Annotated in this window: 43 protein-coding genes (1 of these 43 cut by a window edge); 25 read left to right on the forward strand and 18 right to left on the reverse strand. The window is 70.9% G+C overall.

Going from position 1 to position 57,671, the window contains the following annotated elements; all coding sequences use genetic code 11:
• The 4 genes from OEB96_RS37255 to OEB96_RS37270 form a co-directional block, all read left to right on the forward strand.
• On the forward strand, positions 1 to 1,632 hold a 1,632-nt coding region (locus tag OEB96_RS37255; RefSeq protein WP_266221648.1), incomplete at its 5' end, for an MYXO-CTERM sorting domain-containing protein.
• A gap of 149 nt (positions 1,633 to 1,781) precedes the next feature.
• Positions 1,782 to 3,158 (forward strand): lipopolysaccharide biosynthesis protein, encoded by a 1,377-nt coding sequence (locus tag OEB96_RS37260; protein ID WP_266221649.1) that lies wholly within the window; start codon positions 1,782 to 1,784, stop codon positions 3,156 to 3,158.
• The gene (locus tag OEB96_RS37265) at positions 3,155 to 4,573 is read left to right on the forward strand and encodes a hypothetical protein (RefSeq protein ID WP_266221650.1); all 1,419 of its coding nucleotides are present in this window, start codon (positions 3,155 to 3,157) and stop codon (positions 4,571 to 4,573) included. Before OEB96_RS37260 ends, OEB96_RS37265 begins: the two co-directional genes overlap by 4 nt.
• A gap of 16 nt (positions 4,574 to 4,589) precedes the next feature.
• Complete coding sequence (locus OEB96_RS37270; RefSeq protein WP_266221651.1) at positions 4,590 to 5,864, forward strand: O-antigen ligase family protein; 1,275 nt, start codon at positions 4,590 to 4,592, stop codon at positions 5,862 to 5,864.
• On the opposite strand, the gene OEB96_RS37275 is transcribed toward OEB96_RS37270, so the two are convergent.
• Entirely contained in the window at positions 5,750 to 6,346 is a 597-nt protein-coding gene (locus OEB96_RS37275; RefSeq protein ID WP_266221652.1) for a Uma2 family endonuclease, read from the reverse strand. The two genes, OEB96_RS37270 and OEB96_RS37275, sit on opposite strands and share 115 nt — an antisense overlap.
• Before the next feature lie 71 nt (positions 6,347 to 6,417).
• A complete protein-coding gene (locus OEB96_RS37280) occupies positions 6,418 to 6,978 on the reverse strand; it encodes a hypothetical protein (RefSeq protein ID WP_266221653.1) in 561 nt (186 codons plus the stop codon).
• Between the two features lie 46 nt (positions 6,979 to 7,024).
• Here OEB96_RS37280 and OEB96_RS37285 point away from each other — a divergent pair, with 46 nt between their 5' ends.
• The gene (locus tag OEB96_RS37285) at positions 7,025 to 8,074 is read left to right on the forward strand and encodes a PEGA domain-containing protein (RefSeq protein WP_266221654.1); all 1,050 of its coding nucleotides are present in this window, start codon (positions 7,025 to 7,027) and stop codon (positions 8,072 to 8,074) included.
• Between the two features lie 16 nt (positions 8,075 to 8,090).
• On the opposite strand, the gene OEB96_RS37290 is transcribed toward OEB96_RS37285, so the two are convergent.
• The 5 genes from OEB96_RS37290 to OEB96_RS37310 all read right to left on the reverse strand — a co-directional run bounded on the left by OEB96_RS37290 (position 8,091) and on the right by OEB96_RS37310 (position 15,089).
• Positions 8,091 to 8,600, reverse strand: a complete 510-nt coding sequence (locus OEB96_RS37290; protein WP_266221655.1) for an FHA domain-containing protein — start codon at positions 8,598 to 8,600, stop codon at positions 8,091 to 8,093.
• Positions 8,590 to 10,821 (reverse strand): protein kinase domain-containing protein, encoded by a 2,232-nt coding sequence (locus tag OEB96_RS37295; protein WP_266221656.1) that lies wholly within the window; start codon positions 10,819 to 10,821, stop codon positions 8,590 to 8,592. Before OEB96_RS37295 ends, OEB96_RS37290 begins: the two co-directional genes overlap by 11 nt.
• A gap of 75 nt (positions 10,822 to 10,896) precedes the next feature.
• Entirely contained in the window at positions 10,897 to 12,468 is a 1,572-nt protein-coding gene (locus tag OEB96_RS37300; protein WP_266221657.1) for an RCC1 domain-containing protein, read from the reverse strand.
• Between the two features lie 10 nt (positions 12,469 to 12,478).
• Entirely contained in the window at positions 12,479 to 13,651 is a 1,173-nt protein-coding gene (locus tag OEB96_RS37305; RefSeq protein WP_266221658.1) for a glycosyltransferase family 4 protein, read from the reverse strand.
• A gap of 10 nt (positions 13,652 to 13,661) precedes the next feature.
• Positions 13,662 to 15,089, reverse strand: coding sequence for an exopolysaccharide biosynthesis polyprenyl glycosylphosphotransferase (locus tag OEB96_RS37310; protein ID WP_266221659.1), 1,428 nt, complete (start codon positions 15,087 to 15,089; stop codon positions 13,662 to 13,664).
• Between the two features lie 194 nt (positions 15,090 to 15,283).
• On the opposite strand from OEB96_RS37310, the gene OEB96_RS37315 reads away from it, so the two are divergent.
• Both OEB96_RS37315 and OEB96_RS37320 read left to right on the forward strand, forming a co-directional pair.
• A complete protein-coding gene (locus tag OEB96_RS37315; protein ID WP_266221660.1) occupies positions 15,284 to 17,509 on the forward strand; it encodes a GumC family protein in 2,226 nt (741 codons plus the stop codon).
• Between the two features lie 17 nt (positions 17,510 to 17,526).
• On the forward strand, positions 17,527 to 19,797 hold the full coding sequence (locus OEB96_RS37320; RefSeq protein WP_266221661.1) for a hypothetical protein: 2,271 nt from the start codon (positions 17,527 to 17,529) through the stop codon (positions 19,795 to 19,797).
• A gap of 298 nt (positions 19,798 to 20,095) precedes the next feature.
• On the opposite strand, the gene OEB96_RS37325 is transcribed toward OEB96_RS37320, so the two are convergent.
• The 4 genes from OEB96_RS37325 to OEB96_RS37340 form a co-directional block, all read right to left on the reverse strand.
• Entirely contained in the window at positions 20,096 to 21,289 is a 1,194-nt protein-coding gene (locus tag OEB96_RS37325) for a TolB family protein (RefSeq protein WP_266221662.1), read from the reverse strand.
• A gap of 487 nt (positions 21,290 to 21,776) precedes the next feature.
• Positions 21,777 to 24,953, reverse strand: coding sequence for an alpha/beta hydrolase family protein (locus OEB96_RS37330; RefSeq protein ID WP_266221663.1), 3,177 nt, complete (start codon positions 24,951 to 24,953; stop codon positions 21,777 to 21,779).
• A 300-nt stretch (positions 24,954 to 25,253) separates the two neighbouring features.
• The gene (locus OEB96_RS37335) at positions 25,254 to 26,606 is read right to left on the reverse strand and encodes an FG-GAP repeat domain-containing protein (protein ID WP_266221664.1); all 1,353 of its coding nucleotides are present in this window, start codon (positions 26,604 to 26,606) and stop codon (positions 25,254 to 25,256) included.
• A gap of 220 nt (positions 26,607 to 26,826) precedes the next feature.
• On the reverse strand, positions 26,827 to 29,721 hold the full coding sequence (locus OEB96_RS37340; protein WP_266221665.1) for a serine/threonine-protein kinase: 2,895 nt from the start codon (positions 29,719 to 29,721) through the stop codon (positions 26,827 to 26,829).
• Positions 29,722 to 29,947: 226 nt separating this feature from the next.
• Here OEB96_RS37340 and OEB96_RS37345 point away from each other — a divergent pair, with 226 nt between their 5' ends.
• The 6 genes from OEB96_RS37345 to OEB96_RS37370 all read left to right on the forward strand — a co-directional run bounded on the left by OEB96_RS37345 (position 29,948) and on the right by OEB96_RS37370 (position 35,437).
• Positions 29,948 to 31,009, forward strand: a complete 1,062-nt coding sequence (locus OEB96_RS37345; RefSeq protein ID WP_266221666.1) for a hypothetical protein — start codon at positions 29,948 to 29,950, stop codon at positions 31,007 to 31,009.
• 15 nt (positions 31,010 to 31,024) lie between these two features.
• Positions 31,025 to 31,600 (forward strand): RNA polymerase sigma factor, encoded by a 576-nt coding sequence (locus OEB96_RS37350; RefSeq protein ID WP_266221667.1) that lies wholly within the window; start codon positions 31,025 to 31,027, stop codon positions 31,598 to 31,600.
• The gene (locus OEB96_RS37355; protein ID WP_266221668.1) at positions 31,590 to 32,366 is read left to right on the forward strand and encodes a hypothetical protein; all 777 of its coding nucleotides are present in this window, start codon (positions 31,590 to 31,592) and stop codon (positions 32,364 to 32,366) included. Before OEB96_RS37350 ends, OEB96_RS37355 begins: the two co-directional genes overlap by 11 nt.
• Before the next feature lie 79 nt (positions 32,367 to 32,445).
• Positions 32,446 to 33,303, forward strand: a complete 858-nt coding sequence (locus OEB96_RS37360) for a hypothetical protein (protein ID WP_266221669.1) — start codon at positions 32,446 to 32,448, stop codon at positions 33,301 to 33,303.
• A gap of 48 nt (positions 33,304 to 33,351) precedes the next feature.
• Positions 33,352 to 34,506: a hypothetical protein gene (locus tag OEB96_RS37365; RefSeq protein ID WP_266221670.1), complete on the forward strand. Its 1,155-nt coding sequence runs from the start codon at positions 33,352 to 33,354 to the stop codon at positions 34,504 to 34,506.
• A 4-nt stretch (positions 34,507 to 34,510) separates the two neighbouring features.
• Positions 34,511 to 35,437, forward strand: a complete 927-nt coding sequence (locus tag OEB96_RS37370; RefSeq protein ID WP_266221671.1) for a S1C family serine protease — start codon at positions 34,511 to 34,513, stop codon at positions 35,435 to 35,437.
• A 98-nt stretch (positions 35,438 to 35,535) separates the two neighbouring features.
• Here the strand turns inward: OEB96_RS37370 and OEB96_RS37375 are convergent, their stop codons facing one another.
• Positions 35,536 to 35,841: a hypothetical protein gene (locus OEB96_RS37375; protein ID WP_266221672.1), complete on the reverse strand. Its 306-nt coding sequence runs from the start codon at positions 35,839 to 35,841 to the stop codon at positions 35,536 to 35,538.
• Positions 35,842 to 35,997: 156 nt separating this feature from the next.
• Here OEB96_RS37375 and OEB96_RS37380 point away from each other — a divergent pair, with 156 nt between their 5' ends.
• Positions 35,998 to 36,540 (forward strand): FHA domain-containing protein, encoded by a 543-nt coding sequence (locus tag OEB96_RS37380; RefSeq protein ID WP_266221673.1) that lies wholly within the window; start codon positions 35,998 to 36,000, stop codon positions 36,538 to 36,540.
• Between the two features lie 99 nt (positions 36,541 to 36,639).
• On the opposite strand, the gene OEB96_RS37385 is transcribed toward OEB96_RS37380, so the two are convergent.
• Complete coding sequence (locus OEB96_RS37385) at positions 36,640 to 38,346, reverse strand: FG-GAP repeat domain-containing protein (protein ID WP_266221674.1); 1,707 nt, start codon at positions 38,344 to 38,346, stop codon at positions 36,640 to 36,642.
• 178 nt (positions 38,347 to 38,524) lie between these two features.
• On the opposite strand from OEB96_RS37385, the gene OEB96_RS37390 reads away from it, so the two are divergent.
• The 6 genes from OEB96_RS37390 (at position 38,525) to OEB96_RS37415 (ending at position 45,775) form a co-directional block, all read left to right on the forward strand.
• Entirely contained in the window at positions 38,525 to 40,267 is a 1,743-nt protein-coding gene (locus OEB96_RS37390) for an ExbD/TolR family protein (RefSeq protein ID WP_266221675.1), read from the forward strand.
• 23 nt (positions 40,268 to 40,290) lie between these two features.
• Positions 40,291 to 41,712, forward strand: coding sequence for a hypothetical protein (locus OEB96_RS37395; protein WP_266221676.1), 1,422 nt, complete (start codon positions 40,291 to 40,293; stop codon positions 41,710 to 41,712).
• Positions 41,713 to 41,720: 8 nt separating this feature from the next.
• Positions 41,721 to 43,460 carry a hypothetical protein gene (locus OEB96_RS37400; protein ID WP_266221677.1) on the forward strand — a complete coding sequence of 580 codons (1,740 nt, stop codon included), beginning with the start codon at positions 41,721 to 41,723 and terminating at the stop codon, positions 43,458 to 43,460.
• Between the two features lie 172 nt (positions 43,461 to 43,632).
• Positions 43,633 to 44,016 (forward strand): hypothetical protein, encoded by a 384-nt coding sequence (locus OEB96_RS37405; protein ID WP_266221678.1) that lies wholly within the window; start codon positions 43,633 to 43,635, stop codon positions 44,014 to 44,016.
• Positions 44,017 to 44,142: 126 nt separating this feature from the next.
• A complete protein-coding gene (locus OEB96_RS37410) occupies positions 44,143 to 45,033 on the forward strand; it encodes an aldo/keto reductase (RefSeq protein ID WP_266221679.1) in 891 nt (296 codons plus the stop codon).
• A gap of 16 nt (positions 45,034 to 45,049) precedes the next feature.
• On the forward strand, positions 45,050 to 45,775 hold the full coding sequence (locus tag OEB96_RS37415) for a phytanoyl-CoA dioxygenase family protein (protein WP_266221680.1): 726 nt from the start codon (positions 45,050 to 45,052) through the stop codon (positions 45,773 to 45,775).
• Between the two features lie 46 nt (positions 45,776 to 45,821).
• Here the strand turns inward: OEB96_RS37415 and OEB96_RS37420 are convergent, their stop codons facing one another.
• The 5 genes from OEB96_RS37420 to OEB96_RS37440 all read right to left on the reverse strand — a co-directional run bounded on the left by OEB96_RS37420 (position 45,822) and on the right by OEB96_RS37440 (position 52,045).
• Positions 45,822 to 47,798 carry a JmjC domain-containing protein gene (locus OEB96_RS37420; protein WP_266221681.1) on the reverse strand — a complete coding sequence of 659 codons (1,977 nt, stop codon included), beginning with the start codon at positions 47,796 to 47,798 and terminating at the stop codon, positions 45,822 to 45,824.
• A complete protein-coding gene (locus OEB96_RS37425; RefSeq protein ID WP_266221682.1) occupies positions 47,795 to 49,033 on the reverse strand; it encodes a hypothetical protein in 1,239 nt (412 codons plus the stop codon). The genes OEB96_RS37420 and OEB96_RS37425 overlap by 4 nt, the downstream gene beginning before the upstream one ends.
• A complete protein-coding gene (locus tag OEB96_RS37430) occupies positions 49,030 to 50,280 on the reverse strand; it encodes an MFS transporter (RefSeq protein WP_266221683.1) in 1,251 nt (416 codons plus the stop codon). The genes OEB96_RS37425 and OEB96_RS37430 overlap by 4 nt, the downstream gene beginning before the upstream one ends.
• 7 nt (positions 50,281 to 50,287) lie before the next feature.
• Positions 50,288 to 50,614, reverse strand: coding sequence for a hypothetical protein (locus OEB96_RS37435; RefSeq protein WP_266221684.1), 327 nt, complete (start codon positions 50,612 to 50,614; stop codon positions 50,288 to 50,290).
• An 87-nt stretch (positions 50,615 to 50,701) separates the two neighbouring features.
• Positions 50,702 to 52,045, reverse strand: a complete 1,344-nt coding sequence (locus OEB96_RS37440; RefSeq protein ID WP_266221685.1) for a tetratricopeptide repeat protein — start codon at positions 52,043 to 52,045, stop codon at positions 50,702 to 50,704.
• An 87-nt stretch (positions 52,046 to 52,132) separates the two neighbouring features.
• Between OEB96_RS37440 and OEB96_RS37445 the strand changes: the two genes are divergently transcribed.
• From OEB96_RS37445 to OEB96_RS37465, 5 genes are all read left to right on the forward strand, one after another.
• Positions 52,133 to 53,110 (forward strand): substrate-binding domain-containing protein, encoded by a 978-nt coding sequence (locus tag OEB96_RS37445; RefSeq protein WP_266221686.1) that lies wholly within the window; start codon positions 52,133 to 52,135, stop codon positions 53,108 to 53,110.
• Between the two features lie 3 nt (positions 53,111 to 53,113).
• Positions 53,114 to 54,466: a sensor histidine kinase gene (locus tag OEB96_RS37450; protein WP_266221687.1), complete on the forward strand. Its 1,353-nt coding sequence runs from the start codon at positions 53,114 to 53,116 to the stop codon at positions 54,464 to 54,466.
• 49 nt (positions 54,467 to 54,515) lie between these two features.
• The gene (locus tag OEB96_RS37455; RefSeq protein ID WP_266221688.1) at positions 54,516 to 55,178 is read left to right on the forward strand and encodes a response regulator; all 663 of its coding nucleotides are present in this window, start codon (positions 54,516 to 54,518) and stop codon (positions 55,176 to 55,178) included.
• A 334-nt stretch (positions 55,179 to 55,512) separates the two neighbouring features.
• Positions 55,513 to 56,754 carry a hypothetical protein gene (locus tag OEB96_RS37460; protein WP_266221689.1) on the forward strand — a complete coding sequence of 414 codons (1,242 nt, stop codon included), beginning with the start codon at positions 55,513 to 55,515 and terminating at the stop codon, positions 56,752 to 56,754.
• Between the two features lie 286 nt (positions 56,755 to 57,040).
• A protein-coding gene (locus OEB96_RS37465) for a nitrilase-related carbon-nitrogen hydrolase (protein ID WP_266221690.1) crosses the window boundary here: on the forward strand, positions 57,041 to 57,671 show its beginning. 1,073 nt of this gene lie beyond the right edge of the window; only the first 631 of its 1,704 coding nucleotides appear in the window; its start codon is at positions 57,041 to 57,043; the stop codon falls past the right edge of the window.

Consider the following 57,671-nt stretch of genomic DNA (forward strand, 5'->3'; position numbering starts at 1 on the left):
GTGGCCGCCGGCGAGACCTGCGACGACATGGGCGAGTCCCCGACCTGCGATGGCGATTGCACCGCGGTCGTCTGCGGCGACGGCACCACCAACATGGCTGCCGGCGAGGCCTGCGACGACATGGGTCCGTCGCCGACCTGCAACGCCGACTGCACCGTGGCCGGCTGCGGCGATGGCATCGTCAACATGGCCGCCGGCGAGCAGTGCGACGACATGGGCGAGTCGGCCACCTGCGACGCCGACTGCACACCGGTCAGCTGCGGCGACGGCGTCACCAACATGACCGCCGGCGAGCAGTGCGACGACATGGGCGAGTCGGCGGCTTGCAACGCCAACTGCACCCCGGCCATGTGCGGCGACATGGTGATCAACATGGCCGCGGGCGAGCAGTGCGACGACGGCGGGCGCTCGGCCACGTGCAACGCCAACTGCACGATCGCCGGCTGCGGCGACGGCTTCGTCAACATGACCGCCGGCGAGCAGTGCGATGGCAACGGCCTGGGCATGGGAGGCGAGACGGCCACCTGCGATCTCGACTGCACCGACGCGATGTGCGGCGATACGGTGGTCAACGCCACCGCGGGCGAGGACTGCGACGACGGGGCCGAGTCGGCCACCTGCAATGCCGACTGCAGCACGGCCCAGTGCGGCGACGCGGTGGTCAACGCCACCGCGGGCGAGGTCTGCGACGACGGCGGCGAGTCGGCGCTCTGCGACGCCGACTGCACTCCCGCCGAGTGTGGCGACATGGTGGTCAACAACATGGCGGGCGAGACCTGCGACGACGGCGGGCGCACGGGCATGTGCGACGCCGACTGCACCGCGGTGAGCTGCGGCGACGGCGTGGTCAATATGACCGCCGGCGAGCAGTGCGACGGCGACGGCATGGGCATGCCGGGAGAGACCGCCACCTGCGACGACGACTGCACCGACGCGATGTGCGGCGACATGGTGGTCAACGCGGCCGCGGCCGAGGACTGCGACGACGGCGGCGAGTCGGTCACCTGCGACGACGACTGCACGCCGGCCGAGTGCGGCGACGGCACGACCAACGCGACCGCGGGCGAGCAGTGCGACGACGCGGGCGAGTCCGAGAGCTGCAACACCGACTGCACGACCGCGGCGTGCGGCGACGGCATCGTCAACACCGCCGCCGGCGAGGACTGCGACGAGATGGGCGAGTCGCAGGAGTGCGACGACGACTGCACCATGGCCGAGTGTGGCGACGGCACCATGAACGCCGCCGCCGGCGAGGAGTGCGACGACGGCAACGCCGACGATGACGATGGGTGCTCGTCGGTGTGCTTGCTCGAGGAGGGCGACACGACCAGCGGCACCGGCACCGGCACCGGTACCGGCACCGGCGACTCGGGGCTCGACGACACGGCCGGCTCTTCGGGGGGCGAGACGGGAGTGGAGACCAGCGGCCCGTTCTCCACCACCACCGAGAGCACTTCGACCGGCGAGGGAACCGACACCGAGACCGCCGGCGCCTCCGGAGGCGGGGTGCTCGACGACGGCTGCAACTGCGTGGTCGGGAACGAGGGCCAGCGCCGCAGCGGCATGCTGTGGTCGCTGCTCGGCCTGCTCGGCCTGGGTGCAATCCGCCGCCGGCGCAACGCGCAGCAGTAGCGTGCGGCCTGCCGGCCCCCGCGGCGCTCGATCGCGCCGCGGGTCGCCGTCCCGCGTCACCGGGTCGCCGCCACGGGTCGCCGTCCCGCCGTCCCGCGTCGTCCCGGGTCAACCGGGCGGCCCTTGGCGCGTGCTGACGTGACCGGCCCGTGCCCGACGCTCCCGCGCCCCCCGAACCGACGCCGTCGCGACCCCTGTGGCACGACGCAGCGTGGTCGTTGCTGGGTGAGGCGGGGTACGCGGCGGGCCTGCTCGCCACGGTGGTGCTGCTGGCCCGCCTCGGCTCGGAGCAGACCCTCGGGCAGTACACGCTGGGCATGGCCCTGGCGACGCCGGCCATCCTCCTCACCAACCTGCACCTGCGCCCGGCCTACGTGGTCGACGAGGGGCGCTGGTGCTTCGAGGAGTACCTGGGACTGCGCCTTTGCACGATCCCCCTGGCGCTCGTGCTCTTGGGCCTTGGCGTGGTGCTGATGGAGCTCGACGTGCGCACGGCCGCGATGGTGATGGCGGTGGGCGGGCTGCGGGCCTGGGAGGCGCTCTCGGACGTGTTGCTCGCGCCCGCGCAGAAGGCCCAGCGCCTGGCTGCCGTGGGGTGCTCGCGCGCGCTGCGGGGCCTGCTGACCGCGATTGGAGTGGGCCTGGGCCCGTGGCTGACCGGAGATCCGCTCGGAGGCATGGTGCTGGCGCTGATCCTGCTGGGCGGCCTGAGCCTGGGGTTCGACCTGGCGGTGGCCCGGCGCCACGCCCCGGGGCCGCTGCGATTGCGGCTGCCCACGGCCGCAATCCTGGGCCTGATACGCCGCACCCTGCCCATCGGGCTGGCCGCCGCGATCCTGGCTGCCAGCACCAACGCACCGGCCTACGCGCTCGAGCGCTTCCACGACGTGGGCACGGTGGGGCGCTTTGGCGCGGTGGCGATCGTGATGATGATGGGTCAGCTGGTCAACGTGGCGCTCGGCAACGCGGCGATTCCCCGCCTGGCCCGCGCCCACCACGAGGGACGCCTGGGCCTGCGACCGATCGGGCGGCTGCTGCTGGCGGTGGCCGTGGTCAACGGCCTGCTCGTGCTCGGAGCGCTGTGCCTCGGCCCCACCATCCTGCGCGTGGTGTACGGCCCGGCCTTCGGAGACCTGGGCTCCGCCCTGCTGCTGGCCGCGGCCGTGGCGTGGGTCGCCGGCCTGGCCAACATCCTGTCGCAGGCGGTGACCGCCGCCGGTCGCTTCGGGCAGCAGCTGGTCATCAACGCGATCGCGCTCTGCGGCAGCGTGGGACTGTCGCTGTGGCTGGTACCCGCCGAGGGCCTGCGCGGAGCCCTGTGGGCGCTGCTGCTGCTGTCGGGGCTGCGGCTGGTCATCTATGCGGCGGTGACCGTGATCGCGAGCCGACCGCTCGAGGAAATCGAGGGGGCGGTCGAGCGTGGTGCCAAGCGGTGTCGACCTCGAACCCGAGCCTCCACGCCGACCCCGAGGGTCGGACGAGCCAAGCCCGCGGCCAGCACGATCACCCGCACGGCACGAGCGTGAGCACGGCTCGCTGGGCCCGGCGCATGCTGGTCCGTCAGCTCAAGCGCGTGCCGTTCCTCCACCGCACCACCAAGGAGCTGTGGGTGGGCGCCAAGCTGCTGCGCGCCCGCCTTCGTCAGGCCGGGGCTCGGCCGCGTGGGCCGATCTGGCTGCAGAGCACGCGACGATTCCCGACCCCGCTGCGTGCGAACGGAGCGCAGGCGCTGAAGGAGCAGCTGCGCGCCCACGGCCTGATCGTGCACGAGGGGCGGCACACGCTGTACGTGCCGCCGCAGCCCGAGCTGGCCGCGCGGCTCGGCCCGGTGGTCGAAGCGTTCCCGCCCGAGTGCGGCTTCAAGCTGCTCAAGCGCTTCGCCGCTCCCGAGCACGCCCGCTACCTGTACCAGGCCGACACGACCGGCGAGGCCGCGCTGCTCGGGGGGATCCACGAGCAAGCCCGTGCCGCGGCCGCCCTGGCCTCGCTGGGCCTGGGCCCGCGGCTCATCGACGTGGTCCACCTCCAGGCGGGAGACCGCGATCTGTGCGCGATGGTGGTCGAGCACGTTCGGGGCCGGCGCCCCACGGTGACCGAGCACGGTCGGCTGCTCGACGCGCTCGACGTGCTCCGCGGCCGCGAGCGCCTCTCGCTGGCCAACCCCAGCCGCTACGACTGCGGCGACTTCGAGGCGCCCGATTGCAACGGCAACCTCATGGTCACCGACGCGGGCGAGCTGCGCTACGTCGATCCCCAGCTGTTCCTGTTCGACCACGCGGCGGTGCTGGGCGACGTGATGGATCGCCACCGCGAGGTGCTGCACTTCGGCGATCGCCTGCGGGTGGTCAAGGGAGGCGAGCGCTTCCTCTACCAGGGCCTGCCGGGCGGCGCCGAGGTGGGCCGACGCGATCCCGACGATCGCTGGCTCGCGCTCGATCCCATGCTGGCCGCCCACGGTGCCTCGCCCCGCGATCGCGTGGTGCTCGACGTGTGCTGCAACGCGGGCCTGATGATGGCGGGCGCGCTGCATCGCGGGGCTCGCTGGGCGGTGGGCTGGGACCTGCCCCCGGTTGCCGCCGCCGCGGCCGAGCTGCTGCCGCTGCTCGGGGCGGGCCGCAGCACGGTGGTGGGTCGTGCCCTGCACGAGGACGTGGAGCTCGCCCCCGACGTCCCCGCGTGGCTGCCCGTCGGCGACGATGCGCTGTGCCTGTTCCTGGCCGCGTGGCACCACGTGGGCTTTCCCCCCGGCGTGGGTGCGCTGCCGTGGCGCTTCTTGGTCTACGAGGGTCGCGAGCACGAGGACGCCGCCACCTGCGACGCCAACGTGGCCACCATGGAGCGACGCTGGCGCTGCCGCGCGGTGGCCTCCCGGGTGATCGCCGACGGCCTGTGCGGGCCGCGACCGCTGGTGCTGCTGGCCCGCGATCGCAGCCCGCGCTGAGGGAGAGCACCGCCCGATGCCCACCCTCGCCTCGCGCCCCGGTGGCCCTGCGCCGGGCCTGGTCCACGGGCTCCTGGCGCTCACCGTGGTCAGCGGGTTCGTGGTGCGGATGGAGCCCGCGCCCTACGACCTGGCGATGGTCGCAACGGTGGGGCTCGGATCGCTGGTGGTGCTGCCGAGGCTGCGGCCGTCGCTCGTGCTGCCCGGGGTGCTCGTGGCGCTGCTGCTGCTGGCCAACGCGATCTCCCTGACGCTGGTGGTGAACCTCGGCCGCGGCGTGGTGTTCTTCGGCGTCACCGCCTACCTGGCCCTGTCGGCGGCATGGATCGCGGGCTGGCTCGAGCGCGACCGCACCCCGCTGCTACGCACGCTGCTGCACGCCTACGCCCTGGCCGCCCTGCTCGGCGGGGCGCTGGGCGTGGCCGCCTACTTCGGGCTCGGGCCCGGGGCCGCGATCATGGTGCCCAAGGGGCGCCTTCAGGGGCTGTTCAAGGACGCCAACGTGCTCGGGGCGTTCATGGTGCCCGCGGTGGTGCTGGCCGCGGCCCGCATGGTGGAGGCCCGACCCGATCGGCTGCGCTGGATCGCCGTGGGGGGCGTGGGCCTGCTGGCGGTGCTCTCGAGCTACTCGCGGGGCGCGTGGATCAACCTGGCGATCTCGCTCTTGGCCTACGTGGGCCTGCGCGTGCTCTCCGGCCGTGCCCGCGCCAGCATGGGCGTGGTGGTGGGCGCCGTGCTCGCGCTGGGCCTGCTGGTGATGGTGATGGACCACCCTACCGTGCATGCCATGCTGGAGATCCGCGCCAGCACGCAGGGCTACGACGACGATCGCTTTGCCAACCAGGCGGCGGGCTTGGCCCTGGCCCTCGAGCACCCGTGGGGCGTGGGTCCCGGCGCCACCGAGGGCACGCTGGCGATCTCGGCCCACAGCCTCTACGTGCGCGCGCTGATGGAGAACGGGGTCCTCGGTCTGTGGTCGATGGCGGGGCTCGTGGGTCTCTCGCTCGCGCGAGCCTCGTGGGCTGCGACGCAGAGCCGCGATCCGGAGACGAGCCGACTGCTGGCGGTGGTCGCCGCGGCGCTGGCCGGAGCCGCGGTGGAGAGCGCGGTGATCGACACCGTGCACTGGCGCCACCTGTGGCTGCTGCTCGCGATGGCCTGGGCCCCGCGCCAGGATCACTCGTCTTCGTCTTCGTCGTCGCCGAACAGCACGCCGACCTGGAGCACGATCGCATCGAAGGGCTCGGCGCGCACCCGCTCGCCGCGCTCGGCCGCCAGGACCAGCAGGTAGCCGCCCTCGGTGAAGCGATGCACCGTGAGGGTCTCGGCCATCGGATCGATGATCCAGTAGTGCGGGATCTCGTGGCGGTGATAGGATCGTAGCTTCTTGACGGTGTCGTTGCCCGCGTTGCTCGGCGAGAGGATCTCGCACACCCAGTCGGGCCGCACCCGCACCGGCGCTTCGGTGGGCAGCTCGGGCAAGCGCTCGCGTCGCCAGCCACACACGTCGGGTCGGTAGAGCTGCTCGGGGGAGAGCTCGACCTCGGTCTCCGAGGCGAACCACCACCCCCCGGGTCCTCCCTTGCCTCCGGGGCGCCGATTGAACGGCCGCAGCAGCTGCGTGGTCGAGGTCTGAGCATGCCCATGCTTGGCGCTGGGCATCGCCTTGCGCACGAGCTCTCCGTCGATGATCTCGTGGAAGCGCTCGTGCTCCGGAATCGCGAGGAGATCCTCGAGCGTGTGGAGAACGACCCGACGCGGCGCGCCCGACATACATCGAGCCTATCTCCCGAGACTCTCGAGCGCCAGCCGGGTCTCGGGGCTTGGGCTTGGTGACCGGAGGCTCACGTGCCCGTGGTCCCGGTGCCGGTTCCTTCCTCGGTGCCGTTCTCGCACAGAGTGTCGGCCCCGCCCGCGTCCGGGTGCTGGCAGGTGAAGCCGGGCCACGAGGCGCAATCCCCGTCGTCGTCGTTGCACGGCAGCAAGCAGTAGCCATGCGCACAGATCAGCCCGTCGGGGCACTCCATGGTGACCCCGCAGAAGACGGCGCAAGTGTCGAGGCACTGGGGGCTGCGGCAGCACGACTGGCCAGCGTCGCAGGTGCCGACCACGGCACAGGGCTGTCCCATGGTGCTCACCGGGCCGGTCGTTCCATCGGTCTCCCCCGTGGAGCCCGTCGCCGTCGTGGTCATGGGCGTGGTGTTGCCGGTGCTCCCACTCGTTGCGGTGCCGTTGCTGGTGCTCGAGGTGGTGGCGGTGGAATCGGACCCCGTGCTCTGGCTACCGGCCGTCTGTGGATCCCAGTAGGGATTCTCGCCGATCAAGCAGCCCGCGAGCGCGAGGCCGAGGATCGACACGCACGTGCCGTGGCCCGGGATCCCGACCACCTTGCCCGACGTCGCCACGCCCCATCGTAGCGTGACCCACGGCGAGCGCGCTACCATCCGCGTCGTGGCGGACGCTGCCCGCAACCGACGGTCTCATCCGCTGCCCTGCACGCGCCTCGGCATGAGGCTGGTCATACGACTGGGCATGGGCCTGGGCATGCTGTCATCGGTCGTGCCCGCCTCGTCGGCATCGGCGGCCGAGCCCCAGCGATCGGTCGTCGTGCTGCCCACCGCGACCGAGGGCGAGGTCAGCCAGGTCGCGATCGATCGCATCGACGAGTCGCTGCGCCGGGGCCTCGCGGCGGGCGGGGTCTCCACCACCGACGGCGGCGAGGGAGCCCCGTGCAGCGACGCCCCGTGCCTGACCGCCCGGGCCACCGCCGCGGGCACGGACACCGCGGTCCAGCTGCGGCTGGTGCTCGAGGGTCGGGACTACCGCATGGAGCTGCTGGCGACCGACCGCGAGGGCAAGCTGCTGTCGGCCGCGGCGGAGTGTGCCATCTGCGGGTTCGACGAGGCCGCCACCGTGGTCGGCGACGAGGCCACCCGCCTGGCCGAGAAGCTGTCGGCCGGCCCCAAGCCCGCGCGCCTCACCGTGGGCACCACCCCGGAGGGGGCCACCGTGTACCTCGATGGCGAGGCGGTCGGCACTTCGCCGCTGTCGTTCGACGTGCCACCGGGCGAGCACGAGCTGCGCCTGGAGAAGGACGGCCACAACGACAAGCAGGCCTCGTACGTCGCGGTGAGCGGAGTCAAGGAGACGCTGTCGTTCGAGCTGGCGGCGACCATCGTCCCGCCGAGCCCCAAGAAGCGGATCGGAGGCTGGATTGCGGTCGGGGCCGGGCTGCTGCCGTTCGCAGGCGGGGTGGCGTTGCTGGCGATCGACGACCGCCCGGTGCCCGGGCGCTGCGACGACCCGGTCAACGTCGACGGGGCCGGCGTGTGCCGCTATCAGTTCACCACGATGCCCGTGGGAGCCGCGCTGCTGGCGGTGGGCTCGGCGAGCATCGCCGCGGGCACGGTGTGGTTGATCGTCGACCGACAGCGCCGCAAGGCCGCACGCGAGCAGGCGTTCGTCGTCCCCGCGGGGCTCGGCCTCGCGGGTCGCTTCTGAGCCCGGCCGGCTCGGCTCACAGCACGTCCCACAGCTCGCCGGGACCGAGGAAGATGAGCTGCGTCGACCCGAACCGGATGCGATCCCAGGGCCTGACCACCACCGCCTCGTTGGGCTGAAGGGTTCGGTCCCCGACCTTGGTCCCGTTGCTCGAGCGCCGGTCGCGGAGCAAGGCCGACGACGCGTCCTCGATGCGGAAGTCGGCGTGGTACTTGGAGATGTCGGCGGAGCGGATGATCAGGTCGCAGTTCTTGGTGCGACCCACGATGATGCGATCCTTGTAGGGATTGGCCCCGCGCTTGAGCAGCGGCATGACGCGGTGGGACGTCGACTGCACGTCGACCAGGCTCGGCGTGGTCTGGGTGCGGAACTCGAAGCCCACGTCCTTGTCGTCTCCCACGAGCAGCACGAACGGGAACGGGTGGCGCTGCATGAAATCGTCGCGCGAGTAGGTCTGCTTGCGCTCGATCCACTTGCTGTCGCTGATCTGGACGCCCTCGTCGAGGGCCTGCTCGTCACTGGCCAACGGTCTTCTCCAGCTTCTCGAGGCGCTTGGCGGCGCTCGGGTGCCCCAGTGCGCGCGCCTTCTCGTAGTGGCGGCGCGCCTCGGCGTACTCCAGGACCTTGAAGTGGGCGTCGCCGAGCAAGATGCGGAGCTTGCCCTGCTCGGGTGCACGCGCCACGGCCCGCTTTGCGAACTCGAGCGACTTGCGATACCGGCCGCGCTCGAAGTAGAGCTCCGACAGGCCCGTGAGCGCGTCTTCGTTGCGAGAGTCGAGCTCGAGCGCGTGGTGATAGAGCTTCTCGGCCTGCTCGAGGCGGTTGGCCGAGAACGCCGCGCGGGCCTCCCTGGCCACCGCCGCCGCCTTGGCGGGATCGCGGGTCGGGCCCCCGTCGCCCGAGGTCGACGGCCGGGAGGAGCCGGTCTTGCCACTGGGGGCCTCGCCGACCGGATCATCGTCGAGCACGGGCTCGCCGTCGGTCGGCTCGCCATCGGTCGGCTCGCCGTCGGTCGGCTCGCCATCGGTCGGCTCGTCGTCGAGCACGGGCTCCTCGAGCGCCTCCACGGCGGTGCCGCGCTGCGTGGAGCGATCGTCGGGGAGCCCGAGGAGCCTGGCCACGTGCTCTCGGGTCCCGAGCGCACCGGGCCCGTGGCGGCTCACGATGGCGGTCAGCTTCTCGTTGCGAAGCTCCTCGTCGGGCTCGGCGAGGGCCACCAGCGACTCCGCCGCCTGCAGCTCGGCGCGTGAGAAGCTGCCCTCCTCGGCCCGCTCGCGAAACGACGCGAGCTCGCCCGTGGTCATGGGCAGCCGCGCGCGCGCATGCTCGTTGGGCGCGAAGATCAGCGCCTCGGCGTAGTACTCGAGCGCGAACGGGCGCCCGCCTTCCTTGTCGTAGTAGCCATCGCCCAGCCGCACCAGCGTGTCGCTGAACTCCTCGCGCAGCTCGCCGGCTCGCTCGGTGGCCGGCTCGGCCGCGTCGCCCTCGGTGCCCTCGAGCTCCCGCACGATGCCATAGGCGGTGGGCGCCTGGGGCTCTTCGATGGGTGGATACACGAAGGCGATCCGAGCCGCGGCCGCCCGCGCATCGATGGTGAGCTGCTCGATGCGATCGCGCTCGGCCGAGGTGGGCTCGCTGCCCACGGTGAGCATGATCGCGCTGGTGACGACCGCCGTGGTCGCTACCGCCGACAGCAACGCCATCACCTGCGTGCGTCGCGAGCGTCGGTCCTTGATCAGCGCGTGGAGCAGCGCCGGCATGTCGGGCCAGCGCTGCTCGGGGTCGAGCGACAGCCCGCGGACGATCGCCCCGCGCAGCCACAGGGGAGCGTCCGGATCCCGCAGCGGCTCGGACCACTCCTGCGCGAGCGTGGTCGAGCGCACCAGCTCGACCGTGCGGCCGCCAAAGGGGCGAGTGCCGTAGAGCGCCTCGTAGAGGCTCACGCAGAACGCATACTGATCGGCACGGGCATCGATGGTCGCGTCGGACGAGTACTGCTCGGGCGCCATGTAGCCCGGGGTTCCGATTCCACCCGAGACGCCCGCGGACGGGCTCCCGGGCAGGACGGAGGCCGCCATCGCGTCGGCGATGCCGAAGTCCAGCACGCGCACTCGGCCATCGCGCCCGATCATCACGTTGCTCGGCTTGAAGTCGCGATAGATGAGCCCGGCCTCGTGGGCGGCGACGAGCCCCTGACCCGCGAGATGGTAGACGTCGCGGATCTCCTTCCACGAGCGCTCCTCGGTGCGGGCCCACTCCCCCAGGGTCCAGCCGTCGATGAGCTCCATCGCGATGAACAGGCGCTCGTCGGCGATGCCGACGTCGAACACCGGCACCACGTTGGGATGGGACAGCCGCGCCATGCTTCGGGCCTCGGCCCGCAGGTTCTCCTGCCGCTGCCGGTCGCCGCCGCTCAGCCCCTTGCGCAGCACCTTGATCGCGATCCGCCGGTCGAGCTCGGGGTCGTAGGCGGAGTACACGATGCCCAGCGCGCCCTTGCCCACCGGGTCGATGATCAAGTAGCGGCCCAGTCGGGTTCCCGACAGCTCTCCGATGTCGTCGACGATCGGGACCTTCGCGACCACGGCCACGTCGGCCGTTGCTGCATCACCACCGAACAAGAGCTCTTGCAGACGCTCGTCGCACGAGGGGCACTGCTCCACGTGCGCCATGGCCACGGCTCGCACCGCGGGCGGCAGCCTGTCCTCGGCCAGGTTGGCCATGGTGGCGTCGTCCAGACACTCCACGGCCGCGCATCCTACCTCAGGACGGGATCTGGGCCGAAAACTGCGTTGAAACGCCCGCAGCGGCATCCTTCGGGACTACGGGGGCAGCAGCGGGACGTCGCCTGCCATGGCCGGGGTCTCGTCGTCCCCGATGGTCTCGAGATCACCGTACCCCAGCCGCCCGTCGCCACCGTTGCCCCAGCATCGCAGCGCACCGCTGTCGATGAGCGCGCAGGTGTAGTTGCCGTCGGCGGCGATCTGCACCACGGGAGCGCCCACGTCCACGTCACCCGCGTCGGCCGGGACCTCGTCGTCTCCCACGTCCTGGGTATTGCCGTAGCCGAGCTGCCCGTGCGTGCCCCAACCCCAGCAGCGCACGGTACCGCCGATCAGCAAGGCGCAGGTGTGGGCGTTGCCGGCGGCGATCTGCACGACCGTGCCACCCACGTTCACGGGGCCCACGCTGGCCGGGGTGTTGGTCTGGCCGATCCATGCGGTGTTGCCGTAGCCCAGGCGGCCGTTGTTGCCGCGGCCCCAGCACCGCACCGCGCCGCCGTCGAGCAGCGCACAGGTATGGAACCATCCGGCAACGAGCGCATGCGTCGGGCCGCCCACGAGCACCGGGCCCACCGAGGCCGGTGTTTCGTCGTCGCCCACGGGCCCGGGCTGGCCCAGGCCGAGCTGACCCGAGGCGTTGCTGCCCCAGCACCGCACCGAGGCGTCGTCGAGCAGCGCGCACGTGTGCTCGGCGCCGGTGGTGACCGAGGCCACGGGACCTCCCACGTCGACCGCCAGGGCTGCGCTCGCGGGCTCGTCGTCGCCGACGGGCGAGGTCACCCCGGGCACGCCCAGCCGCCCCGAGCCCGCGGCGCCCCAGCAGCGCACCGAGCCATCGGCCATCAGCGCGCAGCCGTGGAACGAGCCGCCGCGGGTGTAGACCGCCTGCACGGCCCCACCCAGCGGGACGGCGCCCACGTCGATCGGGAGCTCGTCGTCGCCGATGTCGAAGAGATTGCCGTAGCCGAGCTGCCCCTCCGCCGCGCGGCCGAAGCAGCGAAGGCTGCCGGCCCGCCGCACGCAGGTGTGGCCGATCCCGGTGGCGATCTGCTCGGCCGGCCCGCCGAGCTCCAGCACGGGCGCCGCGCTGGCCGGCTCGTCGTCGCCGATGTTCTCGAGCGAGCCATGCCCCGTGCGACCGTTGTTGCCGTTGCCCCAGCACCGCACCGCGCCGTGGTCGATCACCGCGCACGTGTGATTGCCCCCCAGCGCCACGAAGACGACCCGGGCCAGGGTGCAATCGTCGTGGCATGCATCGTCGTCGTCCGCGTCGGCGTCGTCGCACTCCTCGCCTGGATCGAGCGCGCCGTCGCCACACACGGGAGGCGGCGGGCCGGTGTCGGGATCGAGGGTGGTGCTGCTCGTGGTGGGGTCGAAGGTCGTGCTGGTGCTCGTGCTCGTGCTCGTGTCGGTCCCGCTGTCGAGGATCGGCGGCTCGTCGGTGGTCGACGTGGTCCACGGCTCGTCGGTCGTCATGGTCGACACGGGGTCGTCCGTCGTCGGCGTCACGGTGGAGCTCGAGCCCTCCGTCGATCCCGAGGAGTCGTCGTCGCCCGGCGTCCACACCAGATCGGTGCGCCCGCACGCGGCGAGCACGAGCCACGAGGCCACCGCGTGGCGCCTATGCCGATGCCGCGACATCGCGCTCCCATCCAAGCGGCGCGGGGCCGGACGTGCACAGGCTGCGGTAGACGTCGAGCGTGGCCTCGCGCTGGCGCTCGAAGGAAAAGTGGGTCTCGTAGCGGGTGCGCCCCGCCGCGCCGAGGCGCGCGCGCTGGCGGGGGTCGTCGATCAACGAGCCGAGCGCCCGGGCCCAGGCCCGGCGATCTCGCGGGGGCACCAGCACTCCGGTGCAGCCGGCCTCGACCGCCTCGGGAATGCCCCCCACCGCGCTGGCCACCACCGGCAGGCCCGCGCGCATGCCCTCGAGCACGCACAGCGGCAGGCCCTCGCGATCGGTGGACAGCACCAGCACCGAGGCCGCCGCCAGCCGCTGGGCCACGTCGCCCTGGGTCCCCACGAAGCGGCAGCAATCGGCCAGGCCCAGCGAGGCGACCAGTTGCTCCGCCGCCGCGCGCAGCGGACCATCGCCGATCCACTCCAGGGTGAAGGCCCCCGCCGATCGATGCGCGCGCAGGCGGTGCAGCGCATGCAGCACCGTGAACGGATCCTTGGGCACGTCCAAACGGGCCACGGCACACAGCCGCACGGGGCCCTCGGACGGCCGCGCCCGCAGCGATGCGTCCACGTCGAGCACCCCGTTGTGCACCCGCACCACCTGACCCGCGCGCCCCACCCCGGCGCGCTCGGCCAGGCGGCGGTCGTGCTCGCTCACCGTAATGATGCGATCGGCCAGCGGCGCGGCGAGCCGCTCGACCACGCGATAGACGGCCGCCTGTCGCGGCGGCACGCCCTCCACGAACGGCCAGCCGTGCGCGGTGTAGACCACGGCCGCCCCCAGCCCTCGGGCGGCCAGCCGACCCAGCGCACCGGCCTTGGAGCTGTGCAGGGTCACCAGCTCGGGTGCGAACCGGGCCAGCTCGCGTCGCAGCTCGAGCACCGCCCGGAGATCGCGAACGGGATCGATCGGCGCCACCAGGTGCCGCAGCGACCGCACCTCCACGCCCCGCTGGCGCAGCAGCTCCACGAACGGCCCATGGCCCCCCACCCACACCCGCACCACGTGACCCTCGTCGTGCAGCGCCCCGGCGAGGTCGCGCACGTGGATCTGGGCGCCGCCCACCGCGTCCGAGCGGGTGATGACGAAGGCGATCCGCAGCCGTGTGTCCTTCATGCGCTCGTCCTCACCGCGAGCCGATGCGCGCCAGCATCACGAACATGGTGCGCAGGATGATGTCGAGATCCATCGCCAGGCTGTGGCGACCGACGTAGTAGAGATCGTAGGAGAGCTTGATGGCGGAGGCCTCGACCGATGCGGCATAGCCCTGGTGGATCTGCGCCCAGCCGGTGATCCCCGGCTTGACCAGGTGGCGATAGTCGAAGAACGCGATGTGACGCTGGAGCTCCTGCACGATGGTGGGTTGCTCGGGCCGCGGCCCCACCAGCGACATCTCGCCCCGCAGCACGTTGTAGAGCTGGGGCAGCTCGTCGATCCGGAGCTGGCGCAGCACCCGGCCCACCCGGGTCACCCGCACATCGGAGGCCCCGGCCCAGCGCGCCGGGGCGTCCTTGGGCTGGTGCACCATGGTGCGGATCTTGTAGAGGCGAAACGAGCGGCCGCGATGACCCACGCGATCCTGGGCGAACAGCACGGGGCCCGGTGAATCCAGGCGCACCACGAGCCACAGCCACGGCCACAGCGCTGCCAGGAGCAGCAGGCCCACGGCGGAGACGCCCACGTCGATGCAGCGCTTGAGCCGGTGGACCAGCGGGCGATCGTTCTGCTCGAGTGCGGTGAGCACCCAGCGGGCGTCCACGAGATCGAGCGGGAGGCGACGGGCCGCGTTCATCCATACCGTGCCCGCGGTGGAGATCCGCACGCCCTTGGCCTGCAGCGCCGAGAGGGCGGCCACCCGGGTCTCGCTGACCGGAGTGGTGTCGAGCACGATGGCCCAGGCCACGTCGAGGCCGGGGAGGATCCGGGCCGCATCGCGCAGCCGCCCCAGCACCGGGAGCGACGGGGCGCCGCAGGCCGGGCATGCATCCGGGTTCGGCGGGGCGGGCGGAGCGGGCTGACGAAGGCCGAGGCGGCGATCGGCATCCGCCTCGTCGTCGTGGAGCAGGCCCACCACCCGCAATCGGGTATGCGCCAGCGAGCTCAGGGCACCGGCAAAGCGGCGCTCGACCGGCCCGTCGCCGAGCACCACCACGGGCACGCGCGGCCCCTTCTCCAGGAAGCTCGCATACACCAGGCGCCAGCCCGCCAGCGCCCCGGTCACCGTGATCCCGATGAGCACGAGGGCAATGCGGCCCAGGCCCAGGAACCATACGGTGTGGCTCACCAGCAGCATGGCCACGCTGGTGAGCACGCCCACGGTGGCGCTGCGCACGAGCACGGCGCTGCGGTCGAGCAGCTGGGCCGGATCGTCGAGCGCACAGAGGTAGGCGCCCAGCACGGCGACCGCCACCCCCGCCACCGTCACCACGGTGGTCTGCACGAGGCCGAGCTCGATCCGGGGATGGATGCCCGCGCGAACGAGCCATGCGGCCAGCTCGATCGCCACTGCGACCACCACCGCATCCAGTACGACGAAGCCGATCCGTTTCGACATGCGACCACCCGTTGACGTCCGCGACGGCGCCGTTCGAGACCCGGCCCATGCCGGCTCGCGCGACCCATCGACTCGGTGGCCCGGGACCACCCGGGCCGGCTCGTTGGTGCATCACGTCCGAGGTCGCGCTCGGTTTCCGGTTCGAAGTCGGTCAACCGAGCGGGGCCTACCGCGTGCACGGAGAGCCGACCGCCATGCAGCCCGACCCCGACCGCCTCGGCCGCGCCGCTCCCCACGAGGGCATCGCCCAGCTCCTGCGCCTGGGCCACGTGCTCCGTCGGCGCTGGCTGGTGTGGCTGGCCGCCACCGGGCTGTGCGTGGCTGCGGCGGGCCTGGTGCTGCGCTCGCTGCCGCCGCGCTTTCGGGCCTCGGCATCGCTGGTGCTGCGCCCGACCGGGCCGCAGGTGCTCGACAAGGTCCGCGGGGTGGTCGACGAGGGCAACCCCGAGGGCAAGGCCTACGATGCCTACTATCAGACGCAGCGCGCCATCATGGGCAGCCGGTCGGTGGCCGAGCGCGCGCTCGATCGGCTGGGCCTGCTCGACGATCCCGACGCGCTGCGCGAGGCCGATGGACCGCTCCATTCGGCCCCGCCCACGGCCGACGCGGTGGAGCGACTGCAGCGGCTGGTGTCGATCGAGGAGGTTCGTGGCTCGCGGGTGGTGGCGATCACCGCCGAGCATCCCGACCCCGAGCGCGCTCGCGACCTGGCCAACGCCATGGCCGATGCCTACCTCGATCACGTCCGCGAGGGGCGCCACGCCGTGGGGCGCAGGGCCCAGGACGATCTCGCACAGGAGCGCAAGGCCGCGCGCGAGCGCCTCGACCAGGCCGAGCAGGCGCTGCGCCGCTTCAAGGACGACAACGGGGTCACCTCGGTCTCGCTGGCCGATCGGCAGAACGTGATCACCTCCGACGTGCTCACGCTCTCGGCTCGGGCCAAGGAGGCCGAGGCCGAGCGCATCGCCCTGGGCAGCGTGCTGCAGCAGGCCGAGCGCCGGCGTGACGAGGGCGACATGCTGGCGGCGCTGCTCGTGCTCGCCGACGGCGAGCCCACCCTCGAGCGGCTGCGGGCCGAGCACGTCGACGCCAAGGCGGCCTTTCGCGCGGCCGACCTCGAGTACGGGCCCAAGCACACCGTGCACCAGGAGGCCGCGCAGCGGCTGAAGGAGGCCGAGAAGGCCCTCGATCGCGAGGTCCGGGCGCGGCTGTCCTCGCTGGACGCCAAGGTGGCCGCGGCCCGTCGCACCGAGCAGAGCCTCGCCGCCGCCGTGGCTCGCGAGCAGGGGCGGGCGCTGGCTCTGGGGGGTCTCGAGCAGCGCCATCACGAGCTCGCTCGCGATGCGCGTACGGCCGAGGAGGAGTATCTGGTGATCGCCCGTCGCGACACCGAGGTGGGGCTGACCAACCGCGTGGAAGAGGAAGGCATCGAGCTGCTCGACCGCGCCACCGTGCCCGCCGTGGCTGCGTTCCCGCACCGCGGGGTGGGGCTCGGGCTCGGGGCGACCGCGGGGCTGCTGCTGGGGCTCGTGCTCGCGCTGGTGGTCGAGGCTCGCGACCAGCGGATCCGCGACGTGGTGGATCTCGAGCGGGCGCTGGCCGAGGATCCGCTGCCGGTGCTGGGGCAGCTGCCCGCGCTGACCGGGGATCGCGGGGGGCGGCGGGGGGATCCGATCGAGCGCAGGCGCAGCCGCGATCTTCACGTGCATCGATCGCCGGGATCGCTGGCGGCCGAGCGCTGCCGTGGGATCCGAACCTCGCTGGCCTTCGTGCAAGGTGGGGCGTCGCGCTGTCTCATGGTGACCTCGCCGGCTCCGTCGGAGGGGAAGAGCTCGGTGGCCACCAGCCTCGCGCTGTCGCTGTGCCAGGCTCGCAAGTCGGTGGTGCTGATCGACGCCGACCTGCGACGGCCGCGGCTGCATACCGTGTTCGGCGATGGCGAGGAGAGCTCGCGGGGGCTGGCGGCGGTGCTGCGTGGGGAGGCGGAGCTGGACGAGGTGATCGTGCGGGGGCCGGCCGGGGCACCCGAGAACCTCCACGTGATTCCCTGCGGCCTGGCTCCCGAGCACCCGACCGAGCTGCTCGAGTCCGCCGCCATGAACCGCGTGCTCGACGAGCTGCGCGATCGCTACGACGTGGTGCTGCTCGACAGCCCGCCCGTGCTGCCCGTGGCCGATCCGCTGGTGCTGGCGCAGGTGGTCGACGGGGTGGTGGTGGTGGCTCGCTCCGGGAAGACCGCGCGGGGCGAGCTGCTGCGTGCGGTGGAGCTGCTGCGCCGCGCCGATGCGCGCGTGCTGGGGGTGGTGCTCAACGAGGTCGACGAGTCCGGTCGCCGCGATGGTTACGGCGGCTATGGCTACGGCGGCTACGTGACGGACGAGCGCGATGGGCTCGACGACGGAGCCTCCTCCGCCGCTTGATCGAGCCCAGGGGATGCATGATGTCGGCCCGCTCGCCTCGTGCTCGCATCGGCCTGGTGGTGGCGATCGCCGGCCCTGCGCTGGCGCTGGGTGGGGTGTGGCCGTGGGTGATCCCGGCGTTCGCGGTGGTGGCCGGCTTGCTGCATCGCGTGCACGGGCGAGGGCGAAGGCTGCGGGTGCCGAGCGGGCTGGGGCTGGGACTGCTGGCGTTCGGGGCCACCGTGGTGCAGGTGCTGCCGCTGCCCGGGGCCCGCGAGGTGCTGGCGCCCGAGCTGCACGCGTGGGTGGAGCTCGCGCTCGTCGGGGTGGATGAAGCACCGTGGCCGAGCCTCTCGCCGGTTCCCGTGGACACTGCGCTCGAGGCCCTGCGCTTGCTCGCGCTGTGCGGGCTGGCGCTCTGTTGCGCGCAACGATCGTGGCGCACCACGGCGCGGGTGGTGGCGGTCACCGGTGTGATCGTCTCGGTGGTGGGGCTTTGCCAGCACGGCCTCGGCATCGAGCGGATCTATGGGATCTACGAGGCGCGTCACTTGGGGCCGGGGCGAGGGACTGCGGCGTTGCTCACGACCTTCGTCAATCCGAATCACCAGTCGGGGCTGCTGCTGCTGGGGATCTTCGCCACCGCCGGGCTCTACGAGTCGCATCGACGCATCGACCGAAGGATGGAGCCGCGAGTGGTGCTGGGCATCGGGCTGCTGGTGCAGGTGGCGGCGCTGGTGCTGTCGATGTCGCGCGCCGCGTTGCTGGTGGGCGCGGTGGTCGGTGGGGTCGGGCTGGCGATCGCATGGTGGCCGCAGGCCTGGCGGCAGAGGGCGGGCTGGGCTCGTGGGTGGGTGGATCGTGGGCGCTGGGTCCCGCGCCTGGTCGGGTTGGCCACGATCGGTGGCGTGGTGGCGGGGCTCTTGGCGCTCGGGGCATGGCACGAGCTTGCGACCCTGTGGGGGCCCCTCGATCACGCCACGGCGATGCGCCTGCGGATCGATGCGAGCGCGCCTGCGTTGATCGAGCTGGCTCCGATCACCGGGATCGGGCGCGGGGCCTTCGGCGACGTGTTCCCAGCCTTCGACCCCGAGCCCTCGCACGTGTGGCACTCGCACCTCGAGTGCGCCCCGCTGGCGATGATCGTCGAGTGGGGACCCTGGGTGGGCGGCGTGCTGGTGGTGGGCATGGCCGCGTGGTGGCTGGGCGCGATGCGGCGTGCGGGGGATCATGAGGATGCGCGGGCGCGGAGGATCGCGCTGCTCGGGCTGCTCGCGATCGCAGCGCAAGGGCTGGCGGATTTCTCGCTCGAGCACCTGGGAGTGGCGGCACCGGCGGTAGCGCTGGCCGGGGCGCTGGCGCCGAGCGGGCGGAGATCGGTGGTGGCACGGCCGCTGCGGGTGGGCGCGGTGGTGCTGGCCGGGTTGGCGGTGGCTGCGGTGCCGGTGCTGCCTGGGTCTTGGGGGTGGTTGGCGACCGAGAGCGGTACGGAGCTCGCGCGTGAGGTTGGTGAGAAGGCGCTGGTGCGTCGAGCGTTGCACGCTCCGCTGCACCGCGCCCGTGCGAGGGCGGCCCTCGAGCGTGGCGATGCGATGGGGGCCGACCGACGCGCTCGCGCGGCGGTGCGACTGCAGCCGGGGCACCCGGATGGATGGTTGTTGCTGGCCGGCGCGGCTGCGGCTCGGGGTGACCGCGGTGCGGAGCGGCGGGCCACCGCGTCCGCGCTGGCGCGGCTGCATGTTGGGGTGGAGCAGGCGCTGGTGGAGCACCTGGTCGAGCGCTTTCCCGAGCCGATGGAACTGGCTGCGCTCGCGCCTTCCGAGCCCGGCGCGTGGGCGCATCTCGTCGAGGGGCTGCTGGTTCATGCGCCGCGTCATGCGGAGGCGATCGCTGGCGCTCGTGCGGTGCGGGATCCTGGAGATCCCGAGCCGCTGCGCGTGCGGACCGAGGCTGCGCTCGCGCTCGACCGGCCCGGGCTGGCGCTCCATCACGCACGGCTGTGGCGACAGCTCGAGCCCCGCGAGGCCCGGGCTCATCTCGCGGTGGTGCGTGCCCTGCAGGCTCACTCCACTCCGCGCGCGACGGCGGTTCGCGAGGCGCTCGAGCGGGCGCTCGATGAAGCAGACCTCCAGGATCCCCGCCTGCGCGGCATGATGGAGGAGCAGCTGCTCCGCGAGCTGCTGCGGGCGGGGGATCCGGATGACCACGCGCGCATGCGGCAGCTCGCCACCGCGCTGCGATCGCGTGCGGCCGACGATGACACGCGAAGGCGGAGGATCGAGCTGCTGCAGGCGCTGCCCTTGCGGTAGGGATGCAGGCGGCCTGGCATCGGGCCAGGATGCGCGCCGTCGGTCCTCCGAGCTCGGTTCGTGGTGTTCGATCGCTCTACCAGCGGGAGCCGGTCTGGTCTAGTCGAACGAAATGTTCGCACGCGTACGGCTCTCGACTTGGGGACTGATGGATCGTGCCTCGTCGGAGGAACGGCAGCGACACCGACACCGCCGTGCACACAGCGACCATCGCAACCGCCGCGACCGCGACGGTGACGCCCTCCACCTTCTACGCGAAGTGAATTCGGAGGAGCAAAGCCCGAAGCCCGGACTCGCCTCATCCCTCTGGCCGAAACGCCAGCCCTCGCCCTTCGATGAACGGCCCTCGCTCGCCATCCACCACCGAGATCACGTGAAACCCGTCGACGCCGTCTTCCTCGAGCTGCCGCGCGAACCGTTCGCCGTCGGGCGTCCAGTCGATCCAGTGCTGAGTGTCGCACGGCTCGGCCCACACCTCCTCCCAGCGACCGACGTCCTCGTAGATTCGTAGCTGCCACCGGGGCTCCGGCAACGTTGATCCCGTGCAGCGCTCCTGGACGGCCAAGCGACGGCCGTCGGGCGAGAAGTGAATGGCGTCGGCTTCCGGGAGCTCGAGCCGGTCGACCTGGCCGGTGGTCGTATCGAGCAGCCACACGCTCTCGAAGTCGTTGCCGCCCAGCCAGCGGCCGTCGCTCGTCCACGCCGCCGCACGATGGTGAGGAACCACGTGGAGCTCGCGTCCATCGAGATCGGTCACCCGCGTTGCCGCACCGGCAGGCCACGCCACGAGATCGCCCGTGGGCGCGATCAGGCTGCAGTCAAAGGTCGTGAGCCCTGCGATGTCCTCGCGTACGCCGTCGCGGAGCATGAACGTCCGATATTCGCGCGTAGGCGAAGGGTTCATGTCGAGGTCATCGCCGTAGGTGTAGAGAACCTCGGTGGCAACGATGAGTCCGCCCGGTGCAGCGCTCACGCATGCATACTCGTGAGTCTCATCGACGATCTCGCTCGTGCCCGCTTCGTGGTCGATGACGAGGAGATGGGCTCGAGGCAGGGGGGCGACGCCGGGGAAATGGGCCGACGACAGCTCGTAGGGCACCACGAGCTCGCCCGACGACAGGATCAGGGGCTCGTTCCCCCGTACGATGCAGCCGTGGGCGTAGGGAATGTCGTCGCACCGGAGCGGCTCGAAGCGACCATCGGTGAAGAACCAATCCGCTCGATCGGCGGCATAGAAGCCGCGGCCGTCGGGACTCCAACCCACGAATTGGGTGTACGGGGTTCGAGTCCCGGCGTAGTTGGGCTCTGGCGGGATGGGAACGAGCGAGTCCTCGCGGCCATCGTCGTAGACGAGCCAGAGGCGATGCGAATACTCGCCCTCGCCCTCGGCCACGTCACGCTGCACGGCAATCGTCCAGCCGGGCTCGTCGGACGGCCGACACGCCGAGAGCGGCACGAGCCCGACGCCGAGCACTACCGATTCCAACCGCACGGTCTCAGCAGCATACCGTTCTCCGTCGCTCAGCACCGCGACGCCCGAGCGACGCACACGCCCTACGCCTCGAGGTCACGCACAGGACGCGAGGGCTCCCGACGCACCCAGAATGCGTGCCAGCGGCCCTTCCAACGCGGTTCGTGACGTTCGATGCGAAAACGTTTTCGCGTCCTCGACCAATGCGGCCTCGGGATCGCAGCCGGGCGTCGAAGGCAAGCCCTGGTGGGTCGAGGTCGGTGGCAGTCGGTCGGACACCGACCGACCTCGGTCAAGACCGGGCGGAGGCGGTCAAGAACTGGCCGACCCCCGGTCAAAGATCGGGTAGGGGCGGTCAAGAACTGGTCGACCCCCGGTCAAGAACCGGTGGGGGCGGTCAAGATCGGGTCGACCCCGGTCAAGAACGGGTCGGGACGGTCAAGAACTCGCCGACACTGGTCAAGATCGGGTCGGGATGGTCAAGAACTCGCCGACCCCCGGTCACGGCTCATTCGCAGGTGACGGTACGAGCGTCCGTCGTCGTGGCACCGCGGGTGTCGCGGGCGATGGCGACGAGATCGTGGGAGCGGGTGATCGGCATGGTGCCGATCCCGGGAGCGAGTAGCACGCCGTCGACGATCCAGCGGACCGAGGTCAGGTCGTCATCGGGATCACTGGTGTCGTGCGTCAAGGCCAGCATGCCCGGGCAGGGGGCAGTGCTGGGCGTGGTGATCTCGACCTCGGGCAGTCGGGCGGCCGGGGCGTCGGCGCTTCGTAGTTCGACCAGCAACACCACGGGAAGTGAGCCGGTGCCGCATGGGACCGCGAAGTCGAGCCCGACCTCCGCGGAGAGGAAGCCCTCGCGGTCGGCGGTGAGGAACACGGGGTCCTCGTTGATGGCACGGATCGTGGTGGTGAAGCCCGCGACGGTGACCATGCCCTGCACGTGTAGGGCGCCGCTCGGGAACGCCTGTACGCCGTCGACGTCGATGCCGAAGGCTGGCTGCAACAGCTCGATGCCGAGGTCGGTGAGCTCGACCGAGAACGGCGAGCGGTCCGGGCAGGTGGCGGTCACGGTGATCGATTCGGTCGCGGTGACCGAGAGTGAGCCGAGGTAGAACGGGCATGGGCCGCCTGCCGGGTTGGCGCACAGGGAGTAGCCGGCTGCGCCGGCCAGGGGGATGTCCTGGATGTTGCCGGGGGTGATGAGCATGGCCTTGCTCGTGGCGGGGCTCAGGTCGATGCGGAGCTCCTCGCCGCGCGCGAGCGGCTGTCTCGCAGCCGTGGGCCGGGAGGAGCGGGCCGCACACAGAGCCTCGTCGAATGCCTCGCAGCAATCGCCTTCGAGATCGCAAGCGAGGGCGTGACCTGGGAACAGGCCACCGCCGTGCTGGTCGTCGGTGCGGATCCGGTGGGTTGAGCCAAGGCCAGGAACAGCGCGGAGCGTAGGCGTGGTGAAGGCCCCCGGGTCGGAGCAGTTGGCGGTGATGCTCGGGTCGTCCGACCACTCGAGCTCACAGGCCGCGACGCACAGGTCGAGGATCCCATCGAGCTCGAGCGACGTCGGGTGCTTGGGATCGCCGAGCCATCCCTTGGGCACGTGGACCACCCAGCCCGGGCGAGGGTCGCCGAGCTCGTCGCTCACCGTCGGCAACGGGACGGGATTGGTGACCACGTCGTCGGGCTCGCATGCCGGATCGGGCTCACCCGCGCACGAGATCTCGAAGGGCATCAGGGCGTCGGTAGGGGCACACGTCCAGTCGCTCTGCGACTGCGAGCAGACCAACGAGCCCGCGTCGCCGGGATCGCGGGTGAACTCGAGCGAGTCCACGAGCGCCTCGTGGGACTCCATCGATTCCGGAAAGCGGATGCGAACGGCGGTGAGCGCCGAAGGATCGAAGCCCGGGCCTTGATCGCAGAAGTCGACGAGCGGGATCCGGATCGTGTGCATGAAGTGGCTGCTGGGGCAGATCGGAAAGCCCTGGACGCCGGGCACTTCCTCGCCGTGCTGGTCGGGGATCACGTCGGTCAGCACGGTGCGAACGACGGGGATCCCGCTCGGGTCCTCGGCGACGAGCTCGACCTCGAGCTGGAACTCGTCCGGGATGGAAGGGCAGCTGTCGACGAGGTTGCCGACGCGAAACGACAAGTGCGTGTAGTCGGCGATCTCGGACAATGGCAGGCCCCCGGCCTCGAGCGACCACTCCACCTGCACGCCTGCGAACGTGTCGCCCCATGCGATCTGAAGCGCTTCGGTCGCATGATCGGAGCCAACGAGGGAGCCGGGTATTGGGCCGACCTCCTCGGCAGGGCCCTGGCAGGCCGCGGCATTGCCCACGCCGATCGGCGACATCGTGACGGTCGTGCCCATCGTCGAGGGCGAGATGTCGCCATCGCAATCCGGCGCTGCCATCCCGCGCGCGAGCGTATCGACGATGAAGCGCTCGGCCCCCGGCCACTGTGTGCCCTGGGTGAAGTCGGCATACACCAGCGGCCGGCCCACGCCCGAGAGGCCCGCGTCGTCGCCCTGGTAGAACACCGCGAGGTTGGGGTCATACGGTTGCGTACCGTCGACATTCCACAGGCTCGGCTCCCAGACCGAAGGCGAGAAGTCGTCTTGCAGCGGCGAGACCTTCGTGGGCCCGAGCACCTTCGCTCGGGCCTCGGGCTCGCGGAAGAGCTGCCAGCGCAGGAACTGCTCGACGAAGAACGGCGCCGTCGCCTGCGCCTGAGCCACGCCACGCAGGCCCAGCTCCACGGGTGAATTCACGTCGACGCCGCCCCACGCCTGGTGCATCGGCCCGTAGACCCACAGGCCCACCTTGTCGTGGAGCCGCAACGACGACGGCTCGGCCGCGACCGCGAGATCCTCGCTGACATTGGCATCGTACGCGGGGATCCCCTGCCCGACCGTGTCCTCGTCGAGGGTGCCCTGGATCATCAGGTAGGGCGGCGAGCTCGGGTCGCGGATCTCGGTGCGATCGATGCCGTTCCACCGCGGAGCGATCGACACGGTGGAGCAGATCTCGTAGTCGTCGAGCGCGGTACCGGGCGGGAGATCGTCCTTGCCGTCGCAAGCATCCGGCGCCAGGCAGCACCCATCACCCGCAGGGTCGTCGGAGTCCCGGCACAGGACCGACTTGGTCAGGCGCGTCGCCGCCGATCCGCCGCGACTATGACCCATCAGCACGGCCGAGTCGCCGATCCGCCCGTCTGCCGCCGCCGCCCAGCCGTGGCCGGCGTCCTTGGCCCACATCATCGCGCACGCCAGCGCCGCACGCCGCTTGCCGCTGCCCCACTCGACGCTGCTCGGCTGGATCGCAAACACCACGAACCCCGCCTGGGCCATCGGTTCGAACAAGAAACCGAAGAAGTGATCCTCGGGCTCGGTCGCAGGCCCGCCTGGCCGGACCGTGTTCAGGCCCTTGCCGGGCACGAAGAAGATCGCCGGGTGCGGCCCGTCATCGGGCCATTCACCGGTGGGGTCCTTTGGCCGGTAGACGTAGATGTCGAAGCGGTCGATGCCTTCACCCTCGTGAGTGCTCAATCGGTCCGAATCTACCCCGTTGGCATCGACCAACTCCGGAAAGTCGCAGAGGATGCGCGGATCCACGTCATACGCGTATTCTTCGTCGATCGTCGTGTCCGGGATCTCGGTCTCGTAGGTACCAAACATCCCCTGCATTGCGCAGGGATATCCCCCTCCCTCGTCCCCCATGTCTCCCGACTCCCCATCCGATCCTTCGTGGTCGGCACCCGTCCCCGTGGCGCCCGTCGTGACCACATCTCCGGTGGTTGACATCACTCCCGACGAGCTCCCGTCGTCGTGTGGGCCGCTGCATGCACTCGCGACTACCACGACCGATGCCCAGGATGGGCGCGCAAGTCTCCTCTGTTGCCGATATGGCCGTGCCATTTCGTCTCCTCCTACGAATGAAGCGGCCGAATCGACCGCAGGTATCGCCAGTGAACTGTGCTCAGCAGCTCAAGGTGCCGATAGCAAGACTGTCTTCTCTCCCAGGTTCAGTAACGAGTAGTCGAGGAAATCGGAGGCACCGTCTCCGTTGAAATCTCCGAGCGTCAGGGGCCAGGGGATTCCTGGGGGCAACGGTATGACGAGCGGAGATCCAACGAGGTCCTCGAGAATCCACTGTTCGTCGTTCTCGGAGCCACCCATCCACTCGAGGTCTCCATCACCATCGAAGTCCCCGCGCCCCCAGCGGCTGAGCCGCCAAAACCCGACCGTCCCGCCGATCTCCGTGATCGACTCCGCCTCCTCGAGCGTCCCGTCCCCGCGCCCCCGAAGCAGCGAGATCGCATCCACTGTCTGGATCTGGATCGCCACATCCTGATGCCCATCCCCATCGAAGTCATCAGCCCACATCCCGACCTCGCCCCACCCCCCCGTCGGAAACGTCCCCGTCGGCTCGAGCAGCCCGCTCTCCGGATCGCTCCGAAACACCGCGACCCGATGGAACGCCGGATCGTACTGCGTGGGATAGGGATCGCAGCCGGTGACGCTGTCGTGCACGACGAGGTCGAGGTGCCCATCCTCGTCGAAGTCGGCCTGGGCTCTCGCCCCCGTGACACCGCACCCGGGGAGCGGCAGGATCGGCCCAAAGTCGGTCCACTCGCCAGCCACGCGCTTGCGCAGATGAGCGCCCTGCTCGAGGGGCGGCCACTCCGCGCTGACGAGGAATTCGAGCTGCCCATCCTCGTCGACGTCGAGCGCCACGGGAGCGCCGTAGGTGATGTACTCGCTGCCCCCGATGACCTCGGTCTCGACGTCGGCCAGCCGGTCCCCGAGGCTGCGCACGATGAACACCCGCCATCCCTCGTAGCTCGGGACCAGCAGATCCTCCTGCCCATCGCGATCCCAGTCCCACCTCGTGGTGAGCTCGTAGCGCATCAGTCCCGACCTCATCGGCGGGCCGAACTCGAACGCACCGTCATCGAACGACAAGAACGCGGCGGTGATGCCACCAACCACGAGCTCGTCGCGGCCATCACCATCCACGTCCACCGCGGCGGCAGTGCTCACCTTGTTGTGATCGGGCGGCAGATACGGCAGCGGCACCTTCACGAAGCAGTACTGCCCCGGCTCGACGACCCCATCGCCGCACCCCTCGGGAAGCTCCAGCCCGCCGGAGTCACTGGCGCCGGTCGGCGCGGCGTCCGGTGCGGTGTCCGTACCGCTCGACGAGCTCGACGAGTCGTTCGCCTTGGCCGCAGCCTCGTGGGTACTCGACTGCGAACACCCCGTGGTGCAGATCGCAGCGAAGACCCATGCATGGCTCGGCGACCTTCGCGTCGCTCGTGGATGGCTTGGTCGTGGCATTCCTCCCACCACTTCCAATCCTTCGCCAGCAGGAGGAAGTGGCATCCACGAATCGTCGAAAAATGCACCCCAAGGAACACGGACATCCGACCGGACAGCCGTCCTCGGCGGCAGAGGAGCCGATGCGAGCCGGCGCCATTCGGCCGGCAGCGGTTTGGATGGAGCCGACGAGGCCATCGCGGGCTCGAGTCTGTTCGAGCCCACACAGCACCCTTCCCGCTCAGCGTCCCGCGACTCGATGGTCCTTCAACCACTCTCGATACGGAGCCCGGTCCTCCTCGCTCTCCACCAGCTCGAGCGCGCCTTCCACCAGCGTGATGGCCCGCTCACGCTGCTCGTCATGCTCCCATAGCGCGCGCGCGAGCAGGAGTCGGACCCGGGCATGACTCGCGTCGAGCAGCGGCTGCCGCTCGGCTCGGGCGTAGCCGTCGAGCGCCTCTTCGAGCAGAGGCTCGGCATCGGCTGGGCGTCCTCGATCGATGCGGAGCTCGGCGAGCGTTCCGAGGCTCTGCAGCACCGTCGGGTTGCCCGGCTCCAGTGCCTTGCGCCGGACCTCGAGGTTCTCCTCGAGGAACGTCTCCGCCTCGGCGCTGCGCCCTTGGTCGATCAGAGCCTGCGCCAGCTGGGCCCGCGAGGAGCCGGTCCGTGGGTGAGTGGCCCCCAGGGCGCTGGCAATGCTCTCCAAACCCCGCCTGGCGTGCTCCTCGGCCTCCTTTGGTCGGCCCAGCGCGATGAGCAGACCGGCGAGGTTTCCGTGGATCGCCCCAACCTGGGGGTGCAGGGGGCCCATCGCTGCCTCCGCGATCCGCAGGGCGCCCAGCATCTGCTCCTCGGCTTCGGCGAAGCGCTCGCGCGTCAGCAGCAGCGTTCCCAGATTGAATCGCGCCATCGCAACGCTGGGATGCTGGTCACCATGGCCCTGGATCGCCAGCTCCAGCGCCCGACGGTGGCTGGTCTCGGCTTCGTCGACGCGTCCGACTCGCTGCAGGGCATGGGCCACGGCGGTGTGTCCGGTCACCTGGTCGGGATGGTCTGGCCCGAGTTGCTCGATCGAGATCTCCAGCGTGCGTTGCATCTGGACCAAGGCCTCTGCGAATTGCCCTCGATCCTGCAGCGCCGTCCCCAGGTTGTTGTGGATGGCCCGAGTCAACAGCGGGTCGGTCCCCGGATCGAGCTCCAGCGCGCGCCGCAGCGTCGCCTCGGCCGTGAGCGAATCGCCGGCCGCCAGCTGGGCCATGCCCAGACCCACCCGCGCAAAGGAAGGGTCGGTGGCCGCGGCGCCACGGCGTCCGGCGAGCGCCACGGCGATGCGTCCGTAGATCAGCGCCTCGCCCGGCCGCTGCTCGTGCTGAGCCGCACCGACGGCCAGGTTGTGCGCGGCCGAGAATGCGGTCTGTCCGTGCCCGATCTCGAGCGCGATGGCGAGGGCCTGCTCCAGATCGGCACGCGACTCGGAGTACTGCCCCCGAGCCGAGCGGTTCAGTGCACGGAGCAGCAGGAACCTTCCCCGCAGCAGCGGATGGTCGAGCGCTTCGACCTCGGGACCGAGCTGGTCGATCAGCTCCTTGGCCTCGTCGTACTTGCCCGCCTGATGGACGCCCCAGGCCGACGCTCGACGCTGCAGCAGCTCCTCGAGCGTCTGCTGGGCCTCGGGGTCGGACGGCAGCGGCACCTCGGCCCGCAGCCCCTCGAGGTCGGCGCAGGCTTCGAGCGCAGGCAGGCCGCGTACCAGCTCGTGAGCGTTGCGGGCCACGGTCGGGTCCGGGGCGGCGATCTGACTGGCGATCGCCTGTAGCTCCATGCGGGCCTGCTCCAAGCAGGCCACGCGCAGATCCATCGCCTCCTGCGACTGGGAGCCATCCACCACCGTGGCCCGGCAGGCTTGCGCGTGCATGTCCATCCACGCAGCGGCGTATCGATCGAGCTCGTCCATCGCGGCCCCCACGACGGTGGTGGCCCAAGGCCGCTCCAGGGCCGCCAGCATCTGCTGCGCCCGGGCCCGAAGCTCGCCGTCCCACACCCCCTCGAGCCGCTCGGCGGCCCCCGTGCAGCGCTCGTCGTGCTGCGAGGACCGAGCCCACGCCAGCGCGAGCACGCCCCCCATGCTCGCCACCACCGCGCCCTGGACCAGCCGTCGTCGTCGGCGTCGCTGCGGCGGATCCTCGAGCATCTCGAGCAGCGCGTCCATCGAGGGCCATCGCTGATCCGGATCCCCACGCAGCCCTCGCAGCACCACGTGATGCAGCCACTTCGGCACACGCGCCCCGCCAGCCAGCTCCGCGATCCGCCCCTTGGTGATGGCGAGCACCAGCGCCATCACCCCGTCGGCTTGGAATGGGCGCTCGCCGTAGAGCCCCTCGAACAGCGCCACGCAGAACGCGAACTGATCGCTGCGTGCGTCGGCGCCGTGACCCGACAGCTGCTCGGGACTCATGTACGCGGGCGTGCCCACCAGCGCCCCGACCCGGGTGATCTCGGACGACAGCAGCGTGCTGCCGGACACCGAGAGCGCCGCGTCCTCGGACTGGTCGGGCGGGAGCTCGTGGCCACGGGCGAGACCGAAGTCCATCACCACCACCCGACCCCGCTCGGTCACCATCACGTTGTCGGGCTTGAAGTCGCGGTGGACCAGGCGCTGCTCGTGCGCCGCCGCGAGCCCCTTCCCCGCCGCAATGAAGACCTCGAGCACCTGCGACCACGGACGGGGCTCGGCCCGGAGCCATGCGCCGAGCGTCTGGCCCTCGATGAGCTCCATGGCCACGTACACCCGGCCCTCCTCCACGCCCACGTCGTACACGACCACCACGTTGGGGTGCCGCACCCGCGCCATGGCCTGAGCCTCGCGCAGCAGGCGGGTGTGCTGGGCTCGTGCGTCATCGTCCTCGCCAAAGCGCAGCAGCTTGAGCGCGACCATGCGCTCGAGCTGCGGATCGATGGCGCGGTAGACCACCCCCATGCCCCCGGCCGCCAGGCGATCGAGGATCACGTAGCGTCCCAGTGCGGCCCCGCGCGGCAGGACTGGTGACGTCACCCGGTGCGCAGCCGACAGCGAGGCCGAGGTTTCCTCTCCCCCGATCAGGGTGGCGTCACCCGAGTGCTCCAGGGTCCGTGTCACGGACAGTCCGATTTCAACGCTACCCCACGTTCACCAACCCCAGCAACCGCTGCGAAGAAACGACGATCGCCGCCCGGACGACCTCACACCGGCGAGCTCGTCGACACATGCGAGTCGACGACTTGCATGAATGCACGTTGGTCCTCGATGAGGCAGCCAAGGGCTTCCTGGTGGAAGATGCACGGCGAAGGTTCGGATCGTCGGTCGTGCGCTATGGTTGATCGCAGTGATCGCCGCCAGCGTCGGTGTGCTCCTCACCGCAGTGCTCGAGTCGAGCGCCGTGCCGGCCGAGCCCATGGTGCGCTGGGAAGCGCCGCCGGAGTGTGGCTCGGCGCGCGAACTGCAGGATCGCATCGGCCAGCAGCACGGGGCGCTCGAGTCCGGGATCGAGATCATCGGCCAGGTCCGGCGGGTCGACGGACTCTATGCGCTCGAGCTCGAGCTGGTCGTCGGAGACGAACACCAGCGGCGATCGTTCTCGGCCGTCGATTGCCGCACGCTGCTCGAAGCCGCGGCGCTGGTGGGCTCGGCCGCGCTGAGCCCGGACACGGAGACGCTCCTGGAGCCCGAGCCCGACGCGGTCTCGCAGCTCGGCTCCGAGCCGGTGCCCGAACCCGAGCCGGCACCCGAGGCCCTGCTCGTGCCTGCGCCGCCCGTTCCGCGGCAGAGCTCCGATCGCCCCGCACCCGTCCCCGTGCCCGCGTCCACCGAGGGCCCCGAGTCCGCACCCGTCGCGGCCTCGTCGTCGAGCCGGCCGCGTCGTGGACACTGGCTGGTCTCGGCCCGCACCGGGGTCAGCGATGACGGCACCCTCACGACACCGCGGGGCTCGCTCGGCGTGGGCCATGCGTGGCAGCGGTGGCGGGTGCAGACCGGAATCGAGGTGCTCGGCAACCGAGCTCGAAGCCCGCTGGGTGCGGTCGATCTGCTCGTCGTCGCCGTCGATCCGCGCGCGTGCGCGGTCGTCCGCCCGCGCGTGAACCTCGAGCTCTTGCCGTGCGCCGGCATGGCCGTGGGGGCCGCAGTGGGGCGCGGCCGCGACGTGCCCAACGCACGCGCCGCGGTCGTGCCCTGGACCGCGGCACACGTGGACTTCGAGCTGCTCGTCATCCCCGTGCGCTGGCTCGCCGTGGGGGTCGAGCTGTCCAACTACGCCATGCTCGGACGCCCCCGATTTGCCCTCAGCACTGGCCAAACGGTGTACCGCGCCGGCACCGCGGGCACCCGCGCCTCCATCGTGGTGGAGCTGCGATTTTCCGCAACGGATCGAGCCGTTTCTGGACACTAGGTTCTCATTGGGAACGTGCCTTCGCCTCGACCGACGCCGCGCGCCTCCCAGGGCGAGCCACAGGGGGTCCCGATCGACGCGCGCGGGCCCACCCCACGATCGCTGCGTCGGATCTACGACGAGCACCACGCGTTCGTCCGCCGCAACGCGATCCGCCTGGGGATCCCCCACGGCCACGCCGACGACGTGGTCCAGGAGGTGTTCGTGACGCTGGTGCGGCGATCCGAGGCGCTCGGCGAGTTCCGCAGCATGCGGGCACTGCTGTTCGCGATCGAGCGCCGGGTGTGTGCCAACTATCGGCGCAAGCTCGACCGCAAGGCCGTGCAGGCGCTGCCAGCCGCAGCGCTGCTCGCGGTCGACGACGACGGCTTCGACCGCATCGAGGCCGCGCACACCGTGGCGAGGTTCCTTCGCCGCCTCGACGAGCCGCGCCGCGAGGTGTTCGTGCTCGCGGAGCTCGAGGGCATGTCGGCCCCCGAGATCGCGGAGGCGCTCGGCATCAACGTCAACACGGTCTACACGCGGCTGCGTGCCGCGAGGCAGCGGTTCTTCAGGCTCGTGAGCGCGCGGGAGGAACACCATGGTGGATGAGCTCGGCTCGCGGGAGCGTCGCTACATCGAGGCCTACCTCGAGCTCGAGTCGCACTCGTCGGCCGCCCATGGCCTGCGCGAGCGGGTGATCGCGGCCGCGTTCGCAGAGGCCGAGCCGGCCGGGTCGCGGCGTCGCTCGCCGCGGCGCCGTGCGCTGCTCCTGGCGGGTGTGGGCCTGTGCGCCGCGTCGGCGCTGGCGTGGTGGGTCGGGCGCACGTCGCTCGTGGAGGCACCCGCGGCTCGGCTGCCCGACCAGGCGCCGCTCATCATGCGGAGCGATCGGCCCGTGCACGAGACGTCGGCGGTGAAGCGGGGCGATGCCAAGGATCGTGGCGCGCCGGAGGCCGTCCCCGAGGTCGCGGCCGACGTCGCGCCCGCTGCATCCTCGACCTCGGCCGCACCCGAACGGACGCGACCGCGAGCAACCCCGGCTCCCGTCGTTCCCCGCGTCACCGAGCGCAGGCCAACGCCTCCGCGCAAGCCGCCCGAGGCTGCCGCCCCCACGCTCTCCACCGCCGAGGTCGCGCTGCTCGATCGAGCACGTCGCTTGGCCCAGCACGGCCAGCACGAGGCCGCGCTCGCTCGCCTGCGCGAGCACGCGAGCACCTATCCCCGCAGCGTGCTGGCCACCGAGCGTGCTGCCGAGGAAGTGGCCGTGCTGTGTCGGATGGGGTCGGCGGCGGCCGAGTCGGCGCGCGCGTCGTTCCTGGCCGGCGACCCGCCGCAGTACCTGCGCGTCCGCGTCACGAAGGCCTGCCCGCCCTGAGGCGTGCCCTGCCTCCGCGACCGACGATTCCCTCGGCCGACCGCAACGGATTCTCCAGGCTCCCGACACTCTCCTGGACATGAAGCTGCTCATCGTTCACCGGCACCGATTGCTCTCGGCCTTGCTGCTCTGTTCACCCTTGGGATGCGTGTTCACGGGGGTCGTGGGGGATGGGGACACCGACGGCGACAGCGAGGGCACGACCGGTGCCGACAGTGGCGGCGATGGTTGCCCCGACGGCCAAGTGCCCGGAGGCATGGGCACCTGCCTGTGCCCCGATGGCTCCCAGCCCGATCCCGCCGGTGGCTGCGACAATGGCACGAGCGCCGACTCTGGTGGCCCGCAGGAGTGCCCCGACGGCTCGGTTCCCGACGGCGTGGGCGACTGCGTGTGCCCCGACGGCTCGCCCTACGAACCCATGGGCGACTGCGAGGGCGACACCGACACCGACACCGATACCGGCGAACCGTGTCCGGACCCGACGGTGCCCGACGGCATGGGCGGCTGCGCGTGCCCCGACGGTACCTCGCCCGACCCCGCCGGTGGCTGTGGCGGCGATGACTGTCCCGCTCCTGCGGTGCTCGACATGGACGGCGCTTGCGTGTGCCCCGATGGCTCGATGTACGATCCCGTGATCGGCTGCGGTGGCGGAGGCGTCTGCATTCCGCCCGCGATGCCCGATCCAGCCGGCGACTGCGTGTGCCCCGACGGCTCGATGTACGACCCCATGATCGGCTGCGGTGGAGGCGTATGCGTTCCACCCGCGATGCTCGATCCAGCCGGCGCTTGCGTGTGCCCCGACGGCTCGCCCTACGACCCCATGATCGGCTGCGGTGGAGGTGGAGGCGCCTGCATTCCACCCGCGATGCTCAATCCAGCCGGCGGCTGCGTGTGCCCCGACGGCTCGATGTACGACCCCATGATCGGCTGCGCATGAGCCAGATGGCTGGCCGGTGTTCGGTCCGCTAGACTCCGCTCGTACCTCGTGCACGACTCGATCCTCCACCCTCCCCTCGCGCGCGCGCTGGCCCCCTTGGCGCTCGCGCTCGCGCTGGTCCCCGGGCGAGCGCTCGCGAGCGCGATCGGGGTCGCACCATCGGCTCCACTCGAGAAGATCCAGCCCACCTCACCGCCGGCTCCCATCGAGGAGACCACCAGCGCAGCGCCCGAAGTAGAAGCCTCGCCGGGCGACTGGTCGAGCGTGTTCTCCGTGAGCGCCGTACAGCCCCACCTCCATGCCGATGGAGTTCGGGTCGTGGTGGTCCCGGCGGGAACGCACTCTCAGGTCGAGGCCATCGCCAAGGCGCTCGATGGCGTGCTCGATGAGAGCCGTCGGGTCGTGCTGGGGCGACGGGCCGCGCGGGTGGATCTCGACGACGACATCGAGATCGCGCGCCGGGTCGCCCCTCAGGGCTACGATCGCATCCTCGTGGTTCGAGCCTTCGACGTCGATGGACGCGTGCAGGCGGTGATCTCGGTGCTCGACGGCCAGGGGCGCTCGGTGGATGCGTTCGTGGCCTGGAGTGACGAGCCCATGGCGGGCGGAGCCCAGTCCGCCACGCTCGGCGTACGCGAGGAGACCCTCGAGGCCATCTCGCCCACCAAGGACTCCGAGCCCACCCAGGGCGAGGAGCCGACCGAGGTCCCGCTCGAGGCCAAGGCCGCGACGAGCCGCTACGAGCGAGGCCGGATCGTCTACGACTCCGCGCGTGGCCGCTTCTACCCCCACGGAAACCCGGCCAAGTCGCTCGAGGGGGCCGAGTTCTACCACTACGTCGGCCGCTCCGATCTCGCGAGGAAGCACCGGGTACGAAGGGGAGCCGGGTGGACGATGATCGTGCTCGGAGCCACCGTTGCCTTGGTGGGGGGAACGCTGGCGGCGACCGCCGGCGACACCAAGCGCGAGCGGGCCGTCGGGATCGGCATCACGTCCGTCACCGGCGTGGTGCTCATGGCAGGAGGGCTGCCCCTGATGCTGGGGTCCCCGGCCAGCATGGACGAGCGCGTGCGCATGGCCGAGGAGTACAACGACCGGCTCCGGCACAGCGGGGGGCGCACCACCCGTCTCGACCACGAGCTGTCGCTGCGTCCGACCGTGGGTCCCAACGGCGGGGGAGTGATGCTCGGAGGGAGGTTCTGAGCCCATGATGCCCGCGGTCTTGCTCTCCTCGCTGTTGCTCGGCGCCGCGCCGGCCCCCGGCAAGTCGGGGCCAGCACCGGTCCAACCGGCTCCGCTCGCGACCAAGCCGACTCCGACCGAGCCGGCCTTCGATCCCCTCGCCGCGCTCGAGCGCCAGCAGCAAGCCCTGTTCGCCGCGACTGCGCCCTCGGTGGTGTTCATTCGCACCAAGGACGGCTTCGGATCCGGCTTCTTCGTGTCCAAGGACGGGCTCGTGCTCACCAACCGTCACGTGGTCGGCGAAGCCAAGCAGGTCGAGGTCGTGTTCCACGATGGTCGCGGCGCCACCGGCAAGGTGGTGCAGATGGCCACGGGCGACATCGATCTGGCGCTGGTGAAGGTGCCCGTGCGTGGCTCCCGGCCGCTGCCGTTCGCCGACGTACGCACCCTGAGCGTGGGGGCCTGGGCCGCCGCCATCGGTCACGGCGTGGGCGCGATCTGGACCTTCAACACGGGGATGATCTCCAACATCTATCCGGTGGGCGACCTGCCGGTGGTGCAGACCCAGATCCCGCTCAACCCGGGCAACTCCGGAGGCCCCGTCATCGACCGCAACGGTCGGGTGGTGGGGGTGGTCACCGCCGGGATCCAGGAGGCGCAGAACCTCAACTTCGCCATTCGCGTCGACGTGGCCGCGCGGGTGCTGCCCCGGCTGCGCGAGCACTGTGATTGCCTGGTGGTGCATGCGCCCGAGGGGGTGCCGATCTTCGTCGACGACGAGCTCGTGGGGCATGGGCCGGTCGCGGTGGTGGTGGCCGAGCCGGGCAGCCACCACGCGTTTGCCGTGGTCAAGGGACAGCGACGCTCGGGGACCGCCGAGCTGCCCAAGGTGCGAGAGATCGACCTGCGACCGCCCGTGCCGAGCTCGAACCCGATCCCCGTGCCACGTTAGGATCCCGGAGCGAGGGCGAGACCTCGCCCGCCGCGCCCACGGCGACGAACGCTCATCACCACGGATTCTAGGCGGCCCCGGCCGTGCACCTCGAGCGGCTAGCGAGAGGCATGATCCCAGCGAGGATGCGCGCTCTCGGCGAGGAGCTCCATGGCCATGTCCTCCACGAAGAGGGCGAGCGTGCCGTCATTCGTGCCCTGGCAGAGCACGCAAAAATCTTGGTTGAATGCAACTCTCTCCCCCTCCTCGAGGCATACCTCATTGTCGGGAGCAGCGTCCGGATCGGTCATGTTCATGTTGACAATCCCATAGAGGACGCGCCAGCTCCCGTCGGGGTGCTTCTGGTAGAGGAAGAAGTCATCTCGATATTGGTTGTCATCACATCCTGTGAATGCATACGTCATCTCGACCTCCAGGCTGCTCGACCATGCTGATTGTATTCGGGCTCGGCCGAGGGGGTCAACGGGAATCCGAGCCGACCATCGGCAAGAGTGCGGTGAACAACGCGAGCGTGATCGACGAATGACGGTCGACATTTGATGCTGCTAGGCTCGGATCCCGTGGACGGCGAAGTCGCTGGACCGATGCTCGTGCTGCTGACGGGCCGAGGCCTCGGCCGCACGCTTAGACTCGCGGGCCGTGCCGTCGACATCGGGCGCAGCGTGGCGAGCGATCTCGTCATCGAAGAGCCGGGGGTCGCAAGCCGGCACGCTCGCCTCGAGCCGGGCCCCCGCGGCTGGGTGCTCGTCGATTGCAGCGACGGGTGCGGACTTCGGGTCAATGACGCCGAGGTCCGCGAGCACGCGCTCGAGAGCGGCGATCGCATCCACCTCGGCGAGGCCGTGCTCATCTTCTCGAACCCGCAGGACGACCTCCGGGCCTGGCTGACGACAGCGACGAGCGTCGAGGAGCACGACGCGTCGATGTCGAGCGGCTTCCTGCGCCAGCAGTGGCGCGACCTCGAGGCGTCGATGCGTCCCGGAGACGCCCTGTGGCGCTTCTCGAGCCCGCCGGAGTCCTGGCGGCGTCTCGGCGGCCGCGCCGGCCTCTGCGTCGTGCGTGCCGGCGCCGTGGTCTACACGCTCGTCACCGAGATGAACTGACGCACGCTCGACCCACGAACACACGGAGCCACGAGGCGCAGCCCAAGGCGGGGTGCCCCCCATCGACTCGCTTCCGACCGCAGCCCAAGGCGCGCCTCGTCATCCTGGCGGGGTCGGCACGCAGATCCCCCCGCCTTCGATCTGCGCCTGCGTGCGGAACGTGTTGAGGCCCTCCCACGAGTTGGGGGCAAACTGGGGGATCGTGCCGTCCTCGCGCACGTTGGTCACGTGATACGCGTGTTGGTTCCAGATCCGTCGGGCCTGGATCCACCGATCCTGCACGTCTCGCACCGCCTGCACCGTGGGGAACCCCGCGCCGGCGCCGTTGGACACCACCAGGATCTCCGCCGAGCCATCGTTGTCGATGTCGGCCACCACCGGGTACTCGGTCCCGGTCACGCTGGTGCGGTCGATCTGCAGGATCGAATTGCCGCCGCCATCGAACACGTGCAGCCGCTGCTCGTCGGTGTACATCGCCTCGGCGATCCCGTCCCCGAGGAAGTCGAACGCGGTGCCCCCGGCCACGCCGCTGAAGTCCACCACCGGGGCGTCCCACACGATCATCCCGTTGGGCTCGTACACCGTGTAGTGAGTCTGACTGCTCACCGCGAACTCCGGGGCCCCGTCGCCATCGAAGTCGTGGATGGTGGCCGGCCGGATCCAGTTGAGCCCACCGGACGACACCCCGGTGGGACGCAGGTCTTGATAGGTGAGCGTTCCGTCGTGCTCGATGAGCGAGATCCCCCCGCGATTGGTCACGAGGACCTCGGGCAGGCCGTCGCCGTCGAGGTCGGCCACCTGGGGAAAGCCCGGCTGCACGCTGGGCACCACCCACAGCGTCGAGCCATCGTGACGAAAGGCAGCGTGGCCCAGCACGATCTCGAGGTCGCCGTCGCCATCGAGGTCGGCCGCCGTGCTCGCGTTCCAGTCGCCGGCCACCTCGGGCGCAAACCACAGCGTGTGCCCGGTGTGGTCGGCCAGCATGTTGCCGGCGATGATCTCCACGTCGCCGTCGGTGTCCACGTCGGCCAGCTGCACCGATCCATAGGCCCAGTCGCCGAACAACCCGCCGGTCCCGTTGGGCAGCCCATCCTCCCACACGGTGTCGCCGGTCCACTTCACCGTGCCATCGTGCTCGAACGCCACCAGCCGGCCGTCCGAGAAGCCCACGGTGATGATCTCCGGGATCCCGTCATCGTCGATGTCGCCGAGCGCGGGCGTGACGTGGTCGACCACCTGGGTGCCAAAGCGCATGTGCTCGGCTCCGGTCTCGCCGTCGAGCAGGAACACGTAGCCAGGCGCGGTGTGAGTGGTGGCCGCCACCACCACCACGTCGGGCACGTCGCACAGGTCGATGGTCCCGTTGCCGTCGTCGTCGGTGAGGTTGGCGACCAGCGCCGTCACGATGCACGACTGCTCGCCCGTGGCGCCGCCGGTCCATACCCACTGCACGTCGGGCTCGAAGGAGTCGGGCGGGGCTTCGGCATTGCAGTCGCCCACCGCGTTCATGTCGTCCTGCACCGTGCACATGTCGATCGGCGGCCCATCCGTGTCCGAGTCGGTGTCGTAGTCCACGTCGAAGATCGGCGCAGTGTCGGGCCCCTCGGTGTCGTCGGCCGTGCTGGTGCTGGTGGGGGCGGTGGCGGTCCCGTCGGCCGTGGCGGCCGTGGTGCCATCGTCGGTGGAGCCGACGGTGGTGCCTCCCACGGTCGGACCCACCGTGATGCCGGTGGTGGTGTCGTCGGTCGCCGGCTCGCTGGGCGTACAGCCGCTGGCAGAGCCCGCCACCGCGAGCAGGACGGCCACGCTCAGGCCAGGGTATGACTTCGAGTTCGTGGGGACCGTGCAGCTTCGCATCACCCGGGAATCTTCGCAGAATCGACGGTCGATGTCGGCTGGTGTTTCGCGCACCGAGGCCAGTACCAGCGTGAGCCAGCCTGGCCAGACGCACGAGAGCGACCTCCGACCGCGGTACCATCACGGGGTGCGCGTCACGACCCAGTCGACTGCGATCGCCCTCGCCCTCGCGAGCCTCGCCGTCGCCGCGCCGTCGTGCAAGTCCGTCTGCGACGACGACGGCCTTCGGCGCACCGCCGTCGCCTTCGAGGAACGCTCGAGCGACCTCCGGGCGGCGGGCTTCGCCACCCTGTGGCAGGCGTGCCCCTCCATGCCGCTCGGCCTGGCGCGCAGCTTGGCCGCCGAGTTCGATCCCGCCCACGAGCTCGAGGGCGATGCGCTCGAGCGCCACCATGCCGAGCGGTCCGAGGATCCGCAGTGGCGCACGCTGCTGCATCGAACCTGCCCCGGAGTCACCCACGATCCCTTCGACCTCGCCGACCCCGGAGCCCTACGTGACGCCTGCACGCTCGAGCGCCATGCCCTGCTGCGCGCCGACGACGTCTTCGTCCCGCGCGACGCGACGGCGCTCGTGCTCTACGACTGGCTGCTGTCGGTCCGCGTGCCCCTGCCCCTGGCGCAGGACGTGGTGCGACCGCTGCTCGCCGTCAGCGCAACCGCGGAAGAGCTCGAGGCGATGTGCTGGAGCGAGAGCGTGGCCTGCGAGCACGTGGTCGCCTCCTGGGGCTTGTCACTGCCGGACTCGAGCCTCGGGCGCTCCCTCCCCGGTGAGGGCCCCCGAATCCTCGTGGCCCGTGACCGGCTCACCCTGCTCACCCTGCAGGGAGCTCCCGTGCTCTCGCTGCACGACGGCCGCCTCGCCTCCGCCGACCGAATCGGCCGCGCGATTCCCTTGCTTCGCGAGCGGCTGACTCCCCTCGTCCCGCCCGAGTCCGACACCGAGCTCGAGCGACCGGACGCGAGCATCGTGCTCGTCGCCGATCGAGCCACGCCCTTTGGCACGCTGGTCGAAGTGCTCTTCACGGCCACCAAGGCAGGCTTCCCCTCGGCCTCGCTCTTCGTCCGCCGGGACCACGCGCTGCGGTCGCTGGCGGTCGTCGCCCCGGAGACCTGGCTTCCTCCCACGAACGTCGTCCATGACCGAGCCAGCGAATTTCGCCTGGTCGTCCGCCACGATGGCGTCTCGACCGTTGGTCCCACCACCGATCCGAGGACCATCCCCAACCTCGAACCTTGCGATCCTTCGCCACGCGGGTGCCACGACCTGCAAGCCGTCGCGTCGGTGGCAGCAGGCTACGCGAAGCAACACCCACGCGAGCTGGGCCTGTCGCTCGGCGTGGAAGACGAGCTCCCGCTCCAGGCCGTGCTCGCGATCCTCGACGCCGTAAACCGCGGGTACGGATGCGAGGGTCCAACGGCCCCTCCGGGGTGCGAGTACCTCTTCATTCGGCTCGACGGCGCGCCCCAGCTCTACGAGCACTCCGATCGCGTGGGCACCCTCGTGCTCGGCGACGCCAGGGTGGAGCGGTGGGCGTCCCGCGTGGTGAGCTCCGAGACCGAGCGCACGGCGCTGGCTGCCTACGCTCCGGCCCGCGAGGCGATCGGACGCTGCATGACCGACCGCCCCGACGTGATCGGACGATGGCCCGACACGGGCACGCTGCGGGTGCAGTACCTGCAGCCCAGCCGGGGCAAGGGCCCGATGTCTGGTCACCTATGGCTGCTCGCCAACGACCATGGCACGGAGATCGAGCGCTGCGTGCTCGACTCCCTGGGCGTCGAACCCGACGAAGGCACCTCGTTCCGAGACTTCCTCGAGCGGCTGCGGTTCGAGCTGGTGATCCCGACGCGCTTCGAGCCCCCACCGTGACGGTTCGCTCCTCTATGATGGCGATGATGGCCGCTCGCTCGCCTCGGCTCGTACCCGCCCTCGCCCTCGCGGCGCTCGCCCTCGCCGGCCCCGGCTGCATGCCGGTCTGCGACGAGCAGGGCCTGCACATCGCCGTCGAGCGTCTCGCCACGCGAGACCCCCAGCAGCGACAGCCGGGACTCGATGCACTCGGGCGGGCCTGCCCGAACCTGCCCGCGTCGCTGACGTACGCCCTCCGCGATCCGTCGGGCCCGGTCGATCCGAGGGAGGCGATCCTCCCCGACCGCACCGAGGACCTGCCATGGAGCGAGCTGCTCGCCCGCACCTGCCCGCGCACGGACGCCGAGCGCGACCGAGCCCTGGCCGCCGAGGATCGCGACCTCGCCACCCGCAAGAGCTGCTCGATCGATCGCTACGGCCTCCTCGCCCCCGAAGACACGTTCGTCTCCGAAGACGTCCCCGTCTTCATGCTCTACGAGTGGATGACCGCGGGGCGCGTGGATCGAGCCCTGGCCAGGGACGTGGTGTGGCCGCTGTTGTCCGCCAGCGCCTCGGTCGAGGAGCTCGAGACCAGGTGCCTGGTCGAGCGCGTGGGATGTGCACGCGCCATGCAGACGTGGGGCCTTCAGCCACCGCGCTCGAGCAGCGACCGGATCCTCGACACGGGCACGGAGATCCGGATCACCTCCGATCGGCTCTCGGTCGAGCACGTCCCCTTGCTCACCCTGCACGCGGGGCGCCCCACGCCCGACGCCTTCGTGGACCACGTTGCCCCCGCGCTGCGAGACACGCTCGTCGTCCACGCCGAGCGGGCGCGGAGATCCGCACGCAACGAGGGCGTCGACCCGAGCGCTCGCATCCTGCTGCTCGCCGATCACGCCACTCCCGTCGGCACGCTCTTCGACACGCTGCTCACCGCGGCCCGGGCCGGCTTGCGCGAGGCCCAGCTCGTCGTCCTGTTCGGCCGCGACGAGCCCCGAGCGCTGCCGCTCACCGTGCCTCGAGCCCGGCTGTCGCCCGAACTCGATCCCGACCACGACCTCGACTCCGAGCTCGACGGCACCGAGCAACCGCTCGAGCTGACCTTCATCGTGCGTCGCGACGGCGTGGAGGCTCGCGCGCACGGAATGTCGCCTCCCAACGTCTTCCCCAACCGTCCGAGCTGCGAGCCCCCACCGGGAGGCTGTCACGACCTCGAGGCGATCGCCTCCTTCGCCAAGCAGCTCAAGGCGCTGTTTCCCCACGAGACCGTGGCCACGTTCCGCACCGACGACGGCGTGCCGCTGCAAGCCCTCGTGTCGATCATCGACGCCGTCCGCGGGGGCGAGAGCTGCAGGCTGCTGCCCATGATGCTGGGTGAGGAGGCCCCTCCCGAGTGCCTGTTCTACCAGGCCGTCCTCGACGCCGAGCTCCCACCTCTCGCCGAGGACGACGCTCCGCCATGATCCGAGCGATGGCACTCGAGCTCCGGCTGGCCCTCGCGACGATCGTCCTCGCGGCGCCCGGCTGCATGCCCGTGTGCGACGAGGCCGGCCTGTCGGGCGTGGCCGAGGCGCTGCAGTCACACGCGCTCGAAGACCAGCAGCGCGGGCTCGAGGCGCTCGCGAGGGTCTGCCCCAGCCTGCCCACCGCGCTCCACCGCAGCCTCACGGTCGACTTCAGCGAGGCCCCGCTCGAGCTGAAGACGCAGGTCATGGTCAGCGATCGCATCGACTCGGCCTGGAACGAGCTGCTCGAGCGCACCTGCCCGCGCGGCCGCGAGCCGATCCACGAGCTGTTCGACGTGCAAGTGGATGCCATCGAGCGCGACCGCTTCGTGCGCGCGCGCTGCGAGCTCGATCGCTACGGCCTGCTCGCCCCAGGCGACCGCTTCGTCAGCCGCGACCTGCTGCCCATGATGCTCTACGAGTGGCTCGTGTCCGGTCGCGTGGAGCCGGATGCGGCCGCGGGCGTTGTGCGACCGCTGCTGTCGGCCCAGGCCACGCCCGCCGAGCTCGAGACCATGTGCCGGCAGCGCGAGCTGGCCTGCGCAGACGTGTTCGAGCACTGGCGCCTGCACCCGCCCGCCTCCACCATCGATGTGCCGCCGCAGACCGGCGTGGAGCTGCGCATCGCTCCTCGTCAGCTGTGGATCGACCGCAGCCCCATGATTCCGCTGATCGACGGGCGACCCGACCCCGCGGTGTTCTCGTTCCACCTCTCGCCGCCGCTCGTCGCAACCCTGCACGGCCGCGCGGAGCTGGAGCACATGCGACTTCGGGTCTCACCCGACGACTGGAACGCCAAGGCCATCGTCCTGGCCGATCGCGACACGCCGTTCGCCACGCTGGGCGACGTCATGTTCAATGCCACCAAGGCGGGCTTCACCTCGTTCGAGCTCGTGGTCCACCAGGGGTACCGACTGCGGGCGCTGACGGTACGGCCCGAGGTGACATGGTTGCAGCACCGGGTCCACCCCCATGCGCTCGAGCGGGAGGTCGTGGTGAGGATCCACCGCGACTCTGCCGAGGCCAGCATCAGCCACGGAGCCAGCGAGCCGACCGTCGTCGCGCTGAGCAAGTGCAACGACACGCGCTGCCCTGGCTTCGCCGAGCTGCGGTCCCTCGTCTCCGAGATCCAGCGCGTCATGCCGCACATGCAGATCGCCCACATCCAGGTCGACGGTGATGCCCCGCTCCACAACCTCGTGATGGTCGCCGACGTGCTCCGCGGCGACGGTTGCTCGCTCGAGGCGGCCATGAGCGGAGCGGGCTTCGAAGACTGCGCCATGTTCGATCTGCGCATCGACACCTGGCCGCCGATCCACTACGCCATCGGCCGCACCGGCTCGCTCACCCTGAGCGAGGCGACCGTGCGCACGCAAGACGCCCCTGGTGGCCCTTCCAAGCGGGCCCTGCTCGCAGCCTACGCCTCGGCCCGCGACGGGATCACCCGCTGCCTCGTCGAGCACCCCGAGCTGCTCCGCCGCCTCGACGACGAGGACGTGCTCACCGTGAGCTTCGCCCGCTCGTCCGACGAGCCCAAGCGCTCGACCGCTCGCGTGGACGTCCAGGTCGATCACGACGACTGGTCCCAGCTCCACCGCTGCGTGCTCGAGCCGCTGAAGATCGACGCCAAGCCGGAGCCCATGAGGCCGCGCGACGAGGACGTACAAGTCGAGCTGGTGATCCCCGTGCGCTTCTCGCCCCCATGACCGTGCTGACGACGTTTCCATCGCGAGAGCGCCTCGTCTGCTTCGAACTCCCTCGAGCGCGATCACGCTCGCGTTCGCGAATTCGCGCGATCCCACCGCGCACCTCCGATCGGGCTCGCATTTTCTCGGGCACTGCGAGAGCATTGGCCCCCCAACCCCAAGGGAGGTATCCATGTCGAACAACGAGAGTGCCGAGCGCAGCCTGCTGGATGAGATCGAAGAGCTTCACGTGCTCGAGGCCGAAGAGCTGCAAGAGGGCGTGGCGTTCCACGCATTCCGGTTCCGCTCCCCGGCCGACCGCAACGTGATGGCGTCCGTGATCCTCACGATGCGCGGCGACGCCACGAAGCTGGCCGACAAGGTCCGGCTCCCCCACGGAGCCACGCTCATGGAGGTCTACAAGGACAGGATGCTGGTCTTGTTCGACGAAGACGCCGTCAAGCCGGACGCCATCAAGGAGCACGTCACCAAGGCGCTGGGCGACGAGCTCGCCAAATTCGAGCTCGAGCAGGACACCCGATACACGCTCACGCGCAACGAGAAGAAGCGCGGCTGACGAGCCCGAGCACCCCCGAGTCGTGGCCATCGGCCGCGGCTCGGGATCGGCTGGTGCCGTGCGCCCGACTCGCGGCGCACGGCCGGCCAGGTTGCCGCTCCGTGTGATGCACCAACGGCGCGACCGATGCAGTACCGTCGAGTAGGACGATCGGGGCTCCAGGTGAGCGTGCTCGGCCTGGGATTCGGGAACGTCACCGAGGCGAGCACGCTCGAGCTCGACGCCATCTTCGACCGGGCGGTGCGGGCCGGCATCAACGTCTTCGACGTTGCCGACGTCTACGGCCTCGGGCGCGCCGAGCAGGCGCTGGGCGGCCTCATGCGCGGTCACGCGCGCCACCGGCTCGTGATCGCGACCAAGGTCTGCTCGCCGATGAGCGACGATTGCAACGACCAGGGACTGTCGCGCAAGCACCTTCGCGAGGCCATCGAGGGCTCGCTCGAGCGGCTGGAGACCCGCTACGTCGATCTCTACCTGTGTCACGACATCGACGAGCAGACTCCGCTCGAAGAGACGGCCTGGACCATGGATCAGCTGATCCGCGAGGGCAAGTGCCTGTACTGGGGCGTCAGCAACTGGCCGTTCGTGTGGATCGAGCGCGCGCTGCAGGTGTGCCGCGAGCGCGGGCTGTGCCCCCCCATCGTCGATCAGAGCCAGTACAACCTCCTGAACGAGCGAGCGATGCATCATCACGTGGAGGAGGTCACCGACGCGGGACTGGGCTTCTTGGCCTGGGGCCCGTTGGCGAGCGGCGTGCTCACGGGCAAGTACTTCGGCAATCGGTCGGCGCCCGGGCGCCTCAACACCGAGCGCTTCGCGTTCCTCCAGGACGAGCTGCTCACCGCCGAGTCCGACCACATCGTGGCCGGGCTGCTCGCCCGCGCACGCGAACGCGGCACGACGCCCGCCCGCCTCGCGATCGCCGAGCTCGTGAGCAACCCGAGGCTCAGCTCGGTCCTCCTGGGAGTGACCAGCCCCGAGCAGCTCGACGAGCTCCTGGGGCGGCAGAACCGCTAGACGAAGGACGCTGGACATGGAACCCACCGTCCTACTGGCGCGCTTCGCCGCTCGAGGCTTCGTGGTGCTGCCCTCGCTGATCACGCTCGAGCGGGTGGTGGAGCTCAGCCGGGCCATCAACCGCGACATGAAGACCAATCCCTTCATGTGGCACGAGTTCGAGGGGGCGGTGGTCAACCGCAATGCGCTGCTGTCGGTCGAGGGAGTCGCACAGATCGTGCTCGATCCCCTCGTTCGAGCCCTGGTCGGCGAGATCTTCGAAGGCCGGGCACGCTTCGAGGAAGCCGTGGTGCAGCTCTATGCCGCGGGCCGTGCTCACGCCGAGACGGACTGGCACCGCGACGTGCCGCACAACCTCGACAACCCGTACCGCGCCGAGTACGTGCAGCTGCTGGTGTACCTGAGCGAGGTCACGCCGCAGACGCATCGCTTCTCGATCTTTGCGGAATCCCGCGACGAGCCCCTCGCTGGCGAGGCCGAGCCGACGGGGAGCGCCGAGCCCTTCGACTTCGTGGGAGCGCCCGGCTCGGCGATCCTGTTCAACGCGTCGTCGCTGCACGGAGCCCGACGCGCCCTCGACGGCCGGGGGCGCCGCTCGCTGCACGTCTACTACGGCCACGCGGACCGACCGTGCTCGAGCGAGTCCACCATCGTACCGGCCCGGCTGATGCGCTCGCTGGCTCCGGAGGATGCGGCGCTGTTCGACAAGCGCAACCGGCTGTCGACGCTGATCTTCACCTGAGGCCCGTGCACGGTCGGAACCCCGCGCGCATGCCTTGCCCCTGCGTTCATCGGCCCAGCGCTCGCCCGATCTCGCGGAGCACGGCGGCCCCCACCTCGGTGGTCTCGACCTCGCGCTCGAGCACATCGAGGGCGGCCGCCGCCTCGGCACGGCACGCGTCGAGCTCGCGCTCGAGCGGCACCCGCTCGTCCGCGGACGCCAGCGGCACCAGCCTCTCGAGGAGCGCCACGTCCTGGGCGAGGGCAAAGCCGCTGCGGAGCACGGACGACACGGTCCGGGCCGCGTCGACGGCCGGCGACCGCACGACCTGGCCCGGATCGCTGCACAGCGGCAGCAGGTCGAAGATGGTGGACAGGCGGTCGTGCCCTGCCTCGTGCACCAGCGTCTGCGCGCCGTGGCGATCGCGGCAAGGGCCGCTGACGATGAGACCCCGCAGCACGTGCACACGGTAGCCGTGGGGCGCATGCCCTCGATCGGGCAGCGGCAGCAGCCACCGGATCCCGTCGGCCACCTCGCGCCACGCCGCCGGCCATGCATGCGCCAGTGCCTGCGCCCCCGAGCGCATCGCGTCGCAGAACCGGGCGAACGCCGGAGGCTCCGCAGCGGCGAGCTCCTGGTCGCGGACGCTGCGGGCCACCCAGGTCGTGGGGGCGGGGGACAGGTGGGGTCCGTGGTCGAGCAGGCGCGGCAGCCGTTCCATCCGCAGCCCCGAAGCCTGCTCGGGAGCGCGGAAGCGGCCGTCGATGAACACCTGCCATGTGCCGTCGACCACGCGGGTGACGAGCTCGCCGAGCGGTCGCCGGGCCACGAGCCGCAGGCCGGCTCGGCGCACGGTGAAGCCGCCGTCGAGATCGGGCAGCATCGCAAACGGCATGGAGTCGATCCCCGCCGCCGAGAGCTCGGGCACCAGCGCGCGGGCGAGCTCGGCCGCGAGCGGATCCTCGTGCCGAGCACCATCGTCCTTGGCGAGCGCAGCCAGGCTCACCAGCTCGGGCTCCGTGCACACGCGCTCCAGCTCGGCGTCGGGCAGGGCGAGCAGGGCGTCGAGGCACTGCTGGTAGAGGATGCGAAACGTGACGCTGCCGGTGGAGGCGACCCGCTTGGTGACCGCGAGCAGCAGCCGTCGCAGCGTGCGGCGAGCCAGCAGCGCACGCAGACGGCGGTGGGCATCGCCGCCCTCGCCGGGAACCACCAGCCCCTCCACGGGCGGCGGGGGAGCGGCGGCCACGAACGACCGCACGCGCGCCATGTCGACCGCGAGCGGCGCGGCGGTGGTGCGGGTGTGCAGCTGCGGGCGCACGTACTCGGCCGCTTCGGCGCCAAGGGTGCGCTCGACCAGCGCGTCGAGGGCACGCTCGCGCGCGGCGGTGGAGCCCGGACCCACGGGAGGCGAGCACGCCCACCCGGGCACCCGCCGCAGCGCCTCGGCCATGGCTTCGGCGAAGTCGAGGTGGAACGTGCGGCTGTTGACCACGAGCGAGATGCTGAGCGAGTCGCCGGTCGACTCGCCCCAGTGGATCCACGACTGCGGGATGTAGAGCACGTCGCCGCTCTCGACGAGCAGCTCGGTCACGTCGGGACCCAGCGGTGCGTTGCCGACGTTGGGCTCCTTGAGCATCCGCAGGCGCAGGAGATCCGGGGGCAGCGTGCTGGGCGGGGACAAGCGCCAGCGCTTGGAGCCGCATAGCTGGATGCTGAAGTTGTCGTCCTCGTCGAAGTGGCAGCCGATCGACGCGGGGCCCCGGGTGTGCACGATGTCGCAGGTGATGGGCTCCCACTCGAACAGCGCGCGACCGGCCGTGGTGAGGCGCTCGATGAGCGGCAGCTCCCCGACCAGCTGCTGGTAGAACCACACCGTCTTGCCGTCGGTGGTGCAGTGAAGGCGCGGGAGCGCCTGCAGCCGCTCCATGTCGGCAGGGGTCGGGGCCTCGGCGATCAGCGCCTGGGCGGCGCCGCGCAGCACCACCGGCCGACGGCGCCAGCAATCGCGAAAGAACGTCTCGTCGAGTCCGAGCAAGCTCATCGATCACCTCCCGTGGCCACGAGCGCATCGAGGGAGCGCATGTGCTCGAGGAATCGCTCGCGCTCGCCGGCATCGGCGGCCACCAGGGCCGCGATCCGGGCGAGCTTGCGGTGCAGGGGGTGACGCTCGACGAGCACGCCGGCTCGCGCGCGCGCCTCGTCGACTCGCTCGAGGCGCACCAGGCACATCAGCGCGAGCGTGGATGCATGGACCTCGAGCGTGTCCATGCCGGCTCCGCTCGCACGCTCGAGCCACTCGAGCGCGCGAGCGGGCGCGTCGGAGTAGCACGCGACGCCGATGCCATGGGCCAGCCAGCTCGAGCGGAGCCCGGCCTCCGCCGCCTGCCACCACGCGGCCTCGGCCTCGGCGAGCGCTCCCTCGCGCACCGCCAGGCACCCCCCGAGCGCGATCCCGATCGTGCCGAGCGGCGCGAGCTCGGCCTCGACCTCGGTGCGTCGCACGCTGCCGGCCTCGCCGCGCAGCGCCGCGAGCGTTCGCTCGGGCATGGGCCACGCGCCATCCCAGGGGACGGGGTCGAGGGGCCGACCGACCAGCTCGGCCACCGCCGTGGCGCAGTGACGCATGGAGCTGCCCAAGAAGCCCGAGCGCACCGACCAGGTCAAGCTGTCGAGGCGCTCGCGGCAGCCGAGCGCCTCGAGCCGATCGACGAGCTCGCGCGGGGTGTGCTGAGGCGGTGCATCACCATCGGCGAGCCAGTCGAGATCCACGTCGATGCGCGCTCGGGCCGGCACGCCGTGGGCGTGCAGCGTCTCGAGGGTGTGGACCTGCACGTCGAGCCCGCACAGCCGCGTGCACAGCACTCCTTCGACGACGCGGGTGTGGTCGAGGGTGTCGGCATCGGCACGGATCCGCGCGATGGCGCCGAGCGCCGTACGCACGCGCTCGCGACCCGTGGGCCACACGCCGGGCATCACCCACCAGAGCGCATGCACGGCCCCCAGCACGGGACCGGCGGCGAAGAAGTCGTCGAGGCCGTAGGCGCCGGGAGCCTCGCGGAACGGCAGCGGACGGTTGAGCGCGCGCAGGGCCTCGACCCCGCGAGCACCGCGGACCTGCTCGGCCGCATGGGGAGCGAGGGGCTTGAGATCGATGTGCCGATCGAAGCACACCACGGTCTCGCCCTCGTAGCCGAGCGCACGCCAGGTACCGACGACCTCGCCGTGCTCCTCATGGATCGGCAGCGAGCGGCTCGCGGGCAGCAGATCGGCGCTCATCGAGCCTCCCTTCGTCCCAGCGTGGCCACCCCGGGCACGAGGGCGACCAGCGGCGTGGTCACCAGGATCAGCCCGCCCGCGAACAGCAGGGCCATGCGCTCGCTGCCGGGCACCACGAGCAGCCCCGTGATCAGCTGGCCCAGCGGCATCGTGACGAACGAGGCGAAGAAGTCCAGCGCGAACACGCGACCGAGCAGCTCGTCGGGCACCTGGAGCTGGATCTCGGTGGTCTTCACCACATCGGTCATCTCGGCGCCCACGCCCGCCACGAAGAACGCGAGCATCACCGCCCACAGCGCGGTGGTCGATGCCATGACGATGCAGCACACCCCGAACGGCATCAGCCCGCCCAGCACCACGAGGCCGAGCAGGCGGACCCGCACCCGTGCGCCGATGAGGGCCCCCACCACCGCGCCCGCGGCGAACGAGCCCAGCAGCAGGCCATAGCTCTCGATGCCCCCGAGCTGGCGGTCGGCGACCACGGGAACCAGCACCACCCACGGGGCGACCGCGAGCAGCACGTGGACCATGGCCATGATCTCGAGCGCCGTCAGCCAGCGCAGCTTCAGGATCGCCTCGAACCCGCCGATCGCCTCCCTCCACATGCTCTCGCGCTCACCCGGCGCGGGCGTGCCGATGCCCATGAACGCGAGCCGGCTCAGCGTGATGAACGACAGCCCGAAGCTCACCGCATCGATGATCACCGCGCCGCTCACGCCCACCACGATCACCACCAAGCCGGCGATCGGCGGGCCGAGCACCTTGGCGATGCCTCGCACCACCTTGGTGAGCGCATTGGCGCGGGCGAGCTGCTCCCGGCCGACCACGGCCACCACCGCGGCGTCGTAGGTGGGAGCGAACAGGGCATCGCTGGCACCGAGCACGAACGACGATGCCGTCACCACCACCAGCGGCGTGTCGGCGCCCATGACGATGATCGGCGCCAGCGCCACGATGCTCATCACGTCGGTGAGCGCGAGCAGCCGAAAGCGGTCGACCCGATCGGCGAGCACGCCCCCGAGCACGATGAACAGCGCCAGCGCGGCGAACCGCGCCCCCATCACCATGCCCATGACCAGCGCGGGCTCGTCGGAGGTGGGCACGGTGAGCGCGACGATCACCATGGGAAACAGCTGGCTGCCGATCGTGCTGACGATCTGCCCGCCGAACAGCCAGCGGAACGGGCCAGACGCCAGCGGCGATCGGCTCGGTGCCTCTTCCGCGGTCACGTCTCGATCCCGGCTCACCGTGCCTTCACGCCTCGCAGCGCACCTGGGCCGGATACGACTCGAGCACCGCGCACCGTCCCTCGGCGCAGCCCGCCGCCTTGCAGGCGTTCGCCGGCGAGTCGTAGCAGCACCCGCCGTGCTCGTAGCTGCAATCCACTGGCTTGCCGTCCCACAGTCGCCCGCCCGCGCACGGAGCCGGGGCGGGCGGCGGCGGCTCTGCCTCCGGGGGTGGCAGCTCGTCCTCCGGCTCGGGCGCGGGCTCGGCCGCCGCAGGCGGTGCCTCGACCGGCGGAGGCGGTCGCGTGCAGCCCCCCGCGAGCACGACACTCAGGACGAAGACGAGACGCACCATCGACCCCACGATAGCAAGTCTCCCGAGCGTCTTCCGAGCGCCTTTTCCTTCCGAGTCCCCACGGCCTTCCCGACCGGTCCCGGTCCGTCACGGCAGCTCGACGGCATGCACTCCCAGCAGCGCCGCCGCGGGCTCGTCGAGCGCCTCCGGCTCGCCCTCGAGCACGATCGACCCCTCGGGCCGGGTCCGCCGCTCGATCGTCCACTCCGTCTTCTCCACCGCTCGCCCCTCGCGGCGCTCCACCTGCATCGCGCGCGGCAGTGCCCCCGTGCAGTGCGGGATGCCCGAGGGTCCCACGCCGCACAGCAGCTCCACCCGATGGGTCTCGGACTCGCGCTCGGTGCCCTCCTCGCTCCTCACCCAGCGCGTCTCCACCTCGAGCACCACCTCGGGGGCTCCGCCGAGCAGCAGCTCCTCGGTCCGCGCCACCAGCCGAGTCGCCCGCTCGGTGGTGCCCGTCGTGCCCCGCTCGAGCTCGGCCACGTCGGGCATCACGAACCAGCCTTCGGAGGTACGCAGCGCCGCATGGAAGCGCACGATGAACGGATTGGGCCGCGTCTCCACGAAGCGCACCCCCTTCCACGGCGCCGGCAGCCGCTCGTCCCGGGGCACCTCCACCGCGCTGCCACCCACGCCCTTGCCCGCGTCGTGCAGGCACGCGAACGCCTCGCCCTCCTCGGCCTCGCCCGCCCCCGCCGACAGCGTGCGCTCCTCGGCGCACAGCTCCGAGAGCCGCGCGTAGGGCCCCTGCAGCCGGTGCATCCGCGGCCCGAACACGTAGCGGCTGCCCCCCGGCAGGGCCAACAGATGCTGGTAGGTGGCCGGGTGCGGCCGCAGCCGCAGCGAGGCCTGGTAGGCCTGCCGCGCCAGGGACTCGTCGTCACGCGCCTGTGCCACGCGCCCGCGGTTGTAGAGGATCGATGCCAGCAAGGATGGATCCGCCTCCTCCTCGACGCCGGCCTCGGCCCGACGCAGCGCCGCGTCGGCGTCGTCGAGGCGATTGGCGTGCAGCGCAGACCAACCCAGCTCGGAGAGCGTGCGGGGATCGTCCGGCAGCACGTCCAGCGCCCGGTCGTAGGCCGCCATCGCGCCCGCGTAGTCCTGCGCGTGGTGGAGACGGCGACCTTCGGCCAGCGCCTGTTCGAAGCGCGCACGCTCGGCCGGCGCGAGCCCCTCGAGCGACGCCGTCTCGCGCAGCCCCGTGGCGGGGACGGGCTCGTCCACCGCGGGGGCCTCGAGCTCGGCCTCCGCGGCCCCGCCCGCGGCGGGAGCCGACGGCGCCCCGACGGAGCGAGCCTCGCGGGGCGGTGACGGATCGCAGCCCACCGCCCATCCGAGCGCCGCGCCCAGCCCCCACGCGGCGGTCGAGTCGATCCACCCCCGATGCCGCCAGCGGCGGGAATTCGATCCGGGGCGAGGACGCGTGCGCATGCCGGCCCTTCGTTCCCACGAACGATCGCCGATGACAAGTCCCCGGCGCCCGACCCACCCACGACGTTCGGAGGTAGCATCGCGCTCGTGCCAGGGCCCTCGCTACGGCAAGAGCCGCCCGTGCCCGAGCTTCGCGACTGGGGTCGCCAGAGCGTGCTGTGGCTCGTGGTGGGCCTCGTCTCGCTCGCCCTGCTGGGCGTGGCCGCCTGGCTGGTGATCGCCGACGACGAGCAGCCGCTGCCTCCGTTCCTCCAGGTCGGCGGCGTGCGCTCGCCTCCCACCGAGCTCGCCCCCCACCACGGCGTGCGACTGGCCGGCTCGGGCTCCAACCTGCCGATCACGAGGGCGCTGACCTCCGGCCTGCCGCGCGTGCGCCCGCTCCATGCGGTGGTCCACGCCAGCGTGGGCTCGGGCGGCGGCATCAAGGCCCTGCGCGACGGCGTCATCGACATCGCCCTGGTCTCGCGCCCGCTGTCCGAGGCCGAGCGCGAGCAGGGGCTCGTCGCCACCCCCTATGCGCGCGTCCCCGTGGTCGTGGCAGCCCACGCCAGCGTGCCCGACGACGGACTCACCAGCGCCGCGCTCGTCGAGATCTACCTGGGCACCCGCGCCACCTGGTCCGACGGCTCGCGCGTGGTCGTGCTGCAGCGCGAGCGCGGCGACTCCTCGCACATGGTCATCGACCGGCTCGTGCCCGGCTTTCGCGAGGCCAACGCCGTTGCCTACGAGGACGCGCGATGGCGGGTGCTCTACCGCGACGACGTCATGCGCGAGGCCCTGGCCGACACCACCGGCGCCGTCGGCCTGTTCGGCGAGGGCGTCGTTCCCGACAACCTCCCGGTCAAGGCCCTGGCCATCGACGGAGTGGTACCGAGCGTGAGGACCGTGCGCGACGGCTCCTATCGCTTCACCAAGGACTTTGCGTTCGTGACCCGCGGCTCGCCCCACGGCGACGCCGCCGCGTTCATCGCGTTCGCGCTCTCCGAGGACGGCCGCCGCATCATCGAGCAGGGCGGCGCCCTGCCCCTATCGAACGCCGCTGCCTCGCCCCAGGAGGACCCCTAGGCCATGCCGGTGACCCACGACGGCAGCGGACCTCGCCTGCGCCTTCGCGGCTATCTCGGCGCACGCCTGGGCCCTCTGGCCCTGCTGCTCGTGGCCGCGGTCGCGATCTCGGCCCCCGTCGCCTTCTACGTGCTGGGCACCCGCGCGGCCCGGGTGCAGGCGCGGGCCACCGCCCAGCAGTTCGCCGCCGTCGTGCGCCACGAAGCCGAGCAGCGGCCGCTCTTGTGGAAGTACGACTCGCCCAAGATGCTCGCCCACCTGCGCGCCTACGACGATCCCCGCGCGCACGTCGAGCACATCGCCGTGATCGATGCCATGGGCCAGAGCATCGATCGCGAAAGCGACGCCGACATCGCGGCCCTCAGCGCCCTGCCGATCGTATGGGAGCGCGCGCCGGTCACCGTCAACAACGAAGACGTGGCCGAGGTCTGGGTCGCCGCCTCCACCGAGCAGGTCCGCGTGGGCGCGCTGCGCATGCTCGCGATCTTCGGCCTGCTGGGCGCCGCGCTCGCGGGCCTGATGTACTGGCTGCCGCTGCGCGCCATGGGCCGGGTCGAGCGCGAGATCGGCACGCTGTTGGATCAGCTCCGCGAGTCACGGGCCGCCCTCTCCACCCTCGCCGAGAACCTCGAGCAGCAGGTCGAGGCGCGCTCGTCCGATCTCTCGCGCGCGCTGGCCGAGCTCAAGGACAAGGAGCAGAACCTCCGCGAGCTCTCGACCCGCGCCGTGAGCATGCAGGAGGCCGAGCGCCGCGCCATCGCCCGCGAGCTGCACGACTCCGCCGGGCAGTCGCTCACCGCCATCCGCATCCACATGCAGCTCATCGAGGGATTGGCGGGCCAGGCCGGGGACAACGCCGGGCGCCTGGGCGAGCTGGCCGTGCGCACCACCACGATGGTCGACGAGACGCTCGAGGAGATCCGCCGCGCCGTCAACACGCTCGGGCCCGCCGTGCTCGACGACGTGGGCCTGGGCGAGGCGATCGAGCGTGCCTGCCTCGATCTGGCCGAGCGCCTCGAGATCGAGGTCGACTGCGACGTGAGCCTGCCCGACACCGGCCTGCCGCCCGCCATCGAGACCTCGTGCTACCGCGTGGTGCAGGAGGCGCTGACCAACGTCACCCGCTACGCCCAGCCCAGCCACGTGGAGGTGCACGTGCGCGTGGCCGGGGGTCAGGCCACGGTGCGGGTCCACGACGACGGCCGCGGCTTCGACCCCGAGGCCGCGATCCGGGCCGGACGCAGCCGGGGCCTGGTGGGCATGCGCGAGCGGGCCGAGCTGCTCGGCGGCGAGCTGCGCATCGACAGCGCGCCCGGAGAGGGCGCCACCATCACCGCCGTGATCCCCCTGGGATAGGCCCCGCGCGGGGTACGAGCCCGCGTGTCCCCATGCTATGGTCGCCCCGATGTCGGACCCCGTTCGCGTCGTATTGGTCGAGGATCACACCATCGTCCGCGAGGGCCTGCGGGCCCTGCTCGACGGCCGCGCCGACGTCACCGTGGTGGCCGAGGCCGACAACGGCCAGGACGGCCTGGCCGCGGTCAAGCAGCACCGTCCCGACGTCGTGGTCATGGATCTCAACATGCCGGGCCTCAACGGCGTCGATGCCACCAAGGCCATCCGCGAGTCGCTGCCCGACACCCACGTGCTGATCCTGTCGATGTACTCCACCGAGGAGCACGTGCGCCCGGCCATCCGCGCCGGCGCCGAGGGTTACTTGCTCAAGGGCTCCGGGCTCTCGGACCTAGTCGCCGCGATCAAGGCCGTCGCCTCCGGCAACGCGTTCTTCAGCCCGCAGGTCGCCAAGATCGTGCTCGACGACTCGCGCAAGGCCGCCAAGTCCGGCGTCAACGAGCGCGCCGGCAGCGAGCTGACCCCCCGCGAGCGCCAGGTGCTCAAGCTCGTGGCCGAGGGCCGCAGCAGCCCCGAGATCGCCAAGGACCTCGACCTCAGCGTCAAGACCGTCGAGGGTCACCGCGGACGGATCATGGCCAAGCTCGACACGAAGAACGTGGCCGGGCTGGTGCGGCACGCGATCCGGCTGGGGCTCGTCAGCGCGGACATGTGACAGCGGGGGGGTGGGCGGGTACTCCCGCCAGTTACCTGCGCCGCGCCCGGTCGCTCGGGCGCGCGGGAATCCGCGTGCGTCTGGTGGCCATGGGGTCACCACTGACGCGGCCGGAACACACGAATCGTCCATTCGAGCCTCGCCCGTGATCCGACGGAGCGCGAGCGGGAACGATGTCATCGCGGGGCGGCCAGGCATCGGACCAGAGACCACCTCTCGTGCAAACGACATCCCAGCGAGACTTCCAATGAGCAACACGAACACAGGAACGAGCGAAACCAAGCGTGGCCACGAGACGGGCGAGCGTTCGAGCCGTCTGACGGCCATTGGCATCGTGGCTGCGCTGGCCACGGCCGCCGTGGGGCCGTTCTCGGGTGGGTGCGATCCCACGGAGGGCTTCAACCTGTCCGATGATGGATGGTGGGTGCTGTGCCGCACGTGGGACGAGGGGCAGCAGGCCTACCTGCCCTACGGCGCCGACTACGGCGACCTGGGGATGTGGATCTGCATGTCACAGCACCTCGAGGAAGGGAGCCACAAGGAGAACCGCCAGCACGCGTGCGCCCAGGTCATGGACGAGTACTACCCCGGCAATGCCCCGCACGATCCCGACCTGTTCGTGGGTGAGCTTGCAATGTACGACGTCACCCACGACTGCACGCTCGACACCCCAGAAGACCCCCACTTCGAGAACGAAGGCTGGCCGTCGGTCTGGGAGCTCTACCCCCAGCAGGGGGAGTACGTCGGCGACGGTCAGAGCGTCCGGTGCCGCTACTCGGTCACCTACGAGGAGAGCGATGGTGGAATCGGCTGGACATACGCATACGACTTCGGGTGGTACCAGGGATGCATGGATCCGAATCAGTACAACGTCACCCAGTACTGCGAGCTGAGCGACTGTGACGCGGGTCTGCTGCCCGAGAAAAAGCTCCACCACCTGTTTGGTTGGGAATGGGAGGATGGCCTGCCGGAAGACATCAAGTACGTCCTCGGCTGCGATGCGGTCAACGGTGCCATCGTGGGGGCACTCAACTCGTGCGGCCCCACTCACGACCCCTATCCCGCCTTCCCCCAGGGGATCGAGGGCACTCTCGGCATCCTGTTCGAGGACCCCTCGAACGAGATCGTCGTCGACATCCCCGGAAAGATCCTCATGGAGCAGGGCAACTGCGATCCCACGGGAGGCTGCGACGATCTGGTCTACACGAACTTCGCGACGGACGAGATCGAATTCCCGGTGTTCGATGCCGCGGGCATGACCAACGTCGTCACTCTGCAGGGGATCGAGGTGCGGCAGACTCGTGCCGAGGCACTCGCACCAGACGTCACGGGCGGGGGCAGCATCATCCCGCGGCTCGAGCTGCGTCTCGAGGCCCGCGAGGCGTTCATCAATGGTGGGCCCGTGCCCGTGGATCCCATCAACATCGTCCTCGAAGACGTGCAGGCCCTCGATGACATGACCACCTGTGAGCGTCGACTGCTCGGCTCGTTCGACATGCTCGGAGGCACGTTCTCCGTCGAGATCTCGGCCTTCGACTCGAGCCTGTGCGGAACCGGTACGGGAGGCCCGACTTGATCCGAGCAACGGTCTCGCCCGAGCCGCTCGGCTCGGGCGAGACCCTCCAATCGTGATCGCCCCGCGAGGAGGCCATACTTCGGTCCCGGCTCCTTGGAGAAATCTTCGGCCATTCTGGAGCAGTCCTGCCGAACACAGTTCTTCCGACCTGCCGCCATGACGGCCCGTCCGACCCCTCGACCTGGACGACCACAACGGGCCAGCGAAGGTTGTGCGCCAACATCACAATTCCAAGTGCGATATTGCCGGTGATACTCTCGAACCGATCTCAGCGAGGGTATCCGTGATGTCGAGTCTTCCCGCCACGATCGCCGTTCTATGCTGCTTCGTGTTGCCGGCTTGCAAGATCGCGCGGTCCGAACCGGTCGAGGTCGAAGCGCCCACGGTGGCGCTCGAGCGACTTCCCGTGGGATCACTCTTCGAGGTTGCCACGGTACAGTTCGCGCCCGTGCTCGGAGACGTCGAGGGCAACCGCACCGAGTTGGTGCGCCTGAGCAAGGAGGCCGCCGAGCACGGCGCCAAGATCATCGTCCACACCGAGATGGCCACCTCGGGCTATGCCTACTTCAGCCGGGAGGAGATCAGCAAGGTCGCCGAGACGGTTCCGGGGCCGAGCACCACCGCGCTCGGAGAGGTCGCCAGAGAGTACGGGGTCTACATCGTGTTCGGGATGCCGTTGTACGACCCCGACAAGAACGTATACTTCAACTCCGCGGTACTGCTGACTCCCGAAGGGGACGTCGGCGGTGTCTACAAGAAACGGAGCAATCTCCTCGAGGTCTCCTACAACGCCGAAGACTCGTCGGAAATCCCCACCTTCGACACGATCTACGGCCGAGTCGGCATCGCCATCTGTGCGGACGTCTTCTACGAACAGATCTCCCGTCTCGCGGCGGTGGCCGGAGCGGACATCCTTC

It is taken from the genome of Paraliomyxa miuraensis, from assembly GCF_026337845.1.
Taxonomy (GTDB): domain Bacteria; phylum Myxococcota_A; class Polyangia; order Nannocystales; family Nannocystaceae; genus Paraliomyxa; species Paraliomyxa miuraensis.

Excerpts from the sequence above, each read along its gene's own strand:
- OEB96_RS37270 (WP_266221651.1), top strand. The coding sequence starts at position 4,590 with ATGCCCACCCTCGCCTCGCGCCCCGGTGGCCCTGCGCCGGGCCTGGTC.
- OEB96_RS37275 (WP_266221652.1), bottom strand. The coding sequence starts at position 6,346 with ATGTCGGGCGCGCCGCGTCGGGTCGTTCTCCACACGCTCGAGGATCTC.
- OEB96_RS37305 (WP_266221658.1), bottom strand. The coding sequence starts at position 13,651 with ATGAAGGACACACGGCTGCGGATCGCCTTCGTCATCACCCGCTCGGAC.
- OEB96_RS37310 (WP_266221659.1), bottom strand. The coding sequence starts at position 15,089 with ATGTCGAAACGGATCGGCTTCGTCGTACTGGATGCGGTGGTGGTCGCA.
- OEB96_RS37315 (WP_266221660.1), top strand. The coding sequence starts at position 15,284 with ATGCAGCCCGACCCCGACCGCCTCGGCCGCGCCGCTCCCCACGAGGGC.
- OEB96_RS37320 (WP_266221661.1), top strand. The coding sequence starts at position 17,527 with ATGATGTCGGCCCGCTCGCCTCGTGCTCGCATCGGCCTGGTGGTGGCG.
- OEB96_RS37330 (WP_266221663.1), bottom strand. The coding sequence starts at position 24,953 with ATGCAGGGGATGTTTGGTACCTACGAGACCGAGATCCCGGACACGACG.
- OEB96_RS37335 (WP_266221664.1), bottom strand. The coding sequence starts at position 26,606 with ATGCCACGACCAAGCCATCCACGAGCGACGCGAAGGTCGCCGAGCCAT.
- OEB96_RS37355 (WP_266221668.1), top strand. The coding sequence starts at position 31,590 with ATGGTGGATGAGCTCGGCTCGCGGGAGCGTCGCTACATCGAGGCCTAC.
- OEB96_RS37360 (WP_266221669.1), top strand. The coding sequence starts at position 32,446 with ATGAAGCTGCTCATCGTTCACCGGCACCGATTGCTCTCGGCCTTGCTG.
- OEB96_RS37370 (WP_266221671.1), top strand. The coding sequence starts at position 34,511 with ATGATGCCCGCGGTCTTGCTCTCCTCGCTGTTGCTCGGCGCCGCGCCG.
- OEB96_RS37375 (WP_266221672.1), bottom strand. The coding sequence starts at position 35,841 with ATGACGTATGCATTCACAGGATGTGATGACAACCAATATCGAGATGAC.
- OEB96_RS37395 (WP_266221676.1), top strand. The coding sequence starts at position 40,291 with ATGATGGCCGCTCGCTCGCCTCGGCTCGTACCCGCCCTCGCCCTCGCG.
- OEB96_RS37400 (WP_266221677.1), top strand. The coding sequence starts at position 41,721 with ATGGCACTCGAGCTCCGGCTGGCCCTCGCGACGATCGTCCTCGCGGCG.
- OEB96_RS37405 (WP_266221678.1), top strand. The coding sequence starts at position 43,633 with ATGTCGAACAACGAGAGTGCCGAGCGCAGCCTGCTGGATGAGATCGAA.
- OEB96_RS37410 (WP_266221679.1), top strand. The coding sequence starts at position 44,143 with ATGCAGTACCGTCGAGTAGGACGATCGGGGCTCCAGGTGAGCGTGCTC.
- OEB96_RS37415 (WP_266221680.1), top strand. The coding sequence starts at position 45,050 with ATGGAACCCACCGTCCTACTGGCGCGCTTCGCCGCTCGAGGCTTCGTG.
- OEB96_RS37420 (WP_266221681.1), bottom strand. The coding sequence starts at position 47,798 with ATGAGCTTGCTCGGACTCGACGAGACGTTCTTTCGCGATTGCTGGCGC.
- OEB96_RS37425 (WP_266221682.1), bottom strand. The coding sequence starts at position 49,033 with ATGAGCGCCGATCTGCTGCCCGCGAGCCGCTCGCTGCCGATCCATGAG.
- OEB96_RS37435 (WP_266221684.1), bottom strand. The coding sequence starts at position 50,614 with ATGGTGCGTCTCGTCTTCGTCCTGAGTGTCGTGCTCGCGGGGGGCTGC.
- OEB96_RS37440 (WP_266221685.1), bottom strand. The coding sequence starts at position 52,045 with ATGCGCACGCGTCCTCGCCCCGGATCGAATTCCCGCCGCTGGCGGCAT.
- OEB96_RS37450 (WP_266221687.1), top strand. The coding sequence starts at position 53,114 with ATGCCGGTGACCCACGACGGCAGCGGACCTCGCCTGCGCCTTCGCGGC.
- OEB96_RS37455 (WP_266221688.1), top strand. The coding sequence starts at position 54,516 with ATGTCGGACCCCGTTCGCGTCGTATTGGTCGAGGATCACACCATCGTC.